Raw genomic sequence first — 57671 nt, 5'->3', positions numbered from 1 at the left:
ATTAGTAGCCAAAAAGGATACCAGAAGGACTTTCATAATTATGGCGGTAGTCTTAAATGCATTAACATTCTCGGCAATAATCATCTGGCAATGGGTACCTTGGATTGCATTCTGGCTAATCGCTGACGGTTTTTTCCTGCTTGCTGGTTTTCCAATTATTATGGATTGGACAGAGAAACAGTTCAAAGCGAGTCAGCAAGGCACAGCAATTGGTTTTGTTATGCTAACAAGTCATGCGGGAGGAATTATATTAATATACCTTGTAAAAATACTTTTGTCCCCTCCTTCATTAGCTTTAGGATTACTAGTTTTCATAAGTATATTAGGAATGCTGCTAGCAATACAGTTACCTAAGCGGCAAGAACCAGCAACAGAAGTTCCTAGAAAATACTAGAAAAACAATTCAGTAAGAAATTCTTAACTGCAAATATAGAAATAAGGCTGCTACTTAATGGACAGCCTTATTTTCCTCATATTTATTAAGGTCATTAGAACGAATAGTTTCCTCAATTGTCGTTTGGATACTCGCAGCAAGCTCTCCATGTTTTTTGTCCTGATAATCACCTGGATAAATTGGTTCAGTGATAGTCAACGTGATTGTCGATGATTTTATTTTCCCCTTATCCTGCTCCATCATTTGATAGGTTCCATTTATTGCTACTGGTACAATCGGAACTTTTGCCTTTGTAGCCAATCGCAAGCTGCCTGATTTAAATTCATTCAGATTGCTTCCCCGGCTCCTCGTACCTTCAGGAAAAACAACAATCGAGTGTCCACTTTTAAGGTATGTAATTCCTTGACTAATAGCCTTAACTGCCTGTCGACGGTCACTTCGATCAATAAATACACAATGAATCAATTCCATCCATGTACTTACTATTGGAAGCTTTTTTGTCTCTTTTTTTGCAATAAAGCCAATTGGCTTCCCTAAATAGCCAATTAAGGCAAGGATATCGAATAACCCCTGGTGATTAGCAACAAATAAAACAGCTTCATCCGGCAGTTTATCTTGTCCGTAAACATGAACGTCCGAGTTTGTTTTTTGAATCACTTTTTGCGAAACCATCTTTGCTCCAGCAAATATTTTTTCTTCATTTAATTTATTATAGGATTGAGATGCTAGTTTTTTTGCCCTGCGCAGTTTAAACCCACTCCCAATCACAATAAAAATAGCGTATATGTATATTTTTAAGCTTCGAATCATTTATAATCCCCCTCATACCAACAAGTTAATTATACCGTTGAAATATGGAAGCGCAAGGGGGCGGTAATAGAAACTTTGTCGCAAAACTTTAATGGCGAAACTTATTCAGTAAAAAAGCGATGATTTCTTAACTAAAAAAAGAGACCGACCGAAGTCAGTCTCTCAAAGCTATTTACTTACCAATAAATTGTTGTGTCCAATAGTTTCCTTGCTCTACATATCCTACACCAATGTGAGTGAAGTCAGAGTTCATGATGTTTTTACGGTGACCTTCACTGTTCATCCAGCCATTCACTACTTCTTGTGGAGTGCGTTGGCCTCTTGCGATGTTTTCACCAGCAGTTTGATAGGATATTCCAAATTGTTTCATCATATCAAAAGGTGACCCGTAAGTTGGACTATTGTGTGAGAAGTAATTGTTTGCAGACATATCACGAGACTTCTCACGTGCAACCTTGCTTAGCTCAGTATCAACTTTAAGTGGTGCTAGACCTTGAGCAGTCCGTTCTTTGTTTGTAAGTTCAACTACTTGTTGTTCAAATTCATTTAATTGTTGTGATTGTTGTGTTTGTTCTTTCTGCTCTTGTTGCTTAGTTGTTTCTTGCTGTTGTGGTGCTGGAGCTTCTGTTTGCTCAGTTGGTTGCTCTTGTTTTTTCTCTGGTTGTTGTAGCTTTTCAGGTTGTTGCTGTTTATCTGCTTGCTGTTGCTTTTCTGGCTGTTGTTGTTTTTGATCATTTGCCTGTGGCTGTTCTTTTTTAGGTTGTTCTTTCTTAGGCTCAGGCTTTTCCTGTTTTTGTTCTTCTTTATTTGGCTGTTCATCTGATTGCTTTGGTTGTTTGTTCCACTTTACTTGGAAGTCTTTAAAATAGTTATTTAGTAGATTATTAAATTTCTCTTTTGAGGCTTGCTCCCCATTAATAGAGTAAAATACTTTAGTATATATTTGATCCTGAGATTGCCCTGTATTTGCAGATGCATCTGCAGAAGTTTGAAAAGCTCCACCGAATAGTAATGCTGCAGATAATGTTGTGACAATTATTTTGTTAAACATGTGTTTTACACCTCTCCTGTCGGTTTTTGTCTTGCAAAATAATCATACCACGTGTTTCTTGTAATAATTTTGGAAGCCATTTCCATTCTAGTAGAATTAACACGTATTCTTATAAATAATCCTATGGTTATAGATTTCAAGATAGATTACTCCATCGATTATCAGGAAAAACTTCAACCTAAAGGAAAAAATTACAACTAAATCTCTATTGACACTTCAAAAAAGCCAGCTGTTATATTACAAAAAAACCGTAATTTGTAATCATATTGTTACTTGATTTTTCCTATTGCACTGGCGCTAGAGCCAATTTATGTAAGTTCTTTATCTACCCCCAAAAACTGTGATACAGTATAGAAATGATATAGAGAAAAACTGTCATCATTGGAGGAGCTTATATGTTATCTAATGCAGAGATTGGAATCGATTTAGGTACTGCAAATATACTTATTTATTCAAAGACTAAGGGAATTGTCTTGAATGAGCCAGCTGTTGTGGCTATTGATATGAATACGAAGCAAGTTGTAGCTGTTGGATCAGAAGCAAAGGAAATGGTCGGTAAAACTCCGCAAAATATAGTGCCGATACGACCATTAAAAGATGGTGTCATCGCGGACTACGACGTTACCGCCCAAATGCTTAAAGCCTTTTTGAAAAAGGTTAGTAAAAAAATGGGACTGTCCATGCGCAAACCAACTGTTGTTGTATGTACGCCATCAGGAAGCACAACAGTAGAACGACGTGCCATTCATAATGCCGTTACAAGTTATGGTGCTAAACATGTCCATTTAATAGAAGAACCAGTAGCTGCTGCAATTGGCGCTGATTTGCCTGTTGATGAACCAATAGCAAATGTTATCGTTGATATCGGTGGTGGAACATCAGAAGTTGGTATTATTTCATTTGGAGGCGTTGTATCCTGTAATTCCATCCGTATCGGCGGAGATAAGATGGATGAAGAGATAACCCATTTCATTAGAAAGAAATATAATATTCTAATTGGTGAGCGTACTGCCGAAAATATTAAAATGGATATCGGATTTGCAAATGAAAATCATGCTGAGGAAACAATGGAAGTACGCGGCCGCGATATGGTTTCAGGCTTACCAAAAACCGTAACTGTTTCTTCAAAAGAAGTTTATTCCGCATTAAAAGAATCTCTCCAACAAATTCTGGAAACAATTCGCGCAACATTAGAAAATTGCCCACCTGAACTAAGCGGAGATATTGTTGACCGAGGAATCGTGCTAACCGGTGGTGGCTCTATGCTAAGAGGCATGAAAGACTGGTTGGCAGACGAAATAATTGTACCTGTACACATTGCACCAAATCCACTAGAATCAGTTGCAATCGGAACAGGACGAGCACTCAAAATGATAACAAAACTGCAAAAAGCAGCAAAATAGTGCCATTAAAGCCGTGTACCAGCGATGGGCACGGTTTTTTTGAGCAATTAAAGTAGAGTTGATTATTCATGCTCTCCTTCTGTTGATTCACCCTTTCTTCTGCAGATTCATTCCTCCCTTCTGCTGATTCATGCCGCCCTTCTGCTGATTCACGCCCTCCTTCTGCTGATTCATGTCGCCCTTCTGCTGATTCACGCTCTCCTTCTGCTGATTCACGCTCTCCTTCTGTTGATTCACACCTCCCTTCTGCTGATTCACGCCTCCCTTCTGCTGATTCATGCCGCCCTTCTGCTGACTCACGCTCTCCTTCTGTTGATTCACACCTCCCTTCTGCTAATTCACGCTCCCCCTTTCCAGGAATCAACGACTTATTTTCTATGATCACACGCATAATTGACTTTTCAAAAATAATAATTGCAACTTTTTCAATAGATTCCTAGATAACTATTTACAAATTTTTCTGAATATAATACTATATAGATAGTGAATCATGTTTAAACGTCTCCGCGTTAAAAACACATGATCAATAATGTACGCACGAATCAAATGAATGCTGCCTAATCTGTTTACAGTTCTATTCCAGTTCTGATTCAACAGGTAAAAGCCAGTTCAAATTGACTTACAGGGTAGTCTGTAGTCATTTTGGAGTGGCTTATTTTATTTAAGAAAGGAGTGAGCAAATGGCTGGAGCACTTCAGAATATCAAGGTTCTTGATTTGTCGCGTGTTCTTGCTGGACCATACTGCACAATGATTCTTGGAGACCTTGGTGCAGAGGTAATAAAAGTAGAGGCACCCGGCGGGAGTGACGAAACGCGCAAATGGGGTCCTCCCTTTCAGAATGGTGTTAGCGCTTATTACCTTAGTGCCAATCGCAACAAAAAAAGTATAACTGTCGATCTGAAGTCGGATGAAGGGATTGAGGTTATTAAAAAACTCGTGAATGAAAGCGATGTCATCATTAATAACTTTAAATCAGGGAAAATGAAGCAATTTGGTTTGGATTACGAAACACTCACAAAAATTAACCCTGGTATTGTATATTGTTCCATTACCGGATTTGGGGAAACTGGTCCATACCAGGATATGCCAGGGTATGACTTTATTATTCAAGCGATGAGTGGTCTTATGAGCATTACTGGTGATAAAGAATCAGGTCCGCAAAAAATGGGTGTAGCAATTACTGATATTTTAACAGGATTATATGCTTGTATAGGAATTCAGGGCGCACTATTAGAACGTACACAATCAGGTGAAGGACAAAAACTGGATATTTCTCTTTATGACTCTGCCGTCAGTGCTCTCGTAAATATTGGCAGTAACTACTTAATGGCTGAAAAAATTCCGACTGCGCTTGGAAATCATCATGCCAATATTGTACCCTACCAGACTTTTAAAACAACTGATGGTGAAATGGTCATTGCAGTTGGAAACGACAATCAGTTTAAAAGACTTTGCAATGTGTTGGGGAAACCGGAATATGCATCAGATAAGCGATTTCAAACAAATCCCGATCGTGTTGAAAACCGGGAAGATCTGGTTCCGTTGTTACAGGATGTTTTTTCAACCAAATCAACAGCATACTGGCAGGAAAATTGCGAAAAAAATAATATCCCATGCGGACCTATCCAGACAATTGATCAAGTAGCAAACGATCCGCAGCTTAATGAACGGGATATGTTTATTAATAGTGTTCATCCGACTGCGGGAGCTATTCGAATGATTGGGAGTCCACTTAAGCTTTCGCGAACACCTTTTCAGCTAAAACACCACCCACCAGATGCTGGTGAACATACTGATGAAATCTTAACTCAATTAGGAATATCAAAAACGAACAATTAGGAGATGATTAGATGGATTTTAATTTTTCAGAAGAACAAACGATGTTGCGAACTACGGTAAGAAACTTTGTTGATAAAGAGATAATGCCTAATATTGCTGACTGGGACCGCGAAGGGAAATTTGATCCTTCCATAATGAAAAAGCTGGCTGATCTTGGATTAATGGGAGTTTGTATTCCAGAAAGATACGGTGGTAGTGGGATGGATTATAATTCACTGGCAATTGTCTGCGAGGAACTGGAGCGCGGCGATACAGCATTTCGTACTTCAGTTTCCGTCCATACCGGCCTTAACAGTATGTCCATACTTCAATGGGGTACTGAACAGCAAAAAGAAAAGTACTTAATTCCGCAAGCAAAAGGTGAACAGGTTGGCGCCTTTGGGTTAACCGAACCTGGTGCTGGATCAGATGTTTCCGCATTACAGTCCACTGCTGTTAAAGATGGCGATCATTATGTTTTAAACGGTCAAAAAACATGGATTTCCTTATGTGATACTGCTGATAACTTCCTTGTCTTTGCCTATACCGACAAGGACAGTAAACATCATGGCATTTCTGCGTTTATTGTTGAACGAACATGGGAGGGTTTTTCCTCAAAAGCGACGAAAGGAAAGTTAGGTATTCGAGCTGGTAACACTGGCGAACTATTTTTTGACAATGTAAAGGTTCCAAAAGAAAACTTACTCGGTGAAGAAGGAGAAGGATTCAAAATAGCAATGGCATCACTTGATAACGGGCGATTTACAGTTGCTGCTGGTGCAGTTGGGCAAATAAGAGCATGCCTTGAAGCAAGTGTGAAATATTGCCATGAACGCGAAACTTTTGGAAAACCGATTGGAAAACACCAGCTTGTTCAACGCATGATTGCTAATATGGAAGCAGGACTGCAAATGAGCAGCCTCCTCGTTTATCGGGCAGGTGAATTGAAAAACGAAGGAAAGCGAAACACGCGCGAAACGTCAATTGCAAAATGGCAGGCATGCGATTTCGCCAACAAAGCAGCTGATGATGCCGTTCAAGTTCATGGGGCATATGGCTATTCAGATGAATATCCTGTTGAACGTTATCTGCGTAACTCGAAAGCACCTGTTATTTATGAAGGAACCCGGGAAGTCCATACCTTAATGCAGGCAGATTATGTATTGGGTTATCGACAGGATAAGCAGTTAAATAAGATGTTACCTGCCTGGGAAGGAAAATAGTTTAAGGAGGGTCTCACATATGTTCGAAAATGAAACAAAAAGTATTTTTATTAATGGTAAATGGCGAAATGTAAATTCACAGCAAACGGATACTATATACAACCCCGCTACACTAGAGCCAATAACAAAGGTAGCTTATGGGGAAGCAACCGAAACTGAAGAGTCAATAACCGCTGCATCAGAGGCATTTCAGCTATGGGGTGAAATGACAGGTCGTGAACGGTCACGCATATTATACAAAGCGCATGAACTTATGCTTGAAGAAGTCAACCGATTAGGGGAAATTTTAACGACTGAGCAAGGCAAACCAATTAAAGAGGCAAAAGGTGAAATAAAGGGTGCAGCAAGCTTTTTACTTTGGTATGCCGAAGAAGCAAGTCGTGCATACGGAGAATGGATACCTTCTTCTAATAAATCAAAGCGTCTGCTCGTTATTCCACAACCTGTTGGCGTGGTCGGTGCTATTACACCGTGGAATTTCCCGGCATCCATGATAACCAGAAAAATAGCACCTGCATTAGCTGCTGGTTGTACAATTGTGCTTAAGCCAGCCCCAGAAACACCATTATCAGCCATTGAAATTGTCAAGATACTTGAGCGCGCAGGCATGCCTAATGGTGTTGTAAATTTAGTGACTGGAGATGCTGAAGCAATCGGCAATACGATGCTAACGAGTAAAGAAGTTCGTTTAATAACATTCACTGGTTCAACAGAAGTCGGAAAACATTTAATGCGGGAAAGTGCTGATCACGTTAAAAAACTATCACTAGAGCTTGGCGGTCATGCACCGATTATCGTTTTTGACGACGCAGATATTGATAAAGCAACTACCCTTGCATTAGCAAGCAAGTTTCGAAATAATGGTCAAACGTGTATTTGCGCTAATCGAATATATGTTCATGATTCCGTTAAAGATAGCTTTACACAACAGCTTACTGAAAAAGTTAAAAAGCTCAAAATAGGTTACGGCTTAGCTGACGATACGGACCTTGGTCCATTAATTAATCAGCAAGCATCCGAAAAGGTTCAAAAACATCTTGATGATGCGATTGAAAAAGGTGCATCTATTGTTACAGGCGGTAATAAATGGTCCGGCGATATGGAAGGGTATTTCTATCAGCCTACTGTTCTATCAAACATTTCAGATGATATGCTCATCATGAACGAAGAAACATTTGGCCCTGTTATGCCAATTCAAACGTTTACAGACGAAAAGACCGCAATTCAAAATGCAAATAACACCGATTACGGGTTGGCCGCCTATATTTTCACAGAAACGACAAGCCGTGCTATCCGGGTTTCTGAAAAGCTTGAATATGGAATTGTAGGTGTGAATGATGTATTTCCAGCAGTTGCTGAAGCCCCGTTCGGCGGTATCAAGCAATCAGGTGTTGGAAAAGAAGGTGGACATTACGGTATGGATGAATTTTTGGAAAAGAAATATGTATCGATGGGGATAGATTAAATTGTGGCCAGGGATATAATTGTTTTCGTCAAAGTAAAATCCGAACTATTATTCTATTCTTGAGAAAGAATTAGAATTAGTTCGGATTTATTTTGCAGTTAAAAAAGTATAACTACTTTCTTACTGCATAAGTGTAACTATGGCACTCATCAAAGAGCTTGCACTCCAGAGGATAAGGGATTCTAAGAAAGCAAAATACGCTTTCATAAGAATCCCTTTAACGAATGTCTAGTTTTCTAATGTTGCTTATTAGATATATACTGCGAACTAACTGCTAGAATAATCTCTATAAACTCTCGTCCGCCCTCCGCTCACCCGGACTAGTGTAGTGCTGTCACACATTTTTTCTATAGCAATTCCTACTCGAGTCGACAGCGGAGGAAATACACGTTGGGAGCTGTGGCCTAGATGAGACTACACAGCGACGTAGGAGCAAGGAGGCTCATCAGCCGCCCTAGGTGCGCGAAGTGTATTTCCGGAGCGGCATAATAGCACTCAAACTTTTTAAAAAGTACTTCGCAGTTTATATCAACTACGAATTAGACCTAACCATTGAAAATGAACGTACTAAACATCCTATCCTGTTATTAACCGTCTTTAAAGTGGAAAGTTTTTCCCAGACTCCACTAGCTACCCAAGTAATGCTCATACTGCTTATATAAATCATTTAATGCAGATGCAAGTGCATTCCCAGCTTTACCTAAGTAATGCTCTTTTACTTCCTCAACAGGCATTTCAATTCCATCCTGCAAGCTATGCCCTCTAAGTAATTGCTGCACAAATTGTCTTCCATGTTCCGTTGCCAGTGTACAATTAGCTGCTACAATCACGCCGTATTTTTTGTCAATTTCAGCAGTGATAGTCAATGTTTCGTACATATTTTTTGCAGCCATTCCGGATGGCAACCTGGCATGGCCAGCTATAAAGACTGTATTCATAACAATTCAGATCCCTTCGAAATTATAAATCTGACCCGCGATAACCTAATTGCCTCGAGATGGTTTGGGCAGATTGTTTTGTTTTATTTTTTAGTAGTTTTAGGTTATCTCCTTCAAAATGACTGGATAAACCACTGACAGCTAGTGCAGCAATAACTTGACCCCGGGAGTCGTAAATTGGATAGGAAATCCCTGTCGTATCAGCATCTTGCTCCCCAATACTGTATGCATATCCATCCTGGTAGATTGTTTCCAGTTGCTTCATTAATTGCTGTTTATCGATTGGCGTATGATCACCTAATCGATATAGTTCTGAATCACTTAATATTTCTTCCTGCCGTTCACGTGGCATATTAGCAAGCAGCATCTTGGGACCCGAGCCCACATACAGTGGTGAGCTTTTCCCAATTCTAGTATACAGACGCAATGCTCTTGAACTGTCCACTTTTTCAATGTATGTTGCTTCATCCTGACTTGAAATAACCAAATGAATAGCCTCATTAATTTCCTGTGCCAGTTCTTCCATATATGGTAAAGCAATCGTTCTTATCTCCAGCTGATCGGAAACGATTTGTCCCAGCTCAAGTAACTTTAACCCTAATCGGTACCGGCTGTCATGCTCGTTTTCCTTTGTTTTATATAAAAAATCACTAGATTCCAGGGCGGATAGCAATCTGTATGCTGTTGGTTTTGGAATATCAGCCTTGTTGGCGATCTGTTTTAATGTTAATTCTGGTGTTTCCACTGTGAAATAATTTAGTAGTTTTAATGCTTTTATAACACTTTGATTCATGCCGAAATCTCCTTGCTGCATCCTAATTTATTATATCATATCGTATTAGAAAACTTGGCATTCGCCAAGCCTTTGGGCGAATTGCCTTAGTTGCACTTATGCAGTAAGAAAGTAGTTATACTTTCTTATCTGCTAAAATAGTGAGGTTGCCTCATTTGATGTGGGACAACCTCAACAAAGTTATTAGATATTTACATGCTCTTTTTCTGTATTGCCCGATTCCAGTATGTTTACATCACGTTTTGCCATTTCCTTCATATAGATTTCCCCCGGGACACATTGCTCTGGAGGGAATACACCTCGTTTAGAAATTGTACCATTTCCAATCATTTGTGCAACTGCCGAAATGGTATTGGCAGTAGCACGGGCCATTGCTGTCACATTGGTTACTCTATCTTTATATGTCGTCATTTCGTATTCATATGTCTTGGGTCTTCCATCTTTTTCACCGGAAACTTTTATCCGTAATAAAACTGCATCGTCCTTTTCCTTTAAATCGACAATTGGATCGAGAACTTTTAGCAATACCTCTCTCGGGTTAACTTGCTGTCCGTTAACATCTACCTGATAATCCATCCGTGTCAAATTAAGGTCAACAAGTAATTTGAACTTCTCGGCATGCCCTGGATAACGGATTGTTTTATATTCCAGTGTTTTTAAATCCGGGTATGAGATTGATAATGTAGATGTCCCGCCAGATGTATGGAAGGCTTCCAACGGTCCAAATTTTTCAAAATAAACACGTTCAACCTCAGTTAAAGATGGTACTTCCTGCTTCACTCCATTTCGAACAATAAGGGATGGATCTGTATAGTGATCAAACACACCTTCCATAGAAAATACATGGTTATATTCAAATGGTGGCTCTGGTTTAAGCGGTATCCCGCCTACATATAGTTTTATTTCCTCTAATTTATCCAACTTACTTGCACCATGACCAGAAAGAATATTAATCATACCTGGAGCAACCCCTAAGTCAGGTATTAAAGTTACTCCCGCGGCGGCTGCATCCTCTTTCATTGCCAAAACTTTATCAGTCATGTGGCCAATATGACCACCCAAATCTACTGAATTAACTCCAACCTGGATTGCTGTTTTTGCAACAATTTCATTAAACGAATAAAATAAAGCGTTTATGATCACATCAAACTGGCGCATATAGTTAGCCAATTCTTGTTCATCGCTGGCATTTACCTGATAAGCTGTTAGTTTAGTAGAATTTAATTGATCGCAAACCTGTTGCGCTCTCTCCAAATCAATATCTGCTAATCCTACAGCAGTTACACCTTCACTTCCTACTAAGTCTCGTGCAGCTTCCTTCCCCATTAATCCAGATCCTAATACACCTATTTTCATACATCCTTCACACTCCCTGTATAGATTTTATATAGTTAATACACACCTTATATAGCCATTTCTAATCAGTCGTCGGCTTTTCTTTGTCTAGCTAAGACTTCTAGCGACTAGTGGACTTCCTTCTCTTCCTTACGATAAGTCAACGTCGATTTGCTTACGCTCTTCGCGTTTCCTTGAGGAAGATCGACTAAGACCGCCGCTTTGCGCGGCAACGTCGACCCACCCGCGATGCGCGGGCGCATTCAATACGTCGTTGATCAGTCGCCTTCGCTTTTCTTCCTACTCAACGTCTATTTGAGCGCGTTGCAGTTTTCCACTGAAGTCCACATAGACTGCTTTCCATTCAGTAAATACATCTAGTGCCTGCACGCCAGAATCACGATGTCCGTTACCGGTTCCTTTTGTCCCACCGAATGGTAAATGGATTTCTGCTCCTGTTGTACCAGCATTGACATAAACAATTCCTGTATCAAGGTCACGTTGTGCTTTAAATACGCGATTAACATCCCCTGTGAAGATTGAGCTTGATAACCCAAATTCCACGCCATTATTTACTTCGATTGCTTCTTCAAAGCTTTTTACGGGTACTAATGAAACAACTGGCCCAAAGATTTCCTCTTGCGAAATACGCATGTCGGCTGTGGCATCTGTGAACAATGTTGGGGCAAAATAATGACCTTTTGCATGATTACCTTCATCCATCACATAGCCGCCAGCAAGCATTTTTGCTCCTTCATCTTTGCCAATCTGAATATATTTTTTAATTTTTTCAAGACCTGCTTTATTAATGATTGGCCCTACTTTTATTGACTCATCAAGACCATCGCCAATTGTTAACTTCTCCATTTCAACAAGCAGACGCTCTTCCAGTCTTTCCTTCACATCTTCATGAACAATTACGCGGCTGCATGCTGTGCAGCGTTGACCACTTGTTCCGAAAGCACTCCATAAAATTCCTTCGACGGCAAGGTTAAGGTCCGCATCATCCATAACAATTACGGCATTCTTTCCACCCATTTCAAGTGACACTTTTTTCAGCTGTTCCCCACATTTACTTGCAATGCTTCGGCCAGTATCATTTGATCCGGTAAATGAAATGACCCGAATATCATCATGGTTAACCATTGCATCACCAACCGCAGATCCCTTACCAAAGACGACGTTTACAACACCCTTTGGTAACCCTGCCTCTTCAAAAATCTTTGCAAGCTCAAACGCCATAATCGGAGTCTCTGTCGCTGGCTTCCAAACAACTGCATTACCAGAGACAATCGCAGGGAATGACTTCCAGGTGGCAATGGCAATTGGAAAATTCCACGGTGTGATAATTCCAACAACTCCAACCGGGCAACGCTGACTCATCGCAAATTTATCCTTTAGTTCTGCAGGAGTCGTCTGTCCAAACATCCGGCGGCCTTCTCCAGCCATGTAAAAGGCCATATCAATTCCCTCTTGCACTTCGCCTCGTGCTTCTTCTATTACTTTTCCATTCTCCATTGTCAGTAATTGTGATAACCGTTCTTTACGTTCTTTCATAATGTTTCCAACACGGAACAGCACTTCCGCACGTTGTGGTGCTGGGACTTGTGCCCATTCCTTTTGAGCCTTTTTAGCAGCCTTAACAGCAGTGTTCACATCCTCACTACCTGATAAAGGTACATCAACAACCGTTTTTCCATTTGCCGGATTAATAACCGCGGTCATTTCATTAACATCAATCCACTCACCATTGATAAAGTTTTTAAGTTTTTCTGCCTTAAGTAATGTTTCAGCCATAATAAATACCTCCTAAAATTAGTGTGTAATCAATTTTGCAGCACGATTACGAATTTGCGTAATCGTGGATGAAACTGAAATCTGTTCCTTTTCGGTCAAAATTTCAATCACTGCTGGTCTGCTTTTTTCCAATGCCATTTCAAACGCTTCAGCAAAAGATTCTAGTGTTGCAGTCTGATAACCATCGGCACCAACACTTAATGCCAAATCCTTAAAGGACACATTTCCTAAATCAGTGCCAACAACCTTCTTTGGATAATGAATTTCCTGGTGCATGCGGATGGTTCCATACATGTTATTATTAAAAACAAGACATATAATTGGAATATTGTATCTAACTGCTGTTTCCAATTCCTGGACGGTCATCATAAAACCTCCATCACCAGATAAAGAAACGACTGTTTTTTCCGGAAAGGCCAATTTTGCCCCAAGCGCTGCTGGCATTCCATACCCCATCGCTCCCGATGTCGGCCCTACATACGTATGTTTTTCGGTAAATGGATAAAAGGCATGCAGCCACCCAGCAAAATTACCCGCATCATTCGTTAACAAGGCATTTTTGGGCAACTTTTTCTCCATCAACGCTATAATATGCTTGTTAATGACATCATTATGAGAAATTTTTAAACTGCTTACCTCCTCATGTACTTTTCGACGCTCTTTCACCCAATTGCCCCATCCACAATTGACCTCTATATTTCCTAATACTTGTATTGCTTCGCCGACATCAGCTACGATTCCTGCATCTGGGGCGTATACTTTGCCGATTGTGTCATAACTTATATCAATATGGATAAGTTGTTTGTCTGGTTTAATAATCTGATAATCCTGTGTCGTTACTTCTGAAAGGCGGGTGCCGAGTGCGATAACCAGATCTGCCTGCTCTACGGTTTGCAGCACTTTTTTATTGGTCCCAAGCCCAAGATGTCCTACATATAACGGGTGATCATTTGGAAAAACATCCTGTCTGCGAAATGCTGCCATAACAGGGATTGTATACTTTTCTGCAAAAGCTACCAGACCTTCTTCCGCCTGTGAGCTTTTTACCCCACCTCCAGCAATAATCAATGGTTTTTCAGCTGTTGAAAGCAACGCTTCAACATGGTCAATTTCCTGTTGGGCTGGTACTGGTTTTGGTTTAACCGTTACAGGCCCAAATTGCATAGCAGCCTCAACTGGGAGAACATCCTCCGGCAGCGAGATGATAACTGGACCAGGCCTTCCTGTTTGGGCTATTCGAAATGCCCGCTGAACAATCTCAGGCATGCGCTTTGCATCATTAACCTCTACGGCCCACTTGGCAATATGCTGAAAATAACGGTCAAGATCAACTTCCTGAAATCCCTCTCTGCCTCTAAACTTGCTATGTACCTGTCCCAGAAATACAACCATTGGAGTTGAGTCCTGGTATGCAGTATGCACTCCAATTGAAAGGTTTGCTGCTCCAACCCCACGGGTAGCAAGTACAATCCCAGGCTTTAAGGTTGATTTGGCATATCCTTCAGCCATAAATGCTGCTCCACTTTCATGTCTTGCGGCTATAACACGTATGCTCTCTTCATCATGTAATGCATCTAACACAGGCAAATAACTTTCACCAGGAACGCAGAATACATTTGAAATCCCCTCTATTTTCAGGCATTCCACAATTGCTTGGGCTGCTGTTTGGGTTTTTAGTTGTCGGATTGCGTCTTCCGTACTTTTCATTTTTGGGTCACCTCCCTGAAGTCCAATTTTTGAATCCTTTCAATCACATCATCTAAACGTTCTACAGTAACTGTTAGCGCCACTCGGATAAAGCCTTCACCACGTGAGCCGAACGCGTTTCCAGGTGTTACGATAACCCCTGCTTCCTCAAGCAACTTGTTAGCAAAAGACATCGACGTAGAGCCATCAGGTACCTTTGCCCAAAGGAAAATAGTACCGTTCGGTTTTTCTGCATAGATACCAATTTCCTGGAAGGCTTTGTGTAATTTCTCCATTCGCTCCTGATAAATCTTGTTATTCTTGGCTACTTCGGAAAAATCACTCTTCAGCGCAGTCGCAGCAGCTTTTTGTATAGGGAGAAACTGACACGTATCAATGTTGCTTTTAAAGGTTGATAACGCCTTAATAATTTCTTTATTTCCAACCATGTATCCAATACGCCAGCCAGTCATATTAAAACTTTTTGACAACGATCCGAATTCAACAGCATTTTCTTTAGCACCAGAAACCTGCATCACACTAGGCGCTTTGTACCCGTTATAGGTAACCAGGTCATAGGCGGCATCATGCACTAAAAGCAGGTTATTTTCTCTAGCGAATGTAATCGCTTTCAAAAATGTATTTAAATGAACGGTTGCAGCTGTCGGATTACTTGGATAATTCAGCAGCATTAATTTTGCCCGTTGTGCTGAGGCATCCTCCACGTGATCATATAACGGAATATAGTCACTCTGTATATCTAGTGGAAGAGAAACACTCTCCCCTCCAGCTAAGTGGACAGCTGTCCGATAAACGGGATAACCAGGATCCGGAACTAATACCGTGTCATTTGGGTTAAGAATAGCCTGCATTAGGTTTGCTATCCCTTCCTTTGAACCAATGACAGCCATAACCTCTGTGTCTGGATTCAAATCAACATCATACTGTTTTTTGTAAAAGTCAGCTACAGCATGCTTGAATTCCATGCACCCGCTATACGTCGAATAGCGATGATTTTCAGAAATCCTGGACTCCTCAGTCAGTCTATCAATCACAAAATCTGGTGTTGGTAGATCAGGTGCGCCAATCCCCAAATCGATTACATCTACACCATCTGCTTCCAGTTCCTTTTTCTTTTGTTGAAACGCTGAAAATAAATAGGGTGGCAAATTCTTTACTTTGTCAGAAACAAAGGACATGCTTTCCCCTCCACATTTCATATAGTAAAACGCTATTTCATATACAACCTAATTATAAATCAGTATTTCAAAATTTGCAATTGTTTTTAATATACAGAATTTAAAATGATTCAAAAGTCTTGTCCATTCGATAAACAAAATATTTAAGTTTTAAACCCTCTTAATGATTGTTATTATAAAGGTGGCTATTAGAAAACTTATTGGCAAACTTAACTGCCAAAAATTTATAAGCAAATGAGGTATGATGATATGAACACGGAGAAAACATATGCGATCCATTTAGATCAAAAAGATAACTTAAAAGATTTTCGTAAGGAGTTCTATACATCAAATGGGACTATCTATTTAGATGGCAATTCATTAGGGCTCCTTTCTAAGCGGGCTGAACAAGCGGTGGATGTCGCCGTCAACGCGTGGAAAGAATATGCGATTAATGGATGGACAAAGGGTGAACATCCATGGTTTTATTTATCCGAAAAATTAGGATCGATGACCGCACCTTTAATAGGAGCTAAAAAGGATGAAGTAATTGTTACAGGCTCCACAACGACAAATATGCACCAGCTTGTTGCAAGCTTTTATAAACCGAACAAAAAGAAAACTAAGATACTTGCAGATGAGTTGAATTTCCCATCTGATATATATGCTCTGAAAAGTCAATTGAAGCTAAAGGGTTATGATCCGGATGAACACCTTATTCAGGTCAAAAGCAGTAATGGAAATACACTTGAGACAGAAGATATCATAGAAGCCATGGCTGATGATGTAGCTTTAATTGTACTGCCAGGAGTTCTCTATCGAAGCGGGCAAATTCTTGATATGGAACGGTTAACGCAGGAAGCGCATAAGCGCAATATTCTAATCGGCTTTGATTTGTGTCATTCGATCGGAGCGATACCACACCAACTATCCGATTGGGACGTTGATTTTGCATTTTGGTGTACCTATAAACATTTAAATGCTGGTCCTGGAAGTGTTGCTGGTCTGTATGTTAATCAAAAACATTTCGGCCATGAACCAGGACTTGCTGGCTGGTTCAGTTCTGCAAAAGAAAAACAATTCGATATGGAGCATACGTTGACACCGGCTAATGACGCAGGTGCCTATCAGATTGGTACACCACACTTATTAAGTGCTGCACCATTACTTGGTTCTCTGGAAATGTTCAAGGAAGCAGGCATTAAACAGATTCGTCAAAAATCGCTTGAGCTTACAAATTATTTAATGGAACTAATCGACAGTGAATTATCCGATTATCATTTTACAGTAGCTAATCCAACAGATGAGATCACACGTGGTGGCCATGTTTTCCTTGAGCATAAGGAAGCTGCCCGGATCTGCAAAGCATTGAAAGCAGATGGCGTCGTACCGGATTTTCGGACGCCAAACGGAATTCGCCTTGCCCCTGTTGCTTTGTATAATACATTTGAAGAAGTGTGGGAAACTGTTCATATTCTTAAACAAATTATGAAGGAAGAACGCTATAAAAGATATGAAAACAAGCGGGGGGTTATTGCATAATGACAGAATCAAAGTGGATTGATATCTCACAGCCATTATCAAATGATATGGCACACTTTCCAGGAGACACGCCCTTTGACTATTCACTTACCTACTCAATAGAACAAACGGGATCAGTGAATGTCGGACAAATGACAGGAAGCTTACACACCGGAACACATATTGATGCACCTTTTCACTATGATTCAAAGGGAAAAACGATAGATGAGCTTGAGTTAAATCTAGCGATTGGAATAGCAAAAGTAATTGATGTTAGTCATGTTGAAAAAATTACAGCCGAAACTTTGCAGGGTTTTGATTTCAAAGGTATCTCGAGAGTGTTGTTGCATACCTCTCTGCCAAATAAACCAAACCGCTTCCCAGATAAAATGCCGGATTTAGACCCTAGTGTTGCTCTACATTTAAAAGAAGAAGGCGTGAAACTGATCGGCGTCGATATGCCTTCAGTGGATGCTCCAGATAGTAAGGATTTGGCTACCCATCACGCGTTATATGATAATGGAATCTTTATTCTCGAAAACCTTATGCTCGATCACGTTACACCTGGAGAATACGAGCTTGTAGCTGTTCCACTTGCTATTGCAGGCGCTGATGCCAGTCCGGTTCGTGCTGTATTAAAACCACTTACTTAAAGGAGGAGATTCTATGAGCGATAATAATTTCACGAATGAAGAAGATATCCATACCGATTTTATGGAAGATATGAACTACGGGGATTACTTGCAGTTAAATCAGTTACTAACTAGCCAGAAACGTTTATCCGGGCATCATGATGAAATGTTGTTTATCATTATTCATCATGTCAGTGAGCTTTGGCTTAAATTGATTATCCACGAAACAAAAGCTGCTGTTACCTCAATACAGGAAGACGATCTGCAATCATCATTTAAAATGCTTGCACGTGTTTCTAAAATACAGGAACAAATCATCAAGGCGTGGGATGTACTTTCAACATTAACACCTGCCGAATACATGGAATTCCGTGACAAACTTGGCAATGCATCCGGATTCCAATCCTATCAGTATCGTCTAGTCGAATTTGTTTTAGGTTATAAAACACCACATATCCTTAAGATTTACAAAAAAGATCCAGAGATCCATGCAATATTGGAAGACGCCTATTATAAACCAGGGCTTTATGACGTTTCGATTCAAGCATTAGCACGTAAAGGTTTTGATATTCATCCAGATGTGCTGAATCGTGATTTCTCAGAAACATATGAAAAGAATGATTCAGTTGAACAGGCCTGGATGGAAGTATACCGGAATGTAGACGACCATTGGGAGCTCTATCAGCTTGCAGAGAAATTGGTAGATGTTGAAGATTGGTTCCAGCAATGGCGGTTTCGCCACATGAAAACGGTCGAACGGATTATTGGACATAAAACGGGAACAGGCGGTTCATCTGGAGTAGGTTACCTGAAACAAGTATTAGATCACTACTTCTTCCCTGAATTGTGGGATTTAAGAACTAAAATATAAATCGTTGTCTATTTTTTATTGCGCATAGATTAAATAATGATATAATACTCAACAACATGATAGAAAAGGGAGGCATAATATGAGTTCAGACAGAGATCAGTGGTCATCCAGACTTGGCTTTATTTTATCATCTACAGGAGCGGCAGTAGGTCTTGGGGCAATATGGAAATTCCCCTATATGACTGGAATGAATGGTGGCGGCGCCTTTTTTCTACTTTTTATTGCGTTTACAATTGTCATCGGCCTTCCTTTATTAATCTCTGAATTTATAATCGGACGCGGGGCACAAAAAGAAGCAATTAGTGCATTTAAAAAGCTTGCACCTAAAAGTGGCTGGTCAATCATTGGCCGTTTGGGTGTTTTTGGATCATTTGTCCTTATGTCGTTTTACAGTGTAGTAGGTGGATGGGTACTTATTTACAGTGCATTATCCATCCCTGGTTTAGTAATTAAGGATAACGCCAACTATGAGCAATTATTTGGTATGATTACTGGAAATCCATTGATTACGATTTTAGGTTTAGGATTATTTTTAATCATCAATATTGTTGTTATTACATTTGGTATTAAAGGCGGTATAGAAAAGGCAAGCAAATTATTAATGCCATTATTGTTCATCTTTTTTATTGTACTAGTTATTCGCTCCGTCACATTTGAAGGAGCTTCAGAAGGCTTGAAATTCTTCCTGCAGCCTGACTTTTCCAAAATAACCGGGGAAAGTGTCTTGTATGCATTAGGGCAGTCCTTCTTCTCCTTAGCGGTAGGCTTCTCGGTAATGGTTACGTATAGTTCCTACTTAGGAAAAGATGTTAGCTTACCATTTTCAGCAGGGTCTGTATCAATTATGAATATCTTCGTCTCCCTGTTAGCTGGTTTAGCTATCTTCCCTGTCGTATTCTCATTTGGACTTGAGCCAACAGCAGGGCCGGGATTATTGTTCATGGTTTTACCTGAAGCGTTTGCGCAAATGCCTTTTGGCGAAATATTTTTAAGCTTATTTTTATTATTATTCCTGTTTGCTATATTGACATCATCATTTAGTATGCTGGAGATTATTACGTCTGCTTTTACTGCCGATAAACAACGGTCACGTAAAAAGGTGGCATGGATTGCTGGTTTGATAGTCTTTATCGCAGGAATACCAGCTGCACTGTCGTCGAGCACCTTGGCCAACTTTAAAATATTCAACCTGACAGTTTTTGATGCAAGTGATTTTCTCGTGAGTAATATACTATTGCCTGGTGGATGTTTATTGATTGCACTGTTCATTGGATTTAAGATGGATAAAACATTGATGAGACGTGAATTCAATGCAAGCAATAATTTGTCACCAAGTATGTATCAGCTATGGTTCCAAATAATGCGATGGTTAGTGCCTATTACAATTTTGATTGTATTCTTAGGTTCATTGGGAATATTATGAAAAAAAGATGCCGATTCTGGCATCTTTTTTTCATGGCTTTTTTGTTGTTGCTAATAGTATTCAAAGGGCCTTTTGTTGAAAAACCCATTTATCAGCGGAACGAGGATCCGTCTCACCCTCCCAAGAGCACTTTTTCTGCTATTTAGCGGAATGAGGATCCGCTTCGATTGTTTGGCGGATCCTTATTCCGAATGGCAATACTTTATCCTTCTATTGTATAATTCTGCCAGTTTGAGTACAAACATACCACAGGCCCTAAAACCTTTAAAACAGCTTTATTCATAAATGATTAGTAAAATGGATTAAGGGGAATTTAAAAAATGGGAGGAATAAAAATGACAAACCAAATTATTATTGTCGGCGGTGTTGGTGGTGGAGCAACAGTTGCAGCACAGATTCGCCGTGTTGATAAGGAATCAGAAATCATACTCTTTGATAAAGGAAATTATGTAGCCTTCTCCAACTGTGGAATGCCTTATTACATTGGTGGAACCGTTGATGAACGTGATGATTTACTAGTGGATAATCATGATTTTGCCAAAAAATATAATATAAATCTCAATACAGACTCAGAAGTTATTTCCATCAATCGTGAAAAAAAGCAAATTGAATATAAATATAATGGAGAAATCCTACACGAAACCTACAACAAGCTAATCCTTTCACCTGGTGCTTCCGCTATAGAACCCGACCTAAAAGGATTAAATCCTGAGCAAACATTTACATTGCACACCATTCCAGATATGGACGATATCTATGCATTTATTAATAAAAACAAACCACGCACTTGTGCGATTATAGGTGCCGGTTTCGTAGGTCTTGAAATGGTAGAAAACCTAAAAGCATTAAACATAGAATGTACTGTTGTTGACCGTTCCAAACAAGTAATGAAACTGGTAGACGAAGACATGGCCGGAATTATCCAAGATCACTTAAAAGCTAAAGGCGTTAATCTTATCTTAGAGGATGGCCTCGATTCATTTTCCAATAATGGATCAACTCTGCACTTAAGCAGTGGAAAAAGTATTCAGGCTGACATGACCATACTGGCCGTTGGTATTACACCGAACACCAAAATTGCTAAGGATAGTTCACTGGATATTGGTGAAACTGGGGCAATAAAAGTAAATGAATATATGCAAACGAATGATGCCGATATATATGCCTTAGGGGATGTGGTTGAAACGAAGGACTATTTGACTGACACACCACGCCATGTAGCATTAGCATGGCCGGCACACCGACAGGCTTTTATTATCGCAAATCATCTGCAGGATAACAATTTGGCCTATAATGGGACACAAGGTTCAGCTATTTTTAAAGTGTTCGATTTGAGTGTTGCAGTATCCGGATACAGTAGTAATGCACTTAATAAACTAGCAATCCCATTTAAAGAAGTAACCCATGAATCATTATCACATGCAGGTTACTATCCTGGTGCCGAGAAAGTTAGCATGAAAATCCTCTTTGATGAAAATAACGGTCAAATTATTGGAGCACAAGTCATTGGCGAGGATGGCGCTGATAAACGTCTAGCCGTTATTGCCACAGCGATGAAAGGGAAAATATCTGTTGCAGACTTGGCAGAACTTGAACTCGGATACGCACCACCATACTCATCACCAAAAGATCCTATAAATATCATTGGGTACAAGGCAGGTAGTATGCTGGAATAATAAAAAGATAAGCACCAGGAAAAATCCTGGTGCTTTTGAATATTAGTTATTTTTTGATTTATTGGCTTTTTCTTGTGCCTTTTCTAGTTCTTCTTGTATCTTTTCAGCTTTTTTCTCAGCTTTTTCTTCCGCTTTTTCTTCCGCTTTTTCTTCCGCTTTTTCTAATTTCTTAGCTGCTTTATCTTGTTTCTTTTCGGATTTATCAGCTGCTTTTTCTTCTGCCTTTGCTGCTTTCTCTTTAGCCTTTTCTAATTTCTTGGCAGCCTTTTCTTCTGCCTTTTCGGCTTTCTCTTGAGCTTTTTCTAGTTTCTCAGCTGCTTTTTCTTCTGCTTTTGCTAGCTTCTCGGCAGCTTTATCTGTTTCATTATTGTCGTTTTCCACTTCAGAAGCTACCACAGTTAGCTCGTTTTCATCCTCATTTACGGATTCTTCTTCATCTGCTTCAGGCTCAGTAGTTTCTTCTTCTGTTTCTTCATCTGACTCTTCCGTATTACCAGCACGTTTTTCAATTTTTTCTGCTAGTTTTGCAAACGATTTTTGAATGTTTTTCATTATCGCGGCCTGTGCATTCGGATTATCGATTTTTGCTAGTACAGCTGATAAAGCATCAATGTTATTTGCAAGATTAATTTTTACTTTATCTGTTTCCTCACCTGTGTCATCTTCAGCCACGGCTTCATCTGTTTCAGTAGTACCATCCTCAGATTGTGTTCCGTCTTCTTCTGTTGTGGTATTCTCTTCAGTTGCCGTACCTTCTTCTGGATCTGATTCCGCATCAGTCTCACCATCAGCAGTCTCATTGGAATCTTCAGAGCCATCAAGCTTTTCCTCTGCCTCCTGCTGTGTTGCTACTGCTTTTTCCAGAAGAGCAGTTGCTTCTTCTGTTTTTCCAGCGTTAATAAGTTCATTTGCTTCAGCAATTCGCTCTGCAGCAAACTCAGCCAGTAATTGGCTTTCCTTATAATCATCAAGTGTAATCGCTAATTGAATATTCTCTTTTACAGTTTTAATAAAATAGAAGAAGTCCCCAGGAATTAAATTTGGTGCATCAGCTTCCTCTTCACTTCCATCTTCATCCTCATTGGTACCTTCTTCATTGGTACCTTCTTCCGTCTCACTTTCTGTCTCTTTAACAGTTAGTTGGTCGACACTCGCAGATACCATACCAGGTCCTGCTGTTAATGCGAATGTTGCAACCAGCATTGCACTTACAACAATTTTAATAAATTTTTCGGATAATTGCATGAAACTATTCCTCCTTTTTTAAACTTATTACATATTTCGAGTTATTATAGTATTTTATGTATGTTTCTGTAATCTTTTTGTAAAAATAATGAAATATACCTACTTCTAACCATGTATAAAGTCCTGGTTCACAAAAATCCGTTTGAGAGAAATAAAAAACTCCCGAAAGCACAAACCTTCAGGAGTAATTTCTATAGATCTTCTTCAAATCGGTAAACTAATCTATATTTATCTTCATCTAAAACTTCACTTACATGAACGCGAACACCATGACCGAAAACTAATTCGTTTTCTGTCATTGCAACAATCATTGCCTTTGTATTAGTTTGATTGTCCAGATATATGTCACCCACAACAGGCTTCATCTCACTATCCTTTTCTGCAAGAAACTCCGGTGATTCATCTTCTCGCTGTTGTTCCTCAGATACAAGCGCCTTATCATAATATGATATATCTTCACTGTCCTCCGCTTTACCTGGTACCATAACAACGTATTCACTATGTTTAACCCCATTATCTCTAGTAGTAACAACGTTCCCGTCTTCTACATTATCAACTTTTTCAATCTCATTTAATGCGTAATGATCGAGAAAGTCTGGGGCAGGTTTAATAATTAAAATATAATCACCTGGTTCAGGTTTTCTATTTTGATCGACTGTGTACCGTTTACCATAAAAAATAAACGTATCCTTGTGTTTTGGTTTATACGGATGTATTTCGCTCGCTTTGGATAGTATCTGCTGCATATCTTTTAAACGATATAAGTGGACAGATTGTTTAAACATCGGCTTAACCGAATATACTTTATGAAGTTCATTTTTGTAAAAAACAAACTGACCCTTCCTTACCTGAAATAACTTCATTATAAGTTTACCTCCTTTTGTATATATTATTACATTCTTATTTTCCCTTAATACTACTAAAATTAAACATTAATCAACGGAAAACCCAAATGCATTTTCTACTAATAATGATTTCTAAGCTAGTTTATTGTTTTTCAGATAGCCCAATTATTAAGGTTACTATCGTGATTCTCGCCATTATAGCATACATAAAAGTTCAATGGTGCAGGTTTAATAAATCAATAACGAATGCATCTCCAGTAATCATCTCCCCGGCAGTCCAAGCAAGAATACCCGCTCCAAAATAAGCAATCCATGGATGTTTTTCGAGAACTTGTACAATCAATTTCGAGCCAAGAATCATGATTGGAATGCTAATTGCAACACCCAGCGCAATCATACCAACATGTCCATGTGCCTCACCTGCTACTGCGACAACATTATCAAGGCTCATAACAGCGTCAGCCAAGATTATTGTACCAACAGCTTTCATCATAGTACCTGACAACTTAAATATTAGCTTCTGGCTCATCATCAACCAGTACATGATACGCAATCCATAATAATAGTGCTCCTCCAATTAAATGTACATACGGAATTTGTAGTAAGTAAACGATCAAAATTGCGAATAATATTCGTAAAACGACTGCCCCACCTGTACCAATAAAAATCGCCTTATTCTGTTGATGTTTCAGTAAACCCTTTGTCGCCATAGCGATTACAATCGCATTATCACCAGATAGTACGATATCAATAGCAATAATCTTAAGCAATGCTATAATCGATTCAGATGTGAATTCAATTCCTAGCAAGATAGTTGCCATCTTTCTGCAGACCGAATATATTATACTATTTTCTGTATAATTGTAAAGCAGACAGGATTCCAGGTGGCAATGTGAGGAAATATATAGTGTAGTGTTCATCTAGGAGTGGTGAAGAAGATAGTGTAAAGGGATAATCATAGGTTTTACTGCATACCCATTGTCTTTTGCATTCGATATATACTTTTCTTGTTTTCCCATGATTCATCTCGAAGAAGAACTACTTTGGCGGACAAGTCGCCCATATCTTCCTTTAAGGAACCAAATTGTTTTGCATTAGATATTTTCATACCATCAAGTTCAGCTTTTAAATGCTCTTGACCAGATCGTAGGGCAGAAAGATTTTGTCCATGTTCTTCTAATATCAAGGCATGGTTACTTACTCAGTATGCCCACCTAATATTTTTGAATGCTCATCAAGCTTCTGACTGTGCTCATCCAATTTCTCGCTATGCTCGTCCTGCTTACTCATAATTTGTTCAAGCATCCCAATTATTTTATCTTCCATTTGCATTTTATTCACCCCCTTTTCTTATAAAATTATTATACCATGAGAATATACGAACAGATGATGACAATTTAATTTTCTATCTTACATTTTCATCCATGTGAACAAAAGGCAAATCAGTGTCAACCTCTCCTATAACATATTTTGTTGATATTTTCTCACCACGCAACCAAGCTGCAAAGTCAAAGACAACAGGATCCTGATCGCCACCTAAGGCAAACCAAGCCTTCAGATCTTTCGGAAAATAAGCTGCAGTATGGATCGTTCCAGACCAGTTCCTATATTGATTGGAGAAAACACCCTTATCCGTATCGTTCAGCATACGAAATGCTTTATAGGCATCTGTTGCAGTCTGTTGTTGTGCCCTTATTGCGTCCATTCTTTTATATGAATCATTCAAGTGGTGACGATTCTCATCCTTCATTATTTCAAAATGATTTGTGCAGACGTTTGACTGGCGTACTTCCACCCCTCTTGGCGTCGCTTCAACTACAAAGGTTTCCTCATTTTTATCCAGCACAATATAGCTGAACGAGTGCCGATGCGGAATTTCCCTAAGCATTGAAACCGCCTGATTAACATCAGCACAGCTTTCTAAGATAAGCCTTCCAATCATATTGCATATAAATCCATCGCCAGGCTTCTTGCGGTGCATAAAATTATAGCCTAGAGCAAGACCTTTTTCATTCATCCCATCCATCCGACCGGTTATTCGCTGTGAAGGTCCAATTACAGCATAGCCATGATCACTTGGCTGGAATATAGTGTACCTTCCTTCATACGTTTTAGGATGATAATCATAATTGCGTATCATAAAGTCATTGCCTGTGAAAATAGAACAGCCGCTTTTAGTGTATTCCAGCCTGTATCCCCCAAAGTCCTGAAGAATGTCATGCATGTCCCACTCAAGTGCATCCTGCATGCCTGCAAGTTCTTCCCAAACTCCCGGAGCAAATCTTTTTATTGCCTGCTCTACTTCATTTATGTCAATTATAAAACGTGGCTTTCGCACCCGCCACTGTTTCTTACGATTTTTAACCGTTAACGAGCCTTTCAAAAGTTCCCCCTGTTTATATCCGAAATCGTAATGAGTTCCTTTAAATTGCAAAATATCACTATAAATTCTTTTCAAAAATAACGCCCCAATCATGAAACTTATTTCTCCTAATTCCGTATGTATATATGTAACATATCACAACATAGGAGCTGAAATCATGATAGGAATCTTAACAACTACTATTTTATCATTCATATTATATGTGGTACTAGCTGGTATCCTAATTGCAAAGAATAATAAATCCCGAGTAGTTACAAGTAAAATTGCAGGAATAGTTTTTGCGGTCCTGTTTATAATCGGTGGAATTATGAATTACTTTATTCTGCTGCCAATTACCGTACCAAATATGGTGATTTCTAATATTGCGATAGCTGGTGGAGGAATCTTTTTGGTATATGGAATGACCTCCACCAAACTTCAAAAGAAGGCGAAAGGAACATATGAATCCATATTAGGACTAATTATTATCCTTGCTGTATTGGCTGTTCCAACCATAATTGTATTAGGAATTCTTACACTGGATGACACGTATGAATCAATTGAAAAGGAAGATGTCGAAGAAGCAAAACCATTGGATGAGGATGCTACACCAATAGCAGTATCACCAGAAGTCGCGCGTAATAAAATTCAAAAATCGATGGGTGTTGTTCCTAACACACAATTTTACGATCTAGGCAAATTACAAGTTCAAAAGATCGATGGTCAAATTAAGTTTGTGGCTCCCCTTGAGTTCACAGGTTTTTGGAAGTATTTTCGTGGTAAAGAAACGGAAGGCTTTTTCACCATATCTGCTACCAACATTAATGCTCAGCCAGAATTTATCGATAGTAACATGAAGTACACCAATTCCAGTTACTTAAACCATAATGTTCAACGTACTATATATGGTGCTTTCCCAAACTATATTCCAAGCGGTGAAGCTCAAATCGAAGTTGACGAGGATGGTAAGCCATGGTATGTTCAAACGTTATATCAGCCAATCGCCATAACGAACAAACCGGATATGCAAAATCTGCATGTTGCTATTGTTGACCCTGTTACGAGTGAAGTAAGTAAATACAAAACAAATGAAGCCCCGGATTTTGTCGATGGATCAGTTAGTTCTGATGTTGCGACAGATGAAAATGAGTATTTCGGTAAATATGTCCACGGATGGTTAAATTCTATCTTTGGAAAAAAAGATGTTAAAATACCGAATGAATCAGGTACTGAAAGCAGTGTAACTCCTATTTTTGATGAACAAGGAGATATGCATTACTTTACTGATATGGCATCACCAAGGGAAAATATTGACTCTGCATTAGGTTATACACTAATAAATGCTCGTACAGGTGCGCTAACCTATTACAATGGAAAGAAAAACAATGGAATTATGGACAGTAAAGGTGCAAAAGAAATCGTAAACAAACAGTATCCGGAGAAAAACTGGACCGGATCTATGCCGATACTCTATAACATTGACGGTAATCCAACATGGGTTGTTAACGTGCTGGATCCGAATGGTTTATTCAAACAGTATGCATATATCAAAGCGGGTGATGCGGACTTTGTTGTGTTTGGTGAAACAGCGAGAGAAACATTAGAGGCGTATCGGCTGCAGCTTGCTCAGGATCCAAGTAATGTTGAGGCATCCGATGAGTCAGCACTTGAGACTATTAGTGGCGAAGTTAACCGTGTATTAGTGACATCAACGCAGAAAACTGGTCAAGTCATTCAATTCCTGTTAAAAAATGACCAGACAATTTATACCATTAATGCTGGAAAAGAACCACTTGCCTTATTCCTGCAAGCAGGAGATAACGTAGAACTCAAAGCAAACATACGGGATAATGGAACTGGTATTGTTGATTCAATAGAAATTGATCAATTGCCGAAGTAAGGAAGCTGTTTTTTTAAATGCATAAAATGAGGCTAAGACAAAAGTGTTTTAGTCAAAGTAAAATCCGAACTATGATTCGAAAATTCTTGAAAAAGAATTCGAATCAGTTCGGATTTTTTTGTTACTGATTAGATTTTAAGTGCGAAGTAACATGGAAAAATAGCTGATTGTTATGACGCCGCTTCGGAAATACACTACGCTTTCCGTGGGCGTGCTGATGAGCCTCCTTGCTCCTACGTCGCTACGTAGTCTCATTTAGGCCTCAGCTCCCACAGGAGTCTACGTGTATTTCCTCCACTGGGTTTTGCTCACTTTAACCTGTAAATTAATCAATGCTTATTAGTCATAGGGAACACTTCAGCGTGTAATCAGGAAATCTCTATCAGTGTAGGCAGAATACGTAGACTCCTATGGGAACAGCACGTTCCGAAGACCTCGGAAGAAGCGTTCTGTGTTTCTGAGGAGGCTGAGGTCGTACCCATGGAAAGCGAAGTATTCTGCCGAAACGTATTTAAGCTCCCAACCATCATTAGACTAAAGAAAAACTTCGCTACTTAGCATTTCACATCAACTACGTATAAGATCCCACCATTGAAAATGAACGTTCTAAACATCCTATCCTGGTATTATTCGTATTTAAAAATGGAAAGTTTTAGTTATGTCCCGGCCACATCTTTTTTATTTCCCTTGCATTTCTTCCACTAATACCGAAAGTTCTTCCCAGCGTTCCATTTTTGCCTGTAGCTTATCTTCAGCTTCCTGCTGCTGCTCATAGAACTTTTGTACTTTTTCAAGATCACTTCCTGCGTTATTAATACCTTCCTGAATCACCTCAATGGAAGCTTCCAACTCGGTTATCTCATCCTCAATTGTTTCCCATTCTTTCTGTTCTTTATAGGACATCTTTTTCCGATTCTGTTGCTTTCTAGGTTTTTCCTTAACAGAAGCAGACGATTGTGACTCTTTTTGTTTTGTTGCATGTTCCAGAAACTCGCTGTAATTTCCCTTATAACGCTCAATGGATTCATTATTTTTAAAAACCAGTAAATGATCAACAACACGATCCAAAAAATACCGATCGTGCGAAACAGTAACTACAACACCAGGGAATTGGTCTAAATAGTCCTCAAGTACGCCTAACGTTTGTGTATCCAAATCATTTGTTGGCTCATCCAAAAATAATACATTAGGCTCGGTCATAAGGACTTTCAGTAAATACAGGCGTCGTTTCTCCCCACCTGAAAGTCTGCTAATATACGTCCACTGCTCAGAACGTGAGAATAGGAACCGCTCCAGCATTTGTTCGGCAGTAATTTCTTCGCCACCTTTTGTATGAACTACTTGGGCAACTTCCTTAATGTAATTTATTACCCGCATACTCGTATCAAGTTCTTCCTCCCCCTGGGTATAGTAGCCAATTTTTACCGTTTCGCCAATTTCAACTTCTCCTTGATCAGGGAGAACCCGTTCAGCCATGATATTCAATAACGTTGTTTTTCCAGAACCATTCGGACCAATAATACCAAGACGTTCTCCAGGAACAACCAGATAATCAAAGTCATGTATCAGTTCTTTGCCTTCATATGATTTCTCAATCCCCTGCACTTCAATAACCTTTTTGCCCAGACGGGTAGAGCCCACTTGGAATGAAACATTTTGTTTACTGGTATTGAAGTTCTTTTCCTGCATGTCATTCACACGTTCAATACGTGCCTTCTGCTTGGTTCCCCGGGCTTTAGGTCCACGTTTGAGCCAGGCAAGCTCTCTTTTCAGCGTATTTTGGTGTTTTACCTGATCACTAGCCTCAAGAGCCTCACGCTCTGCCTTTTTCTCCAGAAATAATTCATAGTTTCCTTGATATACATATAGATTGCCGTTATCGAGCTCATAGATATGATTTGTTACACGGTTTAAAAAGTAACGATCATGGGTGACAAGCAGCAATGCTCCTTTATAGGTAACTAAAAACTTCTCAAGCCACTCAACTGTTTCATTATCCAGGTGGTTTGTCGGCTCATCCAAAATCAATAAATCTGCAGGCTGAATAAGTGCTTTGGCAATAGCCACGCGCTTTTTCTGCCCCCCGGATAATTCAGTAACATTTTTATGAAAGTCAGTAATTCCCAGCTTTGTCAGAACTGTTTTGGCAGAAGTGTTAGCCTCCCATGCTTCCTGTTCATCCATTTGCTGTTGCATTTTGAGCAATTGAGATTGGGCCTTTTCACTAGCTGAGTCTTCTTCCAAGGCCTGAAGAGCTGTTTCATATTCCCGCATAACCTTCATTATTGTTGATTCACCATAATATATTTGTTCAATTACTGTCAGGTTCGGATCAAGTTCCGGATCCTGTGCCAAATACTCAATTTGGTAATCTTTGGCATGTTTAATCGCCCCTTTTTCAGGTGTATCCATTCCTGCAATCACCTTTAAAAAAGTTGATTTCCCAGTGCCGTTTACGCCAATCAGACCAATTCGGTCATTTTGTGTAATTGTACATGTAACATCCTGAAACAATAATTTATCGCCATATGATTTATATAAATTTTCGATAGTGAGCATAACATTACCTTCCTATTGTTGAATCCTCGTCACCTTTACGATCTTTCAGTATCTTCTTCAAAAAAATAATGATTAAAAATAATAGCCACGATGTTCCCATATAAAATATTAACTTGCTTACCTGATCCATTTCTGAGAAAAAGAAAGCCATCCCTATCCATATAACACCTACACCCAAGATTTGGTAGCCTAAAAATTTAATATCTATCTCCCCTTACAAAAATAATTCAGATGCCGGCTGTCAGTCAACTTCAATTTCCTTCACAACATTCGCAGTCTCAATTGCCGCTACTGCTGCATCTGCACCTTTATTACCTGCTTTTGTACCTGCACGCTCAATAGCCTGTTCAATAGTTTCAGTCGTTATTATACCAAAAATCACAGGTTTACCAGATTGGGATGATGCATTAGAAACACCTTTTGCCGCTTCACTGCATACATAATCAAAATGCGGAGTGGATCCACGGATAACAGTCCCAAGCGTTATAACTGCATCATAGTTATTATTCATCGCCATCTTTTGGGCAACTAAGGGGATTTCAAATGCACCCGGAACCCAAGCTACATCAATATTCTCTTCATGTACACCATGTCTTTGAAGCGTACCAACAGCACCGTCCAGTAATTTACTTGTGATAAAATCATTGAAACGTGCGACAACTATTCCTACCTTCAGATCTGTACCAACTAGCTTTCCTTCAAATGTTCTCCCCATTATCATCGTCTCCTTTAATTATTATGAAAGTTGAATAAGTGGCCCATTTTATCAAATTTTGTATGCATGTATCTTTCGTTTTCTTTTCGTGTGCCAGTTTGGATTGGAACACGTGCTCCGATTTCTATTCCATACGACGAAAGTGCCGTCATTTTTTTCGGATTGTTGGTTAATAAATCAACCTTTTTCACACCTAAGTCCTTTAGAATTTGTGCACTTAAATCATATTCCCGTAAGTCCGGTGCAAATCCTAATTGTTCATTTGCCTCAACCGTATCCATTCCAGCATCTTGCAGCTGATATGCTTTTAGTTTATTAATTAGTCCGATTCCCCGGCCCTCCTGGCGCATATATACTAAAACACCTGCACCAGCTTCATTAATCTTATTCAATGCTTCGTGTAACTGTGGCCCGCAATCACAACGGTAGGAACCAAATATATCGCCAGTCAGACATTCTGAATGAACCCTTGCCAGTACCGTCGCATCAGAGTGAATATCACCTTTAACGAGCGCAACATGCTCTTTATCATCAAGATCATTTGTATAGCCGTATACTTTAAACATCCCGAATTCAGTAGGCAAAATTGTCTCAACAGCACGAGTCACATGAACTTCATTCTGTTTTCGGAAAGCCTTCAAATCTTCAATTGTGATGAATTTGAGGTCAAATTTCTCAGCCATTTCCTTCAAATCAGGAACACGTGCCATTGTTCCATCATCATTGATTATTTCACATATTACACCAGAAGGAAAAGCTCCACTTAACACTGCCAGATCTACCGATGCTTCTGTATGACCAGGACGAGTTAATACGCCTCCATCCTTAGCAACCAGTGGAAATACATGACCAGGCTGTTTAAAATCAGCCGCTTTGATTTCTGGATCAAGCAATGCCCTAATCGTCTTGGAACGTTCTGCCGCACTAATACCTGTTGTTGTATCAACATGATCAATACTTACGGTAAATGCAGTTCCCAATGGATCACTACTCTGGCTTGTCATCATAGGCAAATTGATTTTTTTGGCTAAATCCGCTTTGATTGATGTACATACTAACCCTTTTGCATGGGTGATCATAAAGTTAATAACTTCAGGTGTAGCCTTTTCAGAAAGGGCAACAAGGTCTCCCTCATTTTCTCTATCCTCATCATCAACAACGATTACTGGTTTTCCTGCTTGCAGATCTTTTAACGCTTCCTCTATTTTGTTAAACATAGTCTCCACTTCCTTTGCTTAAATAAGTCCATTTCTATTTAGGAATGCTTGATTAAAACCATCTTTATGATCGTCTAATTGATGATTAAGTAAATTTTGCACATGTTTTGCGAGCATATCACATTCAATATTCACCACATCACCCTCGTCTTTTTCCCCTAGTACAGTTTCTTCTACAGTATGCGGGATAAGCGATATCGTAAATGCACTTTGCCCAACGTCAAATACTGTCAAGCTAATACCATCTACAGCAACAGAGCCCTTCATCATGAAATATTTCACTAGTTCTTCCGGAATCTCAATATCATAATAAATAGCATTTTCCTGCTTTTGTTTCCGAGTGATTTTTCCAGTGCCATCAACATGGCCAGATACAAAGTGTCCGCCAAACCGGCCATTTGCAGCCATTGACCTTTCCAGGTTAACCTTTGATCCTTCTGTTAACGCATTTAATGAAGTTGATTTTATCGTTTCGGGCATAACATCGACTTGGAAATTAGTTGAAGAATAATTCGTGACCGTTAAACAGATTCCATTTACTGAAATACTGTCGCCAACATGAACATCTTCCATAATTTTAGCGGAACTTAACGTCATTTCCACTGACTGCTCAGAAACACGTTTCATTTTTTCAACGGTGCCCATCTCTTCAATTATTCCTGTAAACATCTGCTTCTTCCTTTCTCGGTTCCGCAATAATTTTTATATCCTGACCAATCATTTCTACATTCGTAATATCCAAGGGAAATGTATCTGCCATCGATTGAAATCCATTACCCTCAATGGATGTTGGAGCTGTTTTACCACCAATTAACTTCGGAGCCATATAGGCTAATAATTGATTAATTCGCCCATTTTCTAAAAAAGAACCATTAACCGTAGATCCACCTTCCACAAACAATGACATTATTCCTTTAGACCCTAAATCATACAGTACATTTTCAATAGTTAATTGCTCCAATTGAATAACGTCAACCCCGCTTTTCTCCTTAAATGACGCGATTGCTTTCTCCGTGACACTTTTCCCGGTGAAAAGCCATGTACCTGCTGCTTGATCATTTAAAACAGCAGCATCTAATGGTGTGCGGAGTGACGTATCCAGAATAACTCGAGTTGGGTTCTTCCCACCATTTGGGATGCGCGTTGTAAGACTTGGATTATCAGCAATGATAGTTTCCACACCAACAAGAATTGCATCATGTGTATGTCGATAGTGATGTACATCGAGTCTTGCCGCTTCTCCAGTTATCCATTTGCTGTCACCAGTTACAGTGGCCGTTTTGCCATCTAAACTAACGGCAGATTTCATTGTGACATAAGGAGTTTTGGTATTTGTATAATGAAAAAAAACACTGTTTATCTCTGCAGCTTCTTTCGCCGCGACACCAAGTTCCACTTCTATACCTGCAGCCTGCAGCTTTTCAATCCCGCGTCCAGCTACTTTTTCATTCGGGTCTGTAACAGCTATGACTGCCCGATTAATTCCTTTTTCAACAATCAGCTCAGCACAAGGCGGTGTTCTGCCATGGTGACTGCAAGGTTCAAGGGTGACATAAATCGTCGCACCTTTTGCCTTATCACCTGCCATATGAAGTGCATGCACTTCTGCGTGTGACTCACCCGCTTTTAGATGTGCACCAAATCCTAGCATTTCTCCATTTTTGACAACTACAGAGCCCACTGGAGGATTAGGACTTGTTTGCCCAGATACTGTTCTTGCAAGATTTAAAGCAATATTCATATAATATTCATCGTTCATCTCTAGATCCTCCCTATAATAACCAATTAAAAATGCCTCTGAATAAGCTTCAGAGGCAAAAGGGTAGAATTTTTAGTATAGCGCATCTTCAAAATGTTTGACTAAAAATGAATACAATAAAAAACTTGGCTTGTCGACAAGCTTTTAGTTACACTGATGCAGTATGAAAGTATTCAGACTTTCTTAACTGTCACATAACATTGCCTTATCATTTTTAGTAAAACATGCGAACTACCTGAAAAATTCCTTCTCCCATCCAGACTATAACTGTCGGCTCTGGAGTTTCACCAGATCCACCGCTTGGTTTAAAAACCGCACGGGTCACGGACTAAGAAGTATGTACTTCATCACCGTCGATTGGGAATTTCACCCGACCCCGAAGGAATATTACGTATTTAGTTTCAAAGATAGTATAGCACTGAACATTTTGGAAATGCAAAAATATAGCTTACCGTATACCTCTTACCATTACAATCGTACAACAAAAGAAGAAAGTGGTATTAAATTTTTAAAAAATGAATGCCACTTTTTTAGTCTGGGATTCGATTGTAGAGTAGAACTACATATAAAGAAAATTTTTGCAGGAAAACTGTTCAAAATGCCGAACTACTTATAAAAGGAGTGTTTGACATGACTAGCAATAACGAAAGAGAAATCACAGAATCTGTTTTACTTTGCAATAAAAATGGATGATTAAATAAAGAATGTATTGGCTGGGCAAGAAAACCATTGATTACTTCAAATCTATCAGGACACTATATGCGAAAGAAAAAATGGAATTATTGGTGTGTGTTTGGTAGGGAAGCCATGTTTTCAGCTACAATCAGCCATCTTGATTATTCCGTAGTGTGTTTTGTCTATTTCTTAGAATATGAAACAAACAACTTTTATGAGAAAACTTTTTTAGTACCCTTTGGAAAGAACTATACAATGCCTGAAGAAGTTCAAGATTCTGTTGAGGCTATACATAAAGACATGGGGCTATTTTTTATATGGAATAAAGATCATGTAACATTAAAAGTTAGCAGCACTGACTTCGGTGGTGATGAATTAAAAGCGGATATAAAAATTCACTATCCCGAAAACCTGGATACATTAAATGTTGTAGTCCCTTGGAGTAATGATAAGTTTCAGTTCACTGCAAAGCAAAATTGTCTTCCTGCTGAAGGAAGCTTCTCTGTCAGTGATAAAACTGGGACCTTTAATCCTGAATCAGACTTTGCAGTACTCGATTACGGCCGGGGGGGGCTAGCCAAGAAAAAGTACATGGAACTGGGGGATGGCATCCGGGCGACAGGGTCAGGATGTAATTGGATTGAATTTTGGCGGACAATGGACAGATCATACCGGCTCAACGGAGAATGCCGTTATTTTAAATGGCAACATCACTAAAATAAGTGAAGATGTAACGTTCATCTATCATTCCAATAATTATATGAAACCTTGGGGGATTCAGTCAGACAGTGTCCGTCTAACTTTCAAACCATTTTTTGAACGAACCGCCAAGTCTAATGTGCTGGTCGTGAAATCGGAAGTCCATCAGGTTGTTGGTCATTATTATGGAGAGGTTTCACTTAATAATGACGAAACGCTGGTCGTTGATGGGCTCTTAGGCTGTATTGAAGAACATAAAGCTACGTGGTAAGGAATGATTACGCTCTTTCCGCGGACGGATAACCAGTTCATACAAAAAATAACTGCTGAAAACTGAAAAAATCCGTTGAAAACTGAATAGACTTGGCTGGATACTGAATTATCCTACAAAACGACAGATAAAGACTGAATAATTGCCGTGAAGACTGAATCCGGCTTTTCTGATCTATGATTGGATGGTAATTTGTGGGAATACCGTGGAAAAACGGGCTAGCGAGACCCGTTGAGAAGGGTTGTACGACCATCCAACCCACAAGCCACAATTCGTTTCACCCATTGCCCCTGTTACGCAAACGGCAACGTAAACCAGAAAGTGTTTTTATTTTTTTCAGAGGTTACACCAATTTCCCCGCCATGTCGGTCTACTATTTCTTTGGCTATCGCAAGCCCTAGGCCGCTGCCACCTATATCGCTGCTTCTGGATGTATCAAGCCGATAAAATCGTTCAAATATTTTTTCCTGTTCTTGTTCTGGGATAAAACCACTTGGACCACATACAGCAATTTGATAAACAGATTTTTGTCGTTCGCCATGAACAGTAATTGCCCCTTCACCATTGTAGTAATGGATAGCGTTCTCCAAGAGATTACTGATAATTTGCTGAGTACCTTCCTCATGAATAAGTAAAGTACATGAGGGGACATTTACAGACAAGGCAATATTTTTTTCATCCAATTGCAAGTTAAACATCGCAGCACATTGACCAACTAGAGTAGTAATATCAACTTCTCTATTTTTGGTATAAGTTTGCGAATTGGCAAAATCCCATTCCTTAAGTTGTTCCAGTTGCTCCATCATACCTGTGAGACGCCGTGACTCCTGATACAATGACTTGTACAGCTTCTGGGTCCCCTCGATATCACCTCGCTCCAATGATTGAAGATATCCATTTAAATTGGTTAATGGTGTTCGAAATTCATGTGATAGATCAGAAACAAGCTTTTGGCGATTCTGATCATTCATATGCAACTGTTGAATTAGAGCATTAAACTGGACAGCAAGCTCGCCTACTTCATCCTGGGATGTCACCTCAACAGGATCGGGATAGTTGCCTTTTTTTAATTGCTTCGTAGACTCTATTAAGCTGCGAATTGGCTTTATCAGTTTCTTGGTCATATAAAAATGCAATAAACTACCCGTAACAATCGCTGTAATAATAAATATCCACAAATAATTGAATAATGTTGCATTGAATTGCTCCTGGCGTTGTTCTTCTAGCCCGCCCATGGCATCCATTAAAAAACATGCCGTATTATAAATTGCAAGTCCACTGACGACAATTGCAGAAGCAACAACAAGAAAATTCAACGCAGATAAGCGCCAAAGAAATCCTTTTGGTAACCTTGACTTGATCTGATTACGTATTGACAAACATATACCCCATTCCCCGAACAGTCTGGATGCGCTTTGGTTTGGATGTATCATCCTCAATCTTTTCCCGCAGCTTTTTGATATGTGCATCTATCGTACGCTCCAGCACTGTATGATCTGCATATGGATAGATTTGCATGACTAATTGCTCACGGCTGAGTACCATGTTTGGGTTTTGCATAAATAAATACAGCAGATCAAATTCATACTTCGTTAGCTTAATTGATTTATCGTAAAGAAGCACTTCACCTTTTCGCGGCTTAATACACAACCCCTCATGTACAATTTTTTGGCAAAATTGACCTGTCCGTCGCAACACCGCTTCAACGTGTGCCATGAGTTCATCCGGGTCAAATGGCTTCGTGACATAATCATCTGCCCCCATTTTCAATCCCTCAATCTTATCTTCAATCTTTGCTTTCGCTGACAGCATAATAATGGAAACTTCATTACGCTCCTGTTCTCGAACCCATGCACAGAAATCTTCACCACTTACTTTAGGCAACATTAAATCAAGGATAACCAAGCAAGGATGGTATTCTAAAAAAACAGTTTTCGCTTCCTCACCATCAGCTGCTTCTATCACGTCATAATCATTTTTTTCCAAGTGTATTTTTACCAGTTCACGAATCATCGGATCGTCTTCTACGACTAGAATACTTTGTTTCATCTAAAACACCTCTTGTCTATTTTAAGCTATAAAGAGGATCTATTTCATCTTTTCAAATTCCTGAACCATTAGTTCATAATTCATGGCACCTAATGCCTTATACTGAATTCTTCCGTTCGAATTAATCATAAATGATGAAGGGATAGGTTGTATCTGATATTGATTTGCTACTTTCACTGTTTCATCCATTAATACCGGAAATGTCAGTTCAAATTTTTCGACAAACTCTGTGACATCACTTTTCGTGCTTTCTGTTTCAGTAAGATTAATCGCTAAAATAGTAATATCTTTATTTTGATGAAACTTCTCCATATCAGGCATCTCCGCGCGGCACGGTGGACACCAGGTCGCCCAAAAGTTCACCATAACCCGCTGACCACGATAATCAGATAGCTTTACAGTATCACCATTTAACGTGGTAAGTTCAAAATCTGGTGCGATATTCCCTACTTCAAGGCCTACCTTATTATTATCTTCGCTATCCTCATTTGAGCTATCCTCATTCGCATTTTCCTCTGTTGAATCTTTCTCTACAACATAATCTCCACTATTAGCCGTATCCTTAGAGCTGTTTATTACATCGTATACTGCCCAGGCAAACATTCCGGTAATAATAACGATTATAATTGTTTTTTTCATATGATAACCTCCAATTCCTATCCTAAATTAGCTAACCACGTATCCTGAACGAGCTTAAGCAGAAAATTTGAAATACGTGTCATTTGACCAGTAAACAGAAGTACCCCCATAAGAATCATGATTGCTCCTCCTGCCTTCATGATCTTCTGGCTTTGGCGTACAATCCAGCGTGTTGACCCAAGGAAAAACGTTAAAATCAGAAATGGCAGTGCAAAACCTATTACATACATAATCGTATAAAGAGAGCCCTGAGTCGGGTTACTTGCTGCAACAACCAATATTGATGCAAAAATAGGACCAATACACGGTGTCCATCCTGCCGCAAACCCCATACCAACAAAAACAGTTCCTAGATAGCCAACTGGTTTTTTCGTAAAGCGAAGTCTCTTTTCTTTCATAAATGATGTAATATTAAGCCACCCAGCAACAAACAGCCCCATTACAATGATAAATATACCTGCAATTCGCTGGATGAATAATCCGGATTCTCCTGTCAGCATTCCTTGAATCCATTGACCCAAAAATGAAACCCCAATACCTAAGCCTATGAATACCGTTGATACACCTAATAAGAAGAACAAAGAATGAATCAATAGTTTACTTCTAATCCTGATATCATTGTTATTTTCCAGCTCTTTCACACTCATCCCGGTAATGTAAGAAAGATATGCCGGAAAAATCGGCAGTGTACAAGGAGAGAGGAATGATAGAATCCCAGCTCCCAACGCCAGCCAAATTGTCAAATCCGCAGCAGCACCCATCATGACACCTTCTTTCTATTATGATAATTCAACAATGCAAAGCTCATTATAAAAATAGTGATTAAAAACCAGCGAGCCATCATATAGCCAAATAACGTTGTAAATGGCAGGAAGAAAGTTAGAAGCAATTGCCCCAAACTCCAGCCAACAAAGAAGCAACCCGCTGCAACACGAGCTGATACCACCTCATGCACAAATATATAGATGAAAATCAACACCGTGAGTAATACCAGGTGCCCCCATGCTAAGCTGCTTCCGTTCCAGGTAATCTCGATGAATTCATAAACGAAAGATGCACCTAGGAAAACTGGAACAAACGATGCCAGTATTGGAATTGTATCGATCTTTTTGCGCTTTGCCTTATAGCCAACGTTTAGCAGTAGAATGAAAGCTGCAACATAAAAGGCGTGTGAATTACTTGGGTACGCTAGTATGGCGAGTGGATCTTTTACGAATACTGCTAAGTTTAAGAGGATCTTTCCAACCCATATAAAAATGACAAAATTAATAAGTAATGATATTATTTCTTCCAAATGTTGCTTTTTCATTGTTTTTGTTAACGGGCTGATTATGTAAAAAAACATTAATCCTGCAAGAACACTTACTACAATGATTGCGACGTTAGTTAATACCCAAGCTGATGGCATAGTACAACCTCCATGTTTCCATTTCTATATTAATTATAAAGAAGTTTTGTGAAAGTTTGATGAAAGTATTAATCTTGTTTGAAAAAATTCTATTTGGAGTTTATACAAATAATTACAGAATACATACAAATGCTATAATACTGGTAAAATAACAGAAATAGAAGGAGTGGTTCAGATGCAGTTACCAAAAGGATCAACCAATTGTATTACCGATGTTGGGGGTGTACTGGTTGGACATGTAACGTTGTACGAAAAACTGAATGAACAGGATACGGTTTGTACTGGTGTTACAGCTATACTGCCCCATGCAGGTAATATTTTCTCGAACAAGATTCGTGCAGCAAGCTCCGTTATTAATGGATATGGAAAAACTGCAGGTCTTGTACAAGTAGAAGAGTTAGGCTTACTTGAATCACCAATTATGCTTACCAATACGCTCAGTGTAGGATCCGTTTGGCAAGGGACACTCCAATATATGCTCAATGAAAATAAAGAAATTGGCGACTCAACAAGTTCACTCAATATTGTGGTAGGTGAATGTAATGATAGCTATCTGAATTCAATTCGACTGCAATCCGTAAAGGCAGAGCACGCGATTCAAGCGATAGAGAGCGCTAACAGTAAACCTGTTGAAGAAGGTGCAGTTGGTGCAGGAAAAGGGATGGTTTGTTTCGGGTATAAAGGTGGAATCGGTACAGCATCACGACTTGCAGAGGCGTACACTGTCGGCTGTCTCGTGTTAAGTAATTTCGGCAAACGGGATGATGCCTTATTCGCAGATTTAGGCAGCAGCGTGAAACTGGATACACCTGATGGATCAATTATGATGGTTATAGCAACCGATGCACCACTATATGATCGACAGCTGAAACGACTTGCTAAGCGATGTGCAGCTGGACTGGGCAGAACTGGAAGTCATATCGACAATGGCAGCGGCGATATAGCAATCGCTTTTTCTACAGCGAATACATATGATCATAATGCAACCGTCGAGTTGGAGAGCATGTCTTTTATTCGTGATGACCATCCTATTATGAATAAACTATTTCAAGCAGTGATTGAAGTGACTGAAGAAGCTGTTATTAGTTCGCTGAAAAATGCTGAAACAACAGAAGGACGAAGTGGACGACTTGTAGAGAAAGCACCGCTTCGTTAATTGTGAACTTTATCGATTTCGCTTAAATCCTGTTGTTAATTAGAAAGAGGCTCTTTTATAAAAGAACCTCTTTGATTAATGCTTTCTTCATGGATACAGCTGAATATGTTTCTGGTAATGTCAGCATGACGAATTTATTGTTAAAGCGATTAATTTCATCTAGTTTCTCTTCAATGGCATTTACTTCTTTTTCCTCCTGAATGTGTTTCGTTGCGCCAATCATTTCATTTATTTGAGAAATAATCGGACGCTCACTTGTTGGGGCATAATTCACGTCATCACATTTTTTCATGTATGTTTCCACAACTTTTTCAGCAAAGCCCTCAGCCAGCAGGTTTTCACGTATTCCCTCTTTAACTAGTGAAGAAAACTGACTAAATTCTTTTTTTCTGAGACTTCCTATAATAAAGTTATAACGTGTGCTGTTATTCATAACGATGCAGTATTTTTTTCGATTGTAGTAAAACATATGTGCATGCCATGAGTACAGTGATTCGTTGTCTGCTATCTGATCCTTAGATGTTTTTATTTTTAATTCATCGGCTAACTTTTTCGTACATTGAATTTGTAAAATGTGAAACACACCTCCTAAGGAATGCTATTTTGATTTTGCAAAAAATGACCCTGGAATATCTGCTTCAAACCGCAGTAACTTACCTGACGTTGGGTGATTGAAGGACAATACCTTTGCATGAAGGCCAAGCCTCCTGATTTCATTTGTTTTGGATCCATACTTTTTATCACCTACAACTGGATTACCAAGATCCTGCATATGAACGCGAATTTGATTTTTCCGCCCGGTTTCCAGCTGAATTTCAACTAATGAAAACTTTTTGTTTGATTGAATTACATTATAATGTGTAATTGCATGCTGTCCGTCATTCTTATTCGAACTGGAATATACCAAATGTGTACTGCTTTCTTTCAGCCACGATGATATGTAGCCTTTCGCTTTTTTCACTTCACCTTCAACAAGTGCAACATATGTACGTTCTTTAACGTTTTCCTTCCAGGCATCCTGCAGGGTTCGCTTAACCTTCTCGTTCTTAGCAAACATCATAACACCTGATGTATCTTTATCAAGGCGATGCACGACAAAGATTCGATTTTGGGGGTCTTCACGGCGCACATACTCCATCAATTGGTGGTGTGCAGTTCGTTCCTTTTCTTTTTCGGTGGCAATAGAAAGTAATCCTGCTTCTTTATTGATGACGATGATATCTTCATCTTCATGAACAATACGCATACCAATTAATGCGCTCTCTTTAACAGAAGCCTTATTTTTTAAAATAGTAACGGATTGTCCTGGGTGGAGTGTATAATTATACTGTGTCTCCATATGCTCATCGACAGTTACCTGGCCGCGCGCAAGGATTGACTTAACCGAGTTCCTGCTGCGGTTGGGCATGACTTTTATCAAAAATTTTAAAAGCTCAATGTGCTCCTCCACTGTGTATACAAGTGATTTCTCGTCTTTCGTGGTTTGCTGGTTTTTAGGCATATACATATGCTCCTCTAATATAATTAATAGCTAATCTTCATCCTTCACATCGGGATCCTCCGGAAGTGGCTCATTCAAGTAATCCTGGAGCATCTTTCGGTAGTTATCCATTTGCTCGAGATGTGTACTAAATTGTTCCTTGTTAATAAGGTATCTGTCTCCATCATAAACAGAGCGTATCCTGCCTTGCAGTACGAACGTTTTAACCTTTGATTCTTCGATTGATAAATACTCGGCTGTTTCTTCGATGGTTAAGTACATATTATTAATTCCCTTTTCAGTGATTTTATTTTGATTAATCTTTTCATAGGATATATCGAGCCCGTTCAGCCAATCAAAATAGCTTGCTTTGCATCATTTTGTTCAAAGGCATACCATTCATCATCAATTCCAAGTTCAATAACCTTGTCTTTGAAATTTCGAAATGGCTTTCTACGGTTCAGTACATCGATCAATTTCTCAGCTGTAGTAGATTCCTGTTTTTCTGCAAATCAACCATTGAATCATATGCTTTATTTGACGTAATTTGTGGAACTGGTAAAAGATTATCCGTCGCGTCCTCGTCATCCCTTTTAATCTCTGGTTCGCCTGTTATTGATTCAGGGCATCCATTAGAACTTGTCCGTTATCTGTATCTAACACATATTTTATTTCAAAGTCGTTGTACAAATACGCATCAATTAACTTGTCGATTAAATCCATGTTCTCTTCTCCTAACCTGCCAGTACATCGTGATATGCAGGCGTTTTCTCCATTTTATCTTTGGCATACGAGCATGTTGGGTTAATTTTCTTTCCCTCTTCCCGTGCAAACGTAACGACTTTATCTACGAGTTCCCCTGCTACACCTTGTCCACGAAGTTCATCTGATACATACGTATGGTCAACTATTAATACATTGTCACCTGATGGCTCAAATGTGATTTCACCTAATGGATTCTGTTCATCTTCACCGACATAAAATTTATTATTCCCTTTCTTAATTGCAGACATTAATTAGCCTCCTCTGAATTATGTTCCTGTGATACCGTTTGCTTCTTTTTTTTAAAATTATTAAATAGTACTTCTACTTTATTGAATGCCCACTGCAATGCTAAGCCTTGTATTGCAATCCCTATTATAGATATTCCTGTTAAAATCCATATTGAAACCTGACCCTCGATTTCAAAGACCCGATGACCGAAAAACAGCAGATATCCAATAATTACATACAATGCATCATAGTATGCGACAATCGAGCTTTCCAGATTCCAAATAACAAAAGATGCTGCCACCATTAATGAGAGAAGTATTGATACAATTAGTGATTTGGATTGAAAAGTCAGTTTTTCCACATACGGCGCAATGTAGTACTTTGCAATGGTTTTGATTCGGAATAAGTAGATGACCCTTACCACCCGGGCAACCTGGAAAAATTGATCAAACGGGATAATAGCTATTAGAAGAAATGGATTTTGTTTTATGAAGTCCCACTTCTTCTTTGCAGTCAGTAAACGAAAGAAGAAATCGATAAAAAAGACACCCCATACAATCCAATTGATTGTTGAACTGTACGTGTTTTGAGTCCATAATGTAATGATTGTCAGCATAACGAGCAGAATCATAATACTCTCATATGCTATTTTCGCCATTTTCTGCATAACATATCCCTCTTCAAGTTTCCTCTTAACCTATTATATTAGAAAAAGCGAAGAAGTGTAACCCTGACAACTTTTTAATGACAACCTCGGGCCATCATAGAAAAAACTCCGATAAATCTCCAGCCAAAAACTGGATGCTTATCGAAGCAGGAGCTCAGCGCAGACATGTTGAAACTGGAAAATAAACAGAATCAGAATTGCTGTATCGCTCGTCCAATCCGAGTTGCTGGCATTTTTTATAATGCTTGAAACCAATCTCCGAAACTCCCAGTGTCTTGCAAATAGTATCTAAAGGATATTGACCCTGAAGAGCATCAATCGCTTGATACCTTTCTTCAATACTATGGTGAGACATGCCAATAAACTTTTTTAGTATGTCTAATTCTGCCGATAATTCCTCAATCAATTTATCCGGTGTTGCTGAACTCTGGTCGTTATGAGAGTGACCAATTTTCCGGTCAAATGCAGCGACACCTTCCTTGTGGTATTTCTTAAGCCATACATAAATATTATCTCTATGGCGAATTCCTAAATCATTCAACACTGACTGAACGGGTTCATCTTTTTCAAGTACACGCCGAACTGCTTCAAGTTTAGTTTTCTTTGTATACCGCTGATATTTTGCCTGCTTTCCCATATTCCCTACCTCCATACTTTAAATGCAATTTATATATCCATAAACTCATTCTAATACGTATGGTGTGCAATAAATTGTATAGCTAAACAGGATTAACCAATCGAAGGTACAGTAACGATAATCATAACAACAAAGATAATCATCAAATAATTCACGGAATACAAAAACATCTTGTTGGCCCAGTCCAAATCGTCCTTGGTAAAGAAACCGCTAATTCCAAGTGTCAGCCAACCAATATTTAACAAGGTTGCAATCACCATAAACGTTGTTCCCAATGAGGCAAGATAAAATGGTAACGGAAGTAAACAGGCAATGTAAATAACTGTTTGACGTTTAGTAATTGCGAGTCCATGTACCACCGGAAGCATTGCCACTCCAGCAGCCTTGTATTCATCATATTTTCGTATGGCGATGACAAACGTGTGGGGGATTTGCCAGATAAACAAAATAAGAAACATAATTATCGGAACAGTATGATTAGCAGGGTTTAATGCAGCCCAGCCTATTAAAGGTGTTACTGCACCAGAAACACTTCCAATTACAGTATTAAGTGTATATTTACGTTTCGACCACATCGTATACAGAAACACATATAAAAACCAGCCAATGAAACCATATAAAGCTGCTTCTATCGTTGTGAACAGTAACAGTATTAAACCAACTACAGAAAAAATAATTCCCATCATTAAAACAGCTTTTAACGATAGGTTCCCAGTTACTGTAGGACGATTCTTTGTTCTTTCCATGATCGTATCAATGTCAACATCGTACCAATTATTAAGGATAAGTGCGCCAGCCATCACGCATGTACTGCCTGCCATTGTTAACAGGAATAATTCCCAGTTTGCAGTAAAGGTCGAGTTAGTAAAATAAAGTGCAAGCCAGAACCCAGCAAAAACAGGGAGTACATTGAAAATTAACACTACCGCCTTAAAAAGTTCTTTTAAATCAGACAGAAAAGTATTGGGATTTTGTTGAGGCGATATAACAGTTTTATCATCTTTCTTCATTTACAGTTTCCTCCCAAGCCTTCAATTACATCTTATTCATTTTAACATTTATCACAACCAATCACATGGATGAAAACTGTAACTTAAAAAACAGACAGGAATTCTGTCTGTTTCAGTATTTCTAGTATTAAAGCTATTTCGTATTATATGCTAAGCATTTTTTTGGAGGTTAATACACAGCTGCTGATAGGCATCGGATTCGTGATTTAATCCTTTATCCCGATAGGCTTTAGATAACCATTGAAGTGGTTTTGGCTGAGTAGGCTTTAGCTCCATCTCCCAGCTAAAGCATTCAATTGCCTGATCCAATAGATTAAATTCATAATACAACTCTCCAAGCGTTTGCATTTGGTCCAGATCATCACTTAGCCTTTCCATGGTATCGATTTTTCTGATGATCTCCAGACTCCCATGATTTTCTTTAAAAGGTTTTAGTAATTCTTTAATATACGCTACTTCATGGTTCTCCAATAACGAGACAACATATTTATTAAGAAGTTTTTCAGCTTTTTCAGGGGACGTGTAAATAACTGATTCTAATATAGTATTAAGCATTTCTGGATGTGAAGAATATGTTCTTGAATCAAGATGCTCAAGCAATTCTCCAAAAGTTTGAATCTGATCATTACTAAGTCTAAATTCACGATTCTGCATCATATGGAAAACTTTTTCGATTTGGTGGGTTTTTACATATTTATTAAATAAATCTTGCTGTAGTGGGAGGAAAGCTGGTAACTGGCTGTCTAAACGTTCTAAAATGGATTCCGCTTCATTTTCGTTTAAATGCTGCTCCAGTAAATTTGCGAGTGACCTGTAGTAGTCAGTTGCAGGGGCCATGGATAATTTGTAACTATATAAGGCAATCATATCAGTCCATCGTGATTCTTTTTCCAAATGGTCGATTAGCTGTTGAAACCGCTGATTATCATCTATTTGGGAGTAAAGAATTTTTTCAGCAAAGATTAAATCCTTCGCTAGCAGATCGTCTGATTGATTGTTATACTGGTCATCATACTTTTTGAAAATAGGATCATTAGAAACCTGTGTCACGAAACTGTGCTTCGGTGCAAAATCCATTAAAACACGGATAATCCGGTAGCCCAGGAATCCTTGACCATTGCGGCGATAAACATAAAATATTGATTTAATCTCTTCAAACAGATGTTTTTTTGGAATAAATGATTCAAAGAAGGTAAGAATAAAAGCTTTTTCTTGCGGAGTATAGTTTGTTTCGAGTTTCTTTAGCAATGGCTTATAACCGATAATTTTACATGGATGATTGGATGAAAGCAGCATGTCGATAAACGGGTGTGGGGCGTTGTAAACAATACCTCTTTTAAATGCGCTCTCAATGAGCGATTTTCGACGCAGCCGCTTTGCTTTTGCTGCAGTGAGGAAATTGTTTTTATAAAAGAACAGGTAATACATCTCATTGTTCTCACTTATTGCTTCAACTATTTCACTTTGCATATATAACGAGATTCTTTCCGGCTGCACTCGGATCTGTTTCTGCTGATCATAAATTAAAAATTGACCCATATCCATATCGCACACTCCCCTAATCGCTTTTTCCAATTATAACATACGAAGAGATAGAGGGACAGAGGGGACAGGTTTATCGTCCCAGGTTGTGACACTTCAAACAATTCGCAACAACTTAAAAGCGACCACCCTTAGGTGATCGCCTGTTAATTTTACTTTTTGCCATCGTTTAATTTTTCAACTTCTTCAGGACTTGCCATTTTAGTTGAGCCTTTATATCGAGTACCTACATCTCGGTCTGATTCGACGCGTCCGCTTTGCTTCAACTTTTTTTCTTGACGGTCTCTTCCCATTTTTAAGCACCTCCTATACTTAAAATGAGTCACCCCAAAAAGATTTATTCGTAGGGAAAATAATAAAAAAAAGCTTCTGAACCAACTCGTAATAGAATTGGCTTAGAAGCTAATACTACCTAAAGGGTTAAGGATTCATTGTCTGATAACTTTGGTATTTATGAATGGCTTGGCCACCATAGCCAGGTTCGTCTGCATACATTTTATCTACAATTTCTAATTGTTCATTCATGTATGCTTCTCCTTCTTCAAAGAATGATACTTTTTCATAAGGCTCTAAATATTGTGTTTCCACCCCGACTACTGCTTTCACTCCATTCTTACTAGCATATTCCATCTCATGTTCGATATGGTACGTAATTGAATCACGGCCTTCTGCAAAATCTCGATATGCCATTAAGGCAACACTATTAACTGTGTCCATCACATGATCTGACAATGGCATGGATTTCCCACGGTAAGTAGTTTCATATTCTTCTCCATCAAACCAAAAAGGCATTGCTACCATAAATTCAAAATCATGGGTTTGACTATACGCTTTAGAAATCTTATTTAATATTTTTAAGCCGCTAAGATATTCTTGAATTAGTTGCCCCCTCTCATTTGTATCCCATTCGTCCAATAAATATGGTTCGATGTCAAATTGAACCCCATCAAATTGCTCGTCTTCTGATGAATGGCAATTGTACTCAAAAACATCAAGCATACGGCTTATAGGAATATGGTGATTTTCCTCCTTTGCCCATTCAGATGCCCCATCTAAAGCGTACACTTTTATATCACTTTCATGTGCCAATTTAATAAATTTGCGATATTGTTCTGGATGCATTTTCAAATAAATATCACTATTACGTTCTCCAATATTAAGATAAATCACATTGACTCCCTTTTCTTCAGCAAATTCAATCATTTCTTCCCGATTTTCCGTAGTATCGATATCTTCATTAGGGAACCACGACCACATAGCCTTATCTTTTCCAGAAGTCGTCTCCGCTGATACAGATAGAGGTATAATTGTAAACACCATAACTAACCCAACTAGTATAGCAAGCAATTCCCCTCTGTTGATTTGCATTTTAAACATATACATCCTCCTAAGCTTTTTTTAATAAGATCCAGTGGGCGTCAGTAATTTCAAATACTTGTTTCTTCATAATCACTCCTCAACAAAAATTATTGTTTACCCCTATTCAGAATGCATTGGCAGATACAATTTGTTTGTATACGTTACTTCTAACATAACCCTCCTCTTTATCAGAAAATGGTAGCCTTTCCTCTTCCAGTTCTGATATAGAATCTAATCGGCCTTCCAGATATTCAGTAAGCCTGTTAAACGTGGTGTCAATCCTGGCTAACAACCCTCCGTACCTGATGTCTAACACTTCCCATCCAAAAGGTTTATTATTATCCATCCAAAGTTGGTAATGAAGTTCTCTTAACCTCTCAACTCTACGCTTCAATTCTGGAAGATTATTAGCTGCAAGGTGCTGGAGACCTTCTTTATCACCAGAATCGTATAATGCTTTCAGGGTTACACCCAGTTCACTCTTAATACTTAGGACAGAACAAATTTGGCAGGGAACATTAAAGATTGAAGACCAACCTCCAGCACGTTTTCTACCTTTTTCTAATTTGTGTGTAAGCTGTTCATAGAACTGATTTAGTGGAACACCTTCCAAATGCTTATCAAAAAGACCTAAAAGGGGGTCCTGCCATAATAAAAACTTAGAGGGGTTATCAGGTTCTAGCTGCATGCTCTGATCTGATCCAGGGGGGTGATCGATCTCTCCCAATAGAAGGAAATCGTTCATATCTACTCCTGTAATGAATTCAAACCTGTTTCTTACTTTCTCCATATCAATATCACGCATATAACTGTGTTCTGCTATTAACTGCATTCCTAAAAGACTAGTAAATGGATCAGTCTCTGCACCATCATCACCCCATAGTGTTGCAAACACCTCGTCTATCCCACCTTCTTTGCAAGCAGACATTGATGCATTCATAGTATGGAACGTTTTTTGATAATTTGGAGCGATTCCGTTCCAAGTCCATATACCACCCGCAAATAGAGGGGTTGAACCTAATTCTTTATGCTTTTGGAGAAATTGTTTATAAAAAGCTTCATCCTCATGGTAATAATCCCAGTAGACAAATTGGACTTCACCAGGTAGTTCATTTATAACTCTCTCAGGTATGACAGCTTTTGTATCATAATAGTCACCTTTTTGGGAAGCCATCCTGAAGTACATGTCACTCCAAATCATTGGACTCAAACCTTTTTGACTTGTGATTTTTAATACTTCTTTCAGATGTCCACTCATAATATCAAAGCTTGGTTTATAGCCATTCTTATTTAAGTATTGACCTTTTCCCAATAAGTGGGCTTCATCCATTCCGATATGAATAAGTTTTGTTCGAAAAGGCGCTGTAGAAGCCTCAATCATCTGATCTATCAACTGATATGTTTCACTGGATTCGGCCAACAAAATATCAGCTGTATCCTTGATGTTAGTATTAACATCCCATCGTAAAAATGTAGAAAGGTGAGCTAAAGTTTGGATACTTGGAATTACTTTGATCCCAAATTGGTTAGCATAATCATCAATCTGCCTCAGTTCTTTTTTACTATATCTCCCACGCATATAACCGAAATAAGGCTGTTCTTCAACTTCATAAGTGTCTTCTATATAAAGCATCAACATATTCAGCCCCATCATAGCCATAATACGTATTAATTTTTTCACCTGCTTCTCCTTCATGACTGCGTTTCGGGAACAATCAAGCATTATACCGTTCATTTCAAATTGTGGATTTTCTTCAATTTGAAATGAACCACTTCGTTGAGCATGTTCTAAGAATAAACTTAATGCCCGGTAAAAATGGATCTTTTCATGATAACAAATGTTACCTTTATGTTTATCTAGTGACACATGGATGTTTTCCTTGTCCCACTTTTGGACTGTCACAGGAATACCTTTATCAAAAAAAGAAAAACCGAATGCAGCACTCAATTCCTTTATACCTGGTTGAATATCTCCAATTTCACCCTCGATACTAAACTTCAAGATAGCGCACTCTCCTTTCATCTAAATGAGAAAAGCTATTACAGTTCAATGGCATTCCCATGTACATGAGATTGATAGCAGCCCTCGATAACTTGAATGATAGATTTAGCATAATCTCCAGAGTTATCAATAGTTCCATCTCCATTTATAGCCGAGACAAGCTCAATAAGTTGCTTTTCAAATGGGGATGAAACTTGTAAGGTATCAATCCGTTCATAGACACCTTCTTTACTCACCCAAACTCCTTTTCCCGCTTCGACTCTTACCATCCCTCTTGTGAAAAACAATTCTGTAGCGTGCCTTGGGACCACTTCATACCCGCAAAGAGAAATGGTTGCTGGAATCCCTTCAGTAGTTTCTAAAAAGAGAAGACCACTACCCTCGATATCTGTAGTAACTTTTAAATTTTTACTAACATAACTCATCTTAGATAATACCTTGGAGAACCTGGTTCCCAGCATCCACTGAACTTTATCAATGCAGTGGGCACCTAGATTCATTACAATCCCACCACCAGCATTGGCAGATTTATAAAACCAACTCGGCCGATCTTCGGTAAAGTAATTCATGTACCTGTTTTCATTGACCATGACAAGGTCTCCTAATCGTTCTTCTTCAATTATTTTTTTCGTAATGATATTTTCTTGAAAATAACGCTGAATATGCCCGACCATCAACTGAACATTATTCCCTTTAGCAGCTTCCATTATTTCTTCACATTCTAATGTGTTCAAGGCCATTGGCTTTTCCAATAATATGTGGCAGCCCTGGTTAGCGGAAAATACTGCTGCTTCTCTGTGCAAATAGTGAGGCAACGTAATTACCACAATGTCAGGAGTTTCTTCTTGAATCATATGACGGTAATTAGTAAAGTCAGTTACTTTGAATTCCTCGGCCATCTTTTTTGCCTTCCGCTCATCGATATCTGCTATGGCTACTGCTTGTAATTCATTGATTGCATCTATAGCCTGCATGTGTTCTTTTGCAATAATCCCTGCTCCTACAATACCAACTGTTAAATTCATGACCTAATCTCCTTCACACATTATAACCACTTAATAGGACACATAGATTTCCTTTAAGCAATCAGAAAGAAACTTCGAATCCCTCAAAGCATTTTCATATAGTAGTTGGGGTGTTTCCCCCTCAGATCTGACACCTTCAGTGAATTCTAATGAATAGGTACCCTTAAACCCCACTTCTTTTAAGATACGAATGCGTTCTTTGACCAACTCGGATTGTTTTTCTAATAGCTGAAAATCTCCATTCTTATATAAACTGACATGGGCATGTATAATAGAGGGGCCAAAGTAAGAAAACCATAACTCAAGATTAACGTCATGAAATGGATGGATAATAAGCCCAAATTGATCTGAATTTAATTTATCAAAAATCTCTTTTGCCTTTTTAGGGTCTTCCATTACAGTTCCATGATGACATTCACAAAGAAGCTTGCATCCAGCGGGTAACATATCTTTCCACTTTAAGACGTTTTTTATATATGTCTCCTGCAAGGACTGGTCTGGTCCTATATTGAACTTCACTTTTTTTGCTCCCAATTGATTTATCATTTCAGCAGTCAATTTCCGTTCTTCTTCAAATTGATCATCAAACCTGACATAAGAATTAAAAACCTCCAACGGCAATCTTGATTGTTTTAGCAATTGGACTTCTTTATTTGAGGCTTTTAATGCGTGATTCTCCCATAGTTCCACGCCATCAAAATCATTTTCCCAAAAAGTCTCCAGCCATTTACTTGCAAGGATGGTAGGAGTTCTGCCAGGTCCCCACCGATTCTTCTCAAGTAACACAGTATTTATTAACAAACGTGTCATAGGCCACCTTTTCCTCCTTCAAACTTCATACTAATAATGATTCAAGATTAGCAATTGAAGAAAAGTCATTACTGAATTGATTAAAATCAATATGATATACATATCTTGGACGTCCCCGCCCTTTAACCTGCTCTTCACCAATCACTTCTGCTATCCGATGATCTTCTAAAGTGTTAAGGATTCTTCTTGCGCTCCTTAATGTTATAGAAAAACCGTTAGCTAATTCAGTAGTGGTAATCTTATTACTCCCGATAGATTCACAAAAGCAGAACAACCGATGTATAGTAGCCCCACTCATTCCAATTTGTTTTAATAATGAATCGTCCTTTTCATATCGAATAGGGAAAGTAGTGGCCTTACTGGATTTATAATAATTTGTGACCTTACTAGTGATGGTAGTCATGTATGACTTTAAACATGCGTAGGTTGGCATGAATAAATAAGTGTTCACTCGATGTGCCCTCAATGATTCATAAACATTTGGATGGCAGGTTATCACAGCCTGTACCTTATCCACTTGCCAAGATCGTTTATGAAAAGCAATTAAATCTTCTGCTTTCATACTTGGTTCATACTCTATAATTTTAAGTGTTTCAATAGTAATATCTTCTTCATGTAGTTGCTTTCTTATATCTTGTTCATTATAATAATCAACACTTAAATTACATTGTGCTATAGAAGTTCCAGAATTATTGAATAAGCACCTAAAAAGCGTCGTATAAAAAGAAACATTTGAATTCTTCATATAAAATACAGGGGTACCCATAAAAAATTGAGATACTTCTTTTGTTCCAAGTAAAGGATTCACCACTATCACGCCATCAATTTGTTTAGACGATAAATTCTTTAACGTTTCTCCTATTCCAGGGTGGTCTGTTACAGTAATAATAGAAATTTGCGGAATTTCCTTAGCGATGCTCTCTACTTTTTCCAATATGCTTCTATGTCCTATTACCAGCAATTGGATTTCCATTTAGTCACATCCCATTCATTTGTTCCCTCTCACATCAAAGGTTATTTTAATCCAGAAGAACTCGCTCCCCTCACGAAAAACTTTTCGGTGAATAAGAACACGATTAAAATTGGAATGAGCGACATTAATGCAGCGGCCACTAAATATTGCTCTTTCCCAAACCATGCTCCTGACATGGAAAGCACACCGATTGGAAGTGTGAAGTTCTCTTCAGAAGATAAATAAATGGCAGGAGCCATAATCTCATTCCATTTGGTCATAAACGTAAAGATGGTCAGTGTGGCCAATTGAGGCTTACACATTGGTAAAAAAATTCTCCAATATGTTTGAAAAGGCGAACAACCATCAAGTTTAGCAGCTTCTTCATATTCTTTAGGTATCGTAAGGAAGGCCTGTCTCATAAGAAACACTCCGAATGGTTGTGCTAGCCATTCTAAGATCCATAAAGGAATGAGCGTATCAAGAAATCCCATATGATTGAATATTATAAATTGAGGGATAATCATAATAACGGGCGGTATCATTAATGTTCCTAAAACCATGATGAACAGTGAATTTTTGTATGGAAAATTAAGCCGCGCAAATGCATATGCCACCAAAGAACAAGAAAGAATAGCGCCTAAGACGGATAATACAGTCACTATCAAACTGTTCCATCCATATTGAGCAAAATCAGTCAATTGCCATACTTCAACATAGTTCTTCCATTGAAAGGGATCTGGAATCCACTCAACAGGTATAGCTGTATATTGTGCATAGTTTTTTAGTGAGTTTAAGGCCGCCGTAATAAAGGGTGTAAGCATAACTAAAGAACTAATGATAATAACAATATAGCTTATTGTTTTTCTTTTTTTGTTAGGATTTTTTTTCATGAGAAACACCTCTTAGATAGATTTGCCAACTACTTCTCATAATGGACCCACCTCTTTTGCAGCCTCACTTGTATTAGCGTGATTATAAATAGAATTAAGAACAGAACCCATGCAATCGCAGAAGCATAACCCATCTTCAAAAAGGCAAACCCTTGTTGGAATAAGTACAGCATTAGTACCATACTTGCATTATTAGGCCCTCCCGCAGCTGCAATATCACCTGAATTTCCTGTCATGACATAGATTTGTTCAAACGACTGAAAGGTAGTTATCGTACTTAAAACTAATACAAGAAAAGTGGTTCCAGAAATCAAAGGAATTGTGACATACCTGAACTTTTTTAAGATACCTGCCCCTTCAATTTCAGCAGCCTCATACAAATCCTCTGGAACATTCTGTAGCCCTGCCAAGAATATCACCATCATGTATCCGACTCCCTTCCAAACCGCAACAAGAACCAGGATAGGGATGACAAGGTTCTCATCATTAAGCCATCTTTGGGGATCCAATCCTAATTTCAATAGAATGTCATTAGCTAACCCAAACCGTGGATTGAAAATCGCATCAGCTACATAAAGTACAACTGTCCAGGATGATATGACAGGGATAAAATGTGCAATCCTGAAAAACTTCAGCCCTTTTAAACTTTGGTTTAAGGCTACGGCCAGTATTAGAGCTAAAATAGTCTGAGCCGGAACAAATAATACAGTGAAATAAACAGTGTTAGTCAAGGATTTCCAGAATACTGGATCATTAATAAGCTTGTTATAATTCTCTAAACCAATCCATTCTGGAGCATTCAGCATATCGTAACTTGAGAAACTGAAATATAAAGAGGCAAGTAAAGTAAAAACAATAAAAACGATAAAGTGAATGAGATAAGGGGAAATCATGAGCAATCCCCATTTCCCCTCATAACTCAATCCTTTCCTCTTCCTTTTATTTTTCACGCTAGTTTTTATGCTGCTTTGCGAATTTTTATCGCCCTTCATAAGAGTCACACTTTCTTTGGTCGGTTTAATTTTTATTGGTCTTCATAAAACTCATCTAATACTTCCTGAATTTCCTTATCAGCTCTTTCTAAAGATTCCTCTACTGTTGTTTCACCGAGGAAGGCACGGTTGAGGTTGTCGCCCATCTTTTTGACCCACTCTGACCAGACAGCATTAACATCCAATGTTCCTGCAAAGTCAAAACTATCTAAAAATGCTTGTTTGTTTTCGGGTTTGTCACCTGAATTTAAAAATAAATCAGAGTTTGCTACTGACTTTTTCACTGGAACTGCTTCTCCCAATTCAGCCCATTTTTTCTGCACATCGTCGCTAGACACCCAATATTTGATCCATTCCCATGCAGCTTCTGCTTTTTTATCCGAAGTGCTATTACTGATAATCCATGAGTTGGCAATAACAGGTGCGAAGCGTTTTCCATCCGGTCCCTTAGGTAGGACAGTGACATCATAATTCACACCGGTTTCATTTGCTGCTAACACCCTTGCGTAAATGCCTATCCTCATAGCAGCCGTCTCGCTAGGGAAAGGAGACATAGGGCTTTGGAAAGATTGAAGATCTGATGGATCTGTAAAGATTCCACGCTCCATTCCATCGACAATGTATTCAACAGCCTCCTTATTCTCCGGTGAGTCTACAATAGAATTTTTCAAGTCTTCTCCAAGCACTCCTCCTCCATGTGACTTCAATACAGTCATCCATCCTTCTGTAATGTTAAAAAAGGTAAGTCCATATTGGTTTATACTGCTTGATTCAAAACCAGTTTCATTAGCGTTATTACCCTTTCTATCAAGCGTTAATTTAGCCCCAGCTTCCTTAAGATCTTCCCAAGTCCAGGTATCATCAGGGTAGTCTACACCTGCTTTGTCAAACATATCTTTATTATAAAAAAGCGAAGCAATCTGGATTCCTTGAGGTACTGCCCAATATTTTCCTTCAGACCCTTTATTAAAGTCCAAACCGAAGTATTCCTCTTTATCTAGGTCTTTTTCAATCAAATCAGTTAAATCTTTCGCTGCTCCACGTTCGGCATACTTTTGTACGAATACACCATCGGATAACCATACATCGGGCGCATTACCCCCGGCAATCTGAGTATCCAACTTTTGAAAAAATTGTTGATAAGGTGCATTTTGAGTTTTAACTTTAATATCAGGGTGTTCCTCCTCAAATTGATCAATAATTTCATTCATTTTTTCATCTGCGCTGCCTGAGGAATAAAATCCAAGCGTGATTTCCGTAGTAGAGGAATTAGAACCTCCTTCTTTTCCTGTTGTATTTGAACATCCTGACAAAATTAAAACCAAAACCCCCACCAATACTACTGTTAATTTAGATAACCTTTTTGCATCCAATATTTATACCTCCTTTTATTTTGGTAACGCTTTCAACTTCTATATTAAGTGTTATAATGATATCAGAAAATGTAAATTAATTTGAAAGTTTGTGTTTTTTTAAATAGAATGAAAACAATAAATATTACTTTGTTAATAGTAGTTATAGGAGTACGACTTAATGTCCTTCAAATTGAGTTCAATAAATTCAAAACTATTTTTAATCATTATCAGTTTCGTTTGCATACCACTCCTAATATTAGGGAATATCTGGTATGAAAAAACGACAACGGCAATTAAAAATAACGCCGTACAATATAGCCAGCACCTTTTAAAGCAAACTAATGAATATTTAGACTTCTATTTAAATGATTTGGAGCAAGCAACAGTTCCCTTTCTTTCTGCATCACAAGTCCAAACTTACCTGGAATTAGATCCTAAA

The 57671-nt window shown here is 38.7% G+C and carries 59 protein-coding genes, 1 pseudogene and 1 riboswitch (2 of these 61 cut by a window edge); of the genes and pseudogenes, 15 read left to right on the top strand and 45 right to left on the bottom strand.

Annotated features, from left to right (window positions below; all coding sequences use genetic code 11):
- Window positions 1-394, top strand: partial view of an MFS transporter gene (locus ACTWQM_RS14160; RefSeq protein WP_443258810.1) — the 3' portion only. It extends 785 nt beyond the left edge of the window; the window shows 394 of its 1179 coding nt (coding positions 786-1179); the start codon falls outside the window, past its left edge; its stop codon occupies window positions 392-394.
- Between the two features lie 54 nt (window positions 395-448).
- Here ACTWQM_RS14160 and ACTWQM_RS14155 read toward each other — a convergent pair whose 3' ends face one another.
- From ACTWQM_RS14155 to ACTWQM_RS14145, 3 genes are all read right to left on the bottom strand, one after another.
- Complete coding sequence (locus ACTWQM_RS14155; RefSeq protein WP_443258809.1) at window positions 449-1204, bottom strand: lysophospholipid acyltransferase family protein; 756 nt, start codon at window positions 1202-1204, stop codon at window positions 449-451.
- Between the two features lie 172 nt (window positions 1205-1376).
- Entirely contained in the window at window positions 1377-2255 is an 879-nt protein-coding gene (locus tag ACTWQM_RS14150; protein WP_443258808.1) for a CAP domain-containing protein, read from the bottom strand.
- A 5-nt stretch (window positions 2256-2260) separates the two neighbouring features.
- Complete coding sequence (locus tag ACTWQM_RS14145; protein WP_443258807.1) at window positions 2261-2395, bottom strand: hypothetical protein; 135 nt, start codon at window positions 2393-2395, stop codon at window positions 2261-2263.
- A 255-nt stretch (window positions 2396-2650) separates the two neighbouring features.
- On the opposite strand from ACTWQM_RS14145, the gene mreBH reads away from it, so the two are divergent.
- Window positions 2651-3658 carry a rod-share determining protein MreBH gene (gene mreBH, locus ACTWQM_RS14140; protein ID WP_443258806.1) on the top strand — a complete coding sequence of 336 codons (1008 nt, stop codon included), beginning with the start codon at window positions 2651-2653 and terminating at the stop codon, window positions 3656-3658.
- Here mreBH and ACTWQM_RS14135 read toward each other — a convergent pair.
- On the bottom strand, window positions 3621-4049 hold the full coding sequence (locus tag ACTWQM_RS14135) for a hypothetical protein (protein ID WP_443258805.1): 429 nt from the start codon (window positions 4047-4049) through the stop codon (window positions 3621-3623). The genes mreBH and ACTWQM_RS14135 overlap by 38 nt on opposite strands.
- A gap of 289 nt (window positions 4050-4338) precedes the next feature.
- On the opposite strand from ACTWQM_RS14135, the gene ACTWQM_RS14130 reads away from it, so the two are divergent.
- From ACTWQM_RS14130 to ACTWQM_RS14120, 3 genes are read left to right on the top strand one after another with little or no spacing between them, the layout of a single operon-like run.
- A complete protein-coding gene (locus tag ACTWQM_RS14130; RefSeq protein ID WP_443258804.1) occupies window positions 4339-5499 on the top strand; it encodes a CaiB/BaiF CoA transferase family protein in 1161 nt (386 codons plus the stop codon).
- Window positions 5500-5510: 11 nt separating this feature from the next.
- Window positions 5511-6701 carry an acyl-CoA dehydrogenase family protein gene (locus ACTWQM_RS14125; protein ID WP_443258803.1) on the top strand — a complete coding sequence of 397 codons (1191 nt, stop codon included), beginning with the start codon at window positions 5511-5513 and terminating at the stop codon, window positions 6699-6701.
- Between the two features lie 19 nt (window positions 6702-6720).
- Window positions 6721-8166 carry an NAD-dependent succinate-semialdehyde dehydrogenase gene (locus tag ACTWQM_RS14120; RefSeq protein ID WP_443258802.1) on the top strand — a complete coding sequence of 482 codons (1446 nt, stop codon included), beginning with the start codon at window positions 6721-6723 and terminating at the stop codon, window positions 8164-8166.
- A 626-nt stretch (window positions 8167-8792) separates the two neighbouring features.
- Here the strand turns inward: ACTWQM_RS14120 and ACTWQM_RS14115 are convergent.
- The 6 genes from ACTWQM_RS14115 to ACTWQM_RS14090 all read right to left on the bottom strand — a co-directional run bounded on the left by ACTWQM_RS14115 (window position 8793) and on the right by ACTWQM_RS14090 (window position 15914).
- Window positions 8793-9104, bottom strand: a complete 312-nt coding sequence (locus ACTWQM_RS14115) for a DUF3870 domain-containing protein (RefSeq protein WP_443258801.1) — start codon at window positions 9102-9104, stop codon at window positions 8793-8795.
- Window positions 9105-9126: 22 nt separating this feature from the next.
- A complete protein-coding gene (locus ACTWQM_RS14110; RefSeq protein ID WP_443258800.1) occupies window positions 9127-9897 on the bottom strand; it encodes an IclR family transcriptional regulator in 771 nt (256 codons plus the stop codon).
- 183 nt (window positions 9898-10080) lie between these two features.
- Window positions 10081-11253 (bottom strand): saccharopine dehydrogenase C-terminal domain-containing protein, encoded by a 1173-nt coding sequence (locus ACTWQM_RS14105; protein WP_443258799.1) that lies wholly within the window; start codon window positions 11251-11253, stop codon window positions 10081-10083.
- A 279-nt stretch (window positions 11254-11532) separates the two neighbouring features.
- Window positions 11533-13029, bottom strand: coding sequence for an aldehyde dehydrogenase family protein (locus tag ACTWQM_RS14100; RefSeq protein ID WP_443258798.1), 1497 nt, complete (start codon window positions 13027-13029; stop codon window positions 11533-11535).
- A gap of 18 nt (window positions 13030-13047) precedes the next feature.
- Window positions 13048-14736 carry a thiamine pyrophosphate-binding protein gene (locus ACTWQM_RS14095; RefSeq protein ID WP_443258797.1) on the bottom strand — a complete coding sequence of 563 codons (1689 nt, stop codon included), beginning with the start codon at window positions 14734-14736 and terminating at the stop codon, window positions 13048-13050.
- Window positions 14733-15914 carry an aminotransferase class I/II-fold pyridoxal phosphate-dependent enzyme gene (locus tag ACTWQM_RS14090; RefSeq protein WP_443258796.1) on the bottom strand — a complete coding sequence of 394 codons (1182 nt, stop codon included), beginning with the start codon at window positions 15912-15914 and terminating at the stop codon, window positions 14733-14735. The genes ACTWQM_RS14095 and ACTWQM_RS14090 overlap by 4 nt, the downstream gene beginning before the upstream one ends.
- 234 nt (window positions 15915-16148) lie before the next feature.
- On the opposite strand from ACTWQM_RS14090, the gene kynU reads away from it, so the two are divergent.
- The 5 genes from kynU (at window position 16149) to ACTWQM_RS14065 (ending at window position 22016) form a co-directional block, all read left to right on the top strand.
- A complete protein-coding gene (gene kynU / locus ACTWQM_RS14085) occupies window positions 16149-17435 on the top strand; it encodes a kynureninase (protein WP_443258795.1) in 1287 nt (428 codons plus the stop codon).
- On the top strand, window positions 17435-18067 hold the full coding sequence (kynB, locus tag ACTWQM_RS14080; RefSeq protein WP_443258794.1) for an arylformamidase: 633 nt from the start codon (window positions 17435-17437) through the stop codon (window positions 18065-18067). The genes kynU and kynB overlap by 1 nt, the downstream gene beginning before the upstream one ends.
- 13 nt (window positions 18068-18080) lie before the next feature.
- A complete protein-coding gene (gene kynA / locus ACTWQM_RS14075; RefSeq protein ID WP_443258793.1) occupies window positions 18081-18917 on the top strand; it encodes a tryptophan 2,3-dioxygenase in 837 nt (278 codons plus the stop codon).
- A 79-nt stretch (window positions 18918-18996) separates the two neighbouring features.
- Complete coding sequence (locus ACTWQM_RS14070; protein ID WP_443258792.1) at window positions 18997-20340, top strand: sodium-dependent transporter; 1344 nt, start codon at window positions 18997-18999, stop codon at window positions 20338-20340.
- 335 nt (window positions 20341-20675) lie between these two features.
- The gene (locus ACTWQM_RS14065; RefSeq protein WP_443258791.1) at window positions 20676-22016 is read left to right on the top strand and encodes a CoA-disulfide reductase; all 1341 of its coding nucleotides are present in this window, start codon (window positions 20676-20678) and stop codon (window positions 22014-22016) included.
- Between the two features lie 42 nt (window positions 22017-22058).
- Here the strand turns inward: ACTWQM_RS14065 and ACTWQM_RS14060 are convergent, their stop codons facing one another.
- The 6 genes and pseudogenes from ACTWQM_RS14060 to ACTWQM_RS14035 form a co-directional block, all read right to left on the bottom strand.
- Complete coding sequence (locus ACTWQM_RS14060; RefSeq protein ID WP_443258790.1) at window positions 22059-23261, bottom strand: DUF5667 domain-containing protein; 1203 nt, start codon at window positions 23259-23261, stop codon at window positions 22059-22061.
- A 191-nt stretch (window positions 23262-23452) separates the two neighbouring features.
- Complete coding sequence (locus tag ACTWQM_RS14055) at window positions 23453-24124, bottom strand: hypothetical protein (RefSeq protein ID WP_443258789.1); 672 nt, start codon at window positions 24122-24124, stop codon at window positions 23453-23455.
- A gap of 199 nt (window positions 24125-24323) precedes the next feature.
- Window positions 24324-24927: pseudogene (locus ACTWQM_RS14050) on the bottom strand (TerC family protein); the annotation flags it as partial.
- A 143-nt stretch (window positions 24928-25070) separates the two neighbouring features.
- Window positions 25071-25292, bottom strand: a complete 222-nt coding sequence (locus ACTWQM_RS14045) for a hypothetical protein (RefSeq protein WP_443258788.1) — start codon at window positions 25290-25292, stop codon at window positions 25071-25073.
- An 11-nt stretch (window positions 25293-25303) separates the two neighbouring features.
- On the bottom strand, window positions 25304-25438 hold the full coding sequence (locus ACTWQM_RS14040; RefSeq protein WP_443258787.1) for a hypothetical protein: 135 nt from the start codon (window positions 25436-25438) through the stop codon (window positions 25304-25306).
- Window positions 25439-25511: 73 nt separating this feature from the next.
- The gene (locus ACTWQM_RS14035) at window positions 25512-26564 is read right to left on the bottom strand and encodes a C45 family autoproteolytic acyltransferase/hydolase (RefSeq protein ID WP_443258786.1); all 1053 of its coding nucleotides are present in this window, start codon (window positions 26562-26564) and stop codon (window positions 25512-25514) included.
- Between the two features lie 82 nt (window positions 26565-26646).
- Between ACTWQM_RS14035 and ACTWQM_RS14030 the strand changes: the two genes are divergently transcribed.
- Window positions 26647-28368, top strand: a complete 1722-nt coding sequence (locus ACTWQM_RS14030; protein WP_443258785.1) for a DNA-binding protein — start codon at window positions 26647-26649, stop codon at window positions 28366-28368.
- 678 nt (window positions 28369-29046) lie between these two features.
- Here ACTWQM_RS14030 and ACTWQM_RS14025 read toward each other — a convergent pair.
- From ACTWQM_RS14025 to ribD, 6 genes are all read right to left on the bottom strand, one after another.
- On the bottom strand, window positions 29047-30927 hold the full coding sequence (locus ACTWQM_RS14025; protein ID WP_443258784.1) for an ABC-F family ATP-binding cassette domain-containing protein: 1881 nt from the start codon (window positions 30925-30927) through the stop codon (window positions 29047-29049).
- Window positions 30928-30931: 4 nt separating this feature from the next.
- Window positions 30932-31105 (bottom strand): hypothetical protein, encoded by a 174-nt coding sequence (locus tag ACTWQM_RS14020; protein ID WP_443258783.1) that lies wholly within the window; start codon window positions 31103-31105, stop codon window positions 30932-30934.
- Window positions 31106-31168: 63 nt separating this feature from the next.
- Window positions 31169-31642 (bottom strand): 6,7-dimethyl-8-ribityllumazine synthase, encoded by a 474-nt coding sequence (ribH, locus tag ACTWQM_RS14015; protein ID WP_443258782.1) that lies wholly within the window; start codon window positions 31640-31642, stop codon window positions 31169-31171.
- Between the two features lie 14 nt (window positions 31643-31656).
- Entirely contained in the window at window positions 31657-32859 is a 1203-nt protein-coding gene (locus ACTWQM_RS14010) for a bifunctional 3,4-dihydroxy-2-butanone-4-phosphate synthase/GTP cyclohydrolase II (RefSeq protein WP_443258781.1), read from the bottom strand.
- 18 nt (window positions 32860-32877) lie between these two features.
- Window positions 32878-33528, bottom strand: a complete 651-nt coding sequence (gene ribE, locus ACTWQM_RS14005; protein ID WP_443258780.1) for a riboflavin synthase — start codon at window positions 33526-33528, stop codon at window positions 32878-32880.
- A complete protein-coding gene (gene ribD / locus ACTWQM_RS14000) occupies window positions 33509-34618 on the bottom strand; it encodes a bifunctional diaminohydroxyphosphoribosylaminopyrimidine deaminase/5-amino-6-(5-phosphoribosylamino)uracil reductase RibD (protein WP_443258779.1) in 1110 nt (369 codons plus the stop codon). Before ribD ends, ribE begins: the two co-directional genes overlap by 20 nt.
- Before the next feature lie 240 nt (window positions 34619-34858).
- Window positions 34859-35006, bottom strand: a riboswitch (FMN riboswitch).
- A 371-nt stretch (window positions 35007-35377) separates the two neighbouring features.
- On the opposite strand from ribD, the gene ACTWQM_RS13995 reads away from it, so the two are divergent.
- Complete coding sequence (locus tag ACTWQM_RS13995; protein ID WP_443258778.1) at window positions 35378-36010, top strand: DUF2804 family protein; 633 nt, start codon at window positions 35378-35380, stop codon at window positions 36008-36010.
- On the top strand, window positions 35898-36263 hold the full coding sequence (locus ACTWQM_RS13990) for a DUF2804 family protein (RefSeq protein WP_443258777.1): 366 nt from the start codon (window positions 35898-35900) through the stop codon (window positions 36261-36263). The genes ACTWQM_RS13995 and ACTWQM_RS13990 overlap by 113 nt, the downstream gene beginning before the upstream one ends.
- Before the next feature lie 293 nt (window positions 36264-36556).
- Here ACTWQM_RS13990 and ACTWQM_RS13985 read toward each other — a convergent pair whose 3' ends face one another.
- The 5 genes from ACTWQM_RS13985 to ACTWQM_RS13965 are packed head-to-tail and all read right to left on the bottom strand — an operon-like array spanning window position 36557 to window position 40359.
- The gene (locus ACTWQM_RS13985) at window positions 36557-37642 is read right to left on the bottom strand and encodes a sensor histidine kinase (protein ID WP_443258776.1); all 1086 of its coding nucleotides are present in this window, start codon (window positions 37640-37642) and stop codon (window positions 36557-36559) included.
- Window positions 37629-38312 (bottom strand): response regulator transcription factor, encoded by a 684-nt coding sequence (locus tag ACTWQM_RS13980; protein ID WP_443258775.1) that lies wholly within the window; start codon window positions 38310-38312, stop codon window positions 37629-37631. Before ACTWQM_RS13980 ends, ACTWQM_RS13985 begins: the two co-directional genes overlap by 14 nt.
- A gap of 39 nt (window positions 38313-38351) precedes the next feature.
- Window positions 38352-38951: a peroxiredoxin family protein gene (locus ACTWQM_RS13975; RefSeq protein WP_443258774.1), complete on the bottom strand. Its 600-nt coding sequence runs from the start codon at window positions 38949-38951 to the stop codon at window positions 38352-38354.
- 17 nt (window positions 38952-38968) lie between these two features.
- On the bottom strand, window positions 38969-39712 hold the full coding sequence (locus ACTWQM_RS13970; protein ID WP_443258773.1) for a cytochrome c biogenesis CcdA family protein: 744 nt from the start codon (window positions 39710-39712) through the stop codon (window positions 38969-38971).
- On the bottom strand, window positions 39712-40359 hold the full coding sequence (locus ACTWQM_RS13965) for a hypothetical protein (protein ID WP_443258772.1): 648 nt from the start codon (window positions 40357-40359) through the stop codon (window positions 39712-39714). The genes ACTWQM_RS13970 and ACTWQM_RS13965 overlap by 1 nt, the downstream gene beginning before the upstream one ends.
- A gap of 175 nt (window positions 40360-40534) precedes the next feature.
- Here ACTWQM_RS13965 and ACTWQM_RS13960 point away from each other — a divergent pair, with 175 nt between their 5' ends.
- Window positions 40535-41515 (top strand): DmpA family aminopeptidase, encoded by a 981-nt coding sequence (locus tag ACTWQM_RS13960; RefSeq protein WP_443258771.1) that lies wholly within the window; start codon window positions 40535-40537, stop codon window positions 41513-41515.
- A 55-nt stretch (window positions 41516-41570) separates the two neighbouring features.
- Here the strand turns inward: ACTWQM_RS13960 and ACTWQM_RS13955 are convergent, their stop codons facing one another.
- The 18 genes from ACTWQM_RS13955 to ACTWQM_RS13870 all read right to left on the bottom strand — a co-directional run bounded on the left by ACTWQM_RS13955 (window position 41571) and on the right by ACTWQM_RS13870 (window position 57250).
- Window positions 41571-42098: a DUF6933 domain-containing protein gene (locus ACTWQM_RS13955; protein ID WP_443258770.1), complete on the bottom strand. Its 528-nt coding sequence runs from the start codon at window positions 42096-42098 to the stop codon at window positions 41571-41573.
- A 15-nt stretch (window positions 42099-42113) separates the two neighbouring features.
- The gene (locus tag ACTWQM_RS13950) at window positions 42114-43016 is read right to left on the bottom strand and encodes an RluA family pseudouridine synthase (protein ID WP_443258769.1); all 903 of its coding nucleotides are present in this window, start codon (window positions 43014-43016) and stop codon (window positions 42114-42116) included.
- Window positions 43017-43046: 30 nt separating this feature from the next.
- The gene (locus ACTWQM_RS13945) at window positions 43047-43277 is read right to left on the bottom strand and encodes an excisionase family DNA-binding protein (protein ID WP_443258768.1); all 231 of its coding nucleotides are present in this window, start codon (window positions 43275-43277) and stop codon (window positions 43047-43049) included.
- A 65-nt stretch (window positions 43278-43342) separates the two neighbouring features.
- The gene (locus tag ACTWQM_RS13940) at window positions 43343-43471 is read right to left on the bottom strand and encodes a hypothetical protein (protein WP_443258767.1); all 129 of its coding nucleotides are present in this window, start codon (window positions 43469-43471) and stop codon (window positions 43343-43345) included.
- Window positions 43472-43729: 258 nt separating this feature from the next.
- Window positions 43730-44008, bottom strand: a complete 279-nt coding sequence (locus tag ACTWQM_RS13935; RefSeq protein ID WP_443258766.1) for a GNAT family N-acetyltransferase — start codon at window positions 44006-44008, stop codon at window positions 43730-43732.
- Window positions 44008-44655: a transporter gene (locus tag ACTWQM_RS13930; RefSeq protein ID WP_443258765.1), complete on the bottom strand. Its 648-nt coding sequence runs from the start codon at window positions 44653-44655 to the stop codon at window positions 44008-44010. Before ACTWQM_RS13930 ends, ACTWQM_RS13935 begins: the two co-directional genes overlap by 1 nt.
- Before the next feature lie 154 nt (window positions 44656-44809).
- Window positions 44810-45292, bottom strand: coding sequence for a transposase (locus ACTWQM_RS13925; RefSeq protein ID WP_443258764.1), 483 nt, complete (start codon window positions 45290-45292; stop codon window positions 44810-44812).
- Between the two features lie 92 nt (window positions 45293-45384).
- Entirely contained in the window at window positions 45385-46302 is a 918-nt protein-coding gene (cyoE, locus tag ACTWQM_RS13920) for a heme o synthase (RefSeq protein ID WP_443258763.1), read from the bottom strand.
- 150 nt (window positions 46303-46452) lie between these two features.
- A complete protein-coding gene (locus tag ACTWQM_RS13915; protein WP_443258762.1) occupies window positions 46453-47841 on the bottom strand; it encodes a hypothetical protein in 1389 nt (462 codons plus the stop codon).
- A 155-nt stretch (window positions 47842-47996) separates the two neighbouring features.
- Window positions 47997-48137 (bottom strand): YpzI family protein, encoded by a 141-nt coding sequence (locus ACTWQM_RS13910; protein WP_443258761.1) that lies wholly within the window; start codon window positions 48135-48137, stop codon window positions 47997-47999.
- A 127-nt stretch (window positions 48138-48264) separates the two neighbouring features.
- Complete coding sequence (locus tag ACTWQM_RS13905; protein ID WP_443258760.1) at window positions 48265-49221, bottom strand: hypothetical protein; 957 nt, start codon at window positions 49219-49221, stop codon at window positions 48265-48267.
- A 106-nt stretch (window positions 49222-49327) separates the two neighbouring features.
- The gene (locus tag ACTWQM_RS13900) at window positions 49328-51205 is read right to left on the bottom strand and encodes a beta-N-acetylhexosaminidase (protein WP_443258759.1); all 1878 of its coding nucleotides are present in this window, start codon (window positions 51203-51205) and stop codon (window positions 49328-49330) included.
- A gap of 38 nt (window positions 51206-51243) precedes the next feature.
- Complete coding sequence (locus tag ACTWQM_RS13895) at window positions 51244-52230, bottom strand: Gfo/Idh/MocA family protein (RefSeq protein ID WP_443258758.1); 987 nt, start codon at window positions 52228-52230, stop codon at window positions 51244-51246.
- 30 nt (window positions 52231-52260) lie between these two features.
- Window positions 52261-53040: a sugar phosphate isomerase/epimerase family protein gene (locus tag ACTWQM_RS13890; RefSeq protein WP_443258757.1), complete on the bottom strand. Its 780-nt coding sequence runs from the start codon at window positions 53038-53040 to the stop codon at window positions 52261-52263.
- A 25-nt stretch (window positions 53041-53065) separates the two neighbouring features.
- A complete protein-coding gene (locus ACTWQM_RS13885; RefSeq protein ID WP_443258756.1) occupies window positions 53066-54013 on the bottom strand; it encodes a hypothetical protein in 948 nt (315 codons plus the stop codon).
- Window positions 54014-54054: 41 nt separating this feature from the next.
- On the bottom strand, window positions 54055-54885 hold the full coding sequence (locus ACTWQM_RS13880) for a carbohydrate ABC transporter permease (RefSeq protein ID WP_443258755.1): 831 nt from the start codon (window positions 54883-54885) through the stop codon (window positions 54055-54057).
- Window positions 54886-54914: 29 nt separating this feature from the next.
- Window positions 54915-55778 (bottom strand): carbohydrate ABC transporter permease, encoded by an 864-nt coding sequence (locus tag ACTWQM_RS13875; RefSeq protein WP_443258874.1) that lies wholly within the window; start codon window positions 55776-55778, stop codon window positions 54915-54917.
- A 131-nt stretch (window positions 55779-55909) separates the two neighbouring features.
- Window positions 55910-57250 (bottom strand): ABC transporter substrate-binding protein, encoded by a 1341-nt coding sequence (locus tag ACTWQM_RS13870; protein WP_443258754.1) that lies wholly within the window; start codon window positions 57248-57250, stop codon window positions 55910-55912.
- A gap of 160 nt (window positions 57251-57410) precedes the next feature.
- On the opposite strand from ACTWQM_RS13870, the gene ACTWQM_RS13865 reads away from it, so the two are divergent.
- A protein-coding gene (locus ACTWQM_RS13865; protein ID WP_443258753.1) for a sensor histidine kinase crosses the window boundary here: on the top strand, window positions 57411-57671 show its 5' end (the start). Its footprint extends 1566 nt past the window's final position; 261 of the gene's 1827 nt are visible here — the first part of the coding sequence; the start codon lies at window positions 57411-57413; its stop codon lies beyond the right edge, outside the window.

Source organism: Virgibacillus sp. L01, assembly GCF_052246775.1.
Lineage (GTDB): Bacteria > Bacillota > Bacilli > Bacillales > Amphibacillaceae > Lentibacillus.
This window is presented reverse-complemented; position numbering and strand designations above follow the sequence as displayed.

Coding starts and splice junctions, on each gene's coding strand:
- kynU (WP_443258795.1), top strand. CDS start 16,149: ATGAGGTATGATGATATGAACACGGAGAAAACATATGCGATCCATTTA.
- ACTWQM_RS13890 (WP_443258757.1), bottom strand. CDS start 53,040: ATGACACGTTTGTTAATAAATACTGTGTTACTTGAGAAGAATCGGTGG.
- ACTWQM_RS13895 (WP_443258758.1), bottom strand. CDS start 52,230: ATGAATTTAACAGTTGGTATTGTAGGAGCAGGGATTATTGCAAAAGAA.
- ACTWQM_RS13875 (WP_443258874.1), bottom strand. CDS start 55,778: ATGATTTCCCCTTATCTCATTCACTTTATCGTTTTTATTGTTTTTACT.
- ACTWQM_RS14115 (WP_443258801.1), bottom strand. CDS start 9,104: ATGAATACAGTCTTTATAGCTGGCCATGCCAGGTTGCCATCCGGAATG.
- ribH (WP_443258782.1), bottom strand. CDS start 31,642: ATGGGGAGAACATTTGAAGGAAAGCTAGTTGGTACAGATCTGAAGGTA.
- ACTWQM_RS14030 (WP_443258785.1), top strand. CDS start 26,647: ATGATAGGAATCTTAACAACTACTATTTTATCATTCATATTATATGTG.
- ACTWQM_RS13905 (WP_443258760.1), bottom strand. CDS start 49,221: ATGTTTAAAATGCAAATCAACAGAGGGGAATTGCTTGCTATACTAGTT.
- ACTWQM_RS13930 (WP_443258765.1), bottom strand. CDS start 44,655: ATGCAGAAAATGGCGAAAATAGCATATGAGAGTATTATGATTCTGCTC.
- ACTWQM_RS14040 (WP_443258787.1), bottom strand. CDS start 25,438: ATGCAAATGGAAGATAAAATAATTGGGATGCTTGAACAAATTATGAGT.
- ACTWQM_RS14130 (WP_443258804.1), top strand. CDS start 4,339: ATGGCTGGAGCACTTCAGAATATCAAGGTTCTTGATTTGTCGCGTGTT.
- ACTWQM_RS13915 (WP_443258762.1), bottom strand. CDS start 47,841: ATGGGTCAATTTTTAATTTATGATCAGCAGAAACAGATCCGAGTGCAG.
- ACTWQM_RS13960 (WP_443258771.1), top strand. CDS start 40,535: ATGCAGTTACCAAAAGGATCAACCAATTGTATTACCGATGTTGGGGGT.
- ACTWQM_RS14090 (WP_443258796.1), bottom strand. CDS start 15,914: ATGTCCTTTGTTTCTGACAAAGTAAAGAATTTGCCACCCTATTTATTT.
- ACTWQM_RS14065 (WP_443258791.1), top strand. CDS start 20,676: ATGACAAACCAAATTATTATTGTCGGCGGTGTTGGTGGTGGAGCAACA.
- ACTWQM_RS13970 (WP_443258773.1), bottom strand. CDS start 39,712: ATGGGTGCTGCTGCGGATTTGACAATTTGGCTGGCGTTGGGAGCTGGG.
- ACTWQM_RS13885 (WP_443258756.1), bottom strand. CDS start 54,013: ATGGAAATCCAATTGCTGGTAATAGGACATAGAAGCATATTGGAAAAA.
- ACTWQM_RS13965 (WP_443258772.1), bottom strand. CDS start 40,359: ATGCCATCAGCTTGGGTATTAACTAACGTCGCAATCATTGTAGTAAGT.
- ACTWQM_RS13980 (WP_443258775.1), bottom strand. CDS start 38,312: ATGAAACAAAGTATTCTAGTCGTAGAAGACGATCCGATGATTCGTGAA.
- ACTWQM_RS14060 (WP_443258790.1), bottom strand. CDS start 23,261: ATGCAATTATCCGAAAAATTTATTAAAATTGTTGTAAGTGCAATGCTG.
- ACTWQM_RS14070 (WP_443258792.1), top strand. CDS start 18,997: ATGAGTTCAGACAGAGATCAGTGGTCATCCAGACTTGGCTTTATTTTA.
- cyoE (WP_443258763.1), bottom strand. CDS start 46,302: ATGAAGAAAGATGATAAAACTGTTATATCGCCTCAACAAAATCCCAAT.
- ACTWQM_RS13935 (WP_443258766.1), bottom strand. CDS start 44,008: ATGTCTGCAATTAAGAAAGGGAATAATAAATTTTATGTCGGTGAAGAT.
- kynB (WP_443258794.1), top strand. CDS start 17,435: ATGACAGAATCAAAGTGGATTGATATCTCACAGCCATTATCAAATGAT.
- kynA (WP_443258793.1), top strand. CDS start 18,081: ATGAGCGATAATAATTTCACGAATGAAGAAGATATCCATACCGATTTT.
- ACTWQM_RS14055 (WP_443258789.1), bottom strand. CDS start 24,124: ATGAAGTTATTTCAGGTAAGGAAGGGTCAGTTTGTTTTTTACAAAAAT.
- ACTWQM_RS14120 (WP_443258802.1), top strand. CDS start 6,721: ATGTTCGAAAATGAAACAAAAAGTATTTTTATTAATGGTAAATGGCGA.
- ACTWQM_RS13950 (WP_443258769.1), bottom strand. CDS start 43,016: ATGCCTAAAAACCAGCAAACCACGAAAGACGAGAAATCACTTGTATAC.
- ACTWQM_RS13925 (WP_443258764.1), bottom strand. CDS start 45,292: ATGGGAAAGCAGGCAAAATATCAGCGGTATACAAAGAAAACTAAACTT.
- ACTWQM_RS14135 (WP_443258805.1), bottom strand. CDS start 4,049: ATGCGTGTGATCATAGAAAATAAGTCGTTGATTCCTGGAAAGGGGGAG.
- ACTWQM_RS13945 (WP_443258768.1), bottom strand. CDS start 43,277: ATGTACTTAACCATCGAAGAAACAGCCGAGTATTTATCAATCGAAGAA.
- mreBH (WP_443258806.1), top strand. CDS start 2,651: ATGTTATCTAATGCAGAGATTGGAATCGATTTAGGTACTGCAAATATA.
- ACTWQM_RS13975 (WP_443258774.1), bottom strand. CDS start 38,951: ATGAAAAAAACAATTATAATCGTTATTATTACCGGAATGTTTGCCTGG.
- ACTWQM_RS14095 (WP_443258797.1), bottom strand. CDS start 14,736: ATGAAAAGTACGGAAGACGCAATCCGACAACTAAAAACCCAAACAGCA.
- ACTWQM_RS14155 (WP_443258809.1), bottom strand. CDS start 1,204: ATGATTCGAAGCTTAAAAATATACATATACGCTATTTTTATTGTGATT.
- ribE (WP_443258780.1), bottom strand. CDS start 33,528: ATGTTTACAGGAATAATTGAAGAGATGGGCACCGTTGAAAAAATGAAA.
- ACTWQM_RS14150 (WP_443258808.1), bottom strand. CDS start 2,255: ATGTTTAACAAAATAATTGTCACAACATTATCTGCAGCATTACTATTC.
- ACTWQM_RS13990 (WP_443258777.1), top strand. CDS start 35,898: ATGGCATCCGGGCGACAGGGTCAGGATGTAATTGGATTGAATTTTGGC.
- ACTWQM_RS14125 (WP_443258803.1), top strand. CDS start 5,511: ATGGATTTTAATTTTTCAGAAGAACAAACGATGTTGCGAACTACGGTA.
- ACTWQM_RS13880 (WP_443258755.1), bottom strand. CDS start 54,885: ATGAAAAAAAATCCTAACAAAAAAAGAAAAACAATAAGCTATATTGTT.
- ACTWQM_RS13995 (WP_443258778.1), top strand. CDS start 35,378: ATGCGAAAGAAAAAATGGAATTATTGGTGTGTGTTTGGTAGGGAAGCC.
- ACTWQM_RS14105 (WP_443258799.1), bottom strand. CDS start 11,253: ATGAAAATAGGTGTATTAGGATCTGGATTAATGGGGAAGGAAGCTGCA.
- ACTWQM_RS14110 (WP_443258800.1), bottom strand. CDS start 9,897: ATGAATCAAAGTGTTATAAAAGCATTAAAACTACTAAATTATTTCACA.
- ACTWQM_RS14025 (WP_443258784.1), bottom strand. CDS start 30,927: ATGCTCACTATCGAAAATTTATATAAATCATATGGCGATAAATTATTG.
- ACTWQM_RS13910 (WP_443258761.1), bottom strand. CDS start 48,137: ATGGGAAGAGACCGTCAAGAAAAAAAGTTGAAGCAAAGCGGACGCGTC.
- ribD (WP_443258779.1), bottom strand. CDS start 34,618: ATGAACGATGAATATTATATGAATATTGCTTTAAATCTTGCAAGAACA.
- ACTWQM_RS14010 (WP_443258781.1), bottom strand. CDS start 32,859: ATGTTTAACAAAATAGAGGAAGCGTTAAAAGATCTGCAAGCAGGAAAA.
- ACTWQM_RS14100 (WP_443258798.1), bottom strand. CDS start 13,029: ATGGCTGAAACATTACTTAAGGCAGAAAAACTTAAAAACTTTATCAAT.